47 protein-coding genes and 3 tRNA genes (1 of these 50 running past the window's edge) are annotated in these 57,671 nt (G+C 63.6%); 22 read left to right on the forward strand and 28 right to left on the reverse strand.

From position 1 onward, the window contains the following. Positions 1-88: 88 nt before the first annotated feature. On the reverse strand, positions 89-1,648 hold the full coding sequence (locus JNB89_RS22180; protein WP_220363601.1) for a YbfB/YjiJ family MFS transporter: 1,560 nt from the start codon (positions 1,646-1,648) through the stop codon (positions 89-91). 228 nt (positions 1,649-1,876) lie between these two features. Between JNB89_RS22180 and JNB89_RS22185 the strand changes: the two genes are divergently transcribed. Then, entirely contained in the window at positions 1,877-2,842 is a 966-nt protein-coding gene (locus JNB89_RS22185; protein ID WP_220363602.1) for a LysR family transcriptional regulator, read from the forward strand. Between the two features lie 336 nt (positions 2,843-3,178). Here the strand turns inward: JNB89_RS22185 and alaS are convergent, their stop codons facing one another. Next, positions 3,179-5,803, reverse strand: coding sequence for an alanine--tRNA ligase (alaS, locus tag JNB89_RS22190; RefSeq protein ID WP_220363603.1), 2,625 nt, complete (start codon positions 5,801-5,803; stop codon positions 3,179-3,181). 467 nt (positions 5,804-6,270) lie between these two features. On the opposite strand from alaS, the gene JNB89_RS22195 reads away from it, so the two are divergent. Beyond that, the gene (locus JNB89_RS22195) at positions 6,271-7,491 is read left to right on the forward strand and encodes a CaiB/BaiF CoA transferase family protein (RefSeq protein WP_220363604.1); all 1,221 of its coding nucleotides are present in this window, start codon (positions 6,271-6,273) and stop codon (positions 7,489-7,491) included. A gap of 270 nt (positions 7,492-7,761) precedes the next feature. On the opposite strand, the gene JNB89_RS22200 is transcribed toward JNB89_RS22195, so the two are convergent. Next, entirely contained in the window at positions 7,762-8,322 is a 561-nt protein-coding gene (locus tag JNB89_RS22200; protein WP_220363605.1) for an RBBP9/YdeN family alpha/beta hydrolase, read from the reverse strand. A 92-nt stretch (positions 8,323-8,414) separates the two neighbouring features. Next, positions 8,415-10,181 carry a gamma-glutamyltransferase gene (ggt, locus tag JNB89_RS22205; protein ID WP_220363606.1) on the reverse strand — a complete coding sequence of 589 codons (1,767 nt, stop codon included), beginning with the start codon at positions 10,179-10,181 and terminating at the stop codon, positions 8,415-8,417. 450 nt (positions 10,182-10,631) lie between these two features. Between ggt and JNB89_RS22210 the strand changes: the two genes are divergently transcribed. Then, entirely contained in the window at positions 10,632-12,341 is a 1,710-nt protein-coding gene (locus JNB89_RS22210; protein ID WP_220363607.1) for a glutamine--tRNA ligase/YqeY domain fusion protein, read from the forward strand. 173 nt (positions 12,342-12,514) lie between these two features. Here JNB89_RS22210 and JNB89_RS22215 read toward each other — a convergent pair whose 3' ends face one another. Both JNB89_RS22215 and JNB89_RS22220 read right to left on the reverse strand, forming a co-directional pair. Beyond that, positions 12,515-12,964 carry an NUDIX hydrolase gene (locus JNB89_RS22215; protein ID WP_220363608.1) on the reverse strand — a complete coding sequence of 150 codons (450 nt, stop codon included), beginning with the start codon at positions 12,962-12,964 and terminating at the stop codon, positions 12,515-12,517. A gap of 82 nt (positions 12,965-13,046) precedes the next feature. Beyond that, complete coding sequence (locus tag JNB89_RS22220) at positions 13,047-13,436, reverse strand: RT0821/Lpp0805 family surface protein (protein ID WP_013339988.1); 390 nt, start codon at positions 13,434-13,436, stop codon at positions 13,047-13,049. Positions 13,437-13,715: 279 nt separating this feature from the next. On the opposite strand from JNB89_RS22220, the gene JNB89_RS22225 reads away from it, so the two are divergent. Further along, positions 13,716-13,955, forward strand: coding sequence for a hypothetical protein (locus JNB89_RS22225; protein ID WP_220363609.1), 240 nt, complete (start codon positions 13,716-13,718; stop codon positions 13,953-13,955). A 70-nt stretch (positions 13,956-14,025) separates the two neighbouring features. Here the strand turns inward: JNB89_RS22225 and JNB89_RS22230 are convergent, their stop codons facing one another. Further along, complete coding sequence (locus tag JNB89_RS22230; protein ID WP_220363610.1) at positions 14,026-15,504, reverse strand: cytochrome-c peroxidase; 1,479 nt, start codon at positions 15,502-15,504, stop codon at positions 14,026-14,028. Positions 15,505-15,717: 213 nt separating this feature from the next. Here JNB89_RS22230 and JNB89_RS22235 point away from each other — a divergent pair, with 213 nt between their 5' ends. Further along, a complete protein-coding gene (locus tag JNB89_RS22235) occupies positions 15,718-17,295 on the forward strand; it encodes an acid phosphatase (protein ID WP_220363611.1) in 1,578 nt (525 codons plus the stop codon). Positions 17,296-17,447: 152 nt separating this feature from the next. On the opposite strand, the gene JNB89_RS22240 is transcribed toward JNB89_RS22235, so the two are convergent. Next, positions 17,448-17,524: transfer RNA gene (locus tag JNB89_RS22240), tRNA-Arg, on the reverse strand. A gap of 69 nt (positions 17,525-17,593) precedes the next feature. After that, on the reverse strand, positions 17,594-18,424 hold the full coding sequence (locus JNB89_RS22245; RefSeq protein ID WP_220363612.1) for an undecaprenyl-diphosphate phosphatase: 831 nt from the start codon (positions 18,422-18,424) through the stop codon (positions 17,594-17,596). A gap of 744 nt (positions 18,425-19,168) precedes the next feature. Between JNB89_RS22245 and JNB89_RS22250 the strand changes: the two genes are divergently transcribed. The 5 genes from JNB89_RS22250 (at position 19,169) to JNB89_RS22270 (ending at position 24,204) form a co-directional block, all read left to right on the forward strand. Further along, positions 19,169-20,077, forward strand: coding sequence for an aldose epimerase (locus JNB89_RS22250; RefSeq protein WP_220363613.1), 909 nt, complete (start codon positions 19,169-19,171; stop codon positions 20,075-20,077). Positions 20,078-20,202: 125 nt separating this feature from the next. After that, complete coding sequence (locus JNB89_RS22255; RefSeq protein WP_220363614.1) at positions 20,203-20,910, forward strand: peptidoglycan DD-metalloendopeptidase family protein; 708 nt, start codon at positions 20,203-20,205, stop codon at positions 20,908-20,910. A 322-nt stretch (positions 20,911-21,232) separates the two neighbouring features. After that, positions 21,233-21,559: a hypothetical protein gene (locus JNB89_RS22260; protein ID WP_013339995.1), complete on the forward strand. Its 327-nt coding sequence runs from the start codon at positions 21,233-21,235 to the stop codon at positions 21,557-21,559. A gap of 981 nt (positions 21,560-22,540) precedes the next feature. Further along, complete coding sequence (locus JNB89_RS22265) at positions 22,541-22,849, forward strand: DUF2288 domain-containing protein (RefSeq protein ID WP_220363615.1); 309 nt, start codon at positions 22,541-22,543, stop codon at positions 22,847-22,849. Further along, positions 22,846-24,204: an MATE family efflux transporter gene (locus JNB89_RS22270; protein WP_220363616.1), complete on the forward strand. Its 1,359-nt coding sequence runs from the start codon at positions 22,846-22,848 to the stop codon at positions 24,202-24,204. The genes JNB89_RS22265 and JNB89_RS22270 overlap by 4 nt, the downstream gene beginning before the upstream one ends. A gap of 114 nt (positions 24,205-24,318) precedes the next feature. On the opposite strand, the gene JNB89_RS22275 is transcribed toward JNB89_RS22270, so the two are convergent. Beyond that, a complete protein-coding gene (locus tag JNB89_RS22275; RefSeq protein ID WP_135892720.1) occupies positions 24,319-24,498 on the reverse strand; it encodes a hypothetical protein in 180 nt (59 codons plus the stop codon). A 166-nt stretch (positions 24,499-24,664) separates the two neighbouring features. On the opposite strand from JNB89_RS22275, the gene JNB89_RS22280 reads away from it, so the two are divergent. The 5 genes from JNB89_RS22280 (at position 24,665) to JNB89_RS22300 (ending at position 27,381) form a co-directional block, all read left to right on the forward strand. Further along, on the forward strand, positions 24,665-24,841 hold the full coding sequence (locus tag JNB89_RS22280) for a hypothetical protein (protein WP_167507846.1): 177 nt from the start codon (positions 24,665-24,667) through the stop codon (positions 24,839-24,841). Positions 24,842-25,077: 236 nt separating this feature from the next. Then, on the forward strand, positions 25,078-25,236 hold the full coding sequence (locus JNB89_RS22285; RefSeq protein WP_013340001.1) for a DUF3309 family protein: 159 nt from the start codon (positions 25,078-25,080) through the stop codon (positions 25,234-25,236). 73 nt (positions 25,237-25,309) lie between these two features. Further along, positions 25,310-25,386: transfer RNA gene (locus JNB89_RS22290), tRNA-Pro, on the forward strand. A gap of 415 nt (positions 25,387-25,801) precedes the next feature. Then, entirely contained in the window at positions 25,802-26,260 is a 459-nt protein-coding gene (gene sixA, locus JNB89_RS22295; RefSeq protein ID WP_027210944.1) for a phosphohistidine phosphatase SixA, read from the forward strand. Positions 26,261-26,568: 308 nt separating this feature from the next. Beyond that, positions 26,569-27,381 carry a GNAT family N-acetyltransferase gene (locus JNB89_RS22300; protein ID WP_013340003.1) on the forward strand — a complete coding sequence of 271 codons (813 nt, stop codon included), beginning with the start codon at positions 26,569-26,571 and terminating at the stop codon, positions 27,379-27,381. A gap of 111 nt (positions 27,382-27,492) precedes the next feature. Here the strand turns inward: JNB89_RS22300 and ppx are convergent, their stop codons facing one another. Next, positions 27,493-29,118: an exopolyphosphatase gene (ppx, locus tag JNB89_RS22305; protein WP_222859022.1), complete on the reverse strand. Its 1,626-nt coding sequence runs from the start codon at positions 29,116-29,118 to the stop codon at positions 27,493-27,495. 201 nt (positions 29,119-29,319) lie between these two features. Between ppx and ppk1 the strand changes: the two genes are divergently transcribed. Continuing rightward, positions 29,320-31,383 carry a polyphosphate kinase 1 gene (ppk1, locus tag JNB89_RS22310; RefSeq protein ID WP_220363618.1) on the forward strand — a complete coding sequence of 688 codons (2,064 nt, stop codon included), beginning with the start codon at positions 29,320-29,322 and terminating at the stop codon, positions 31,381-31,383. Positions 31,384-31,527: 144 nt separating this feature from the next. Here the strand turns inward: ppk1 and phoR are convergent, their stop codons facing one another. The 11 genes from phoR to JNB89_RS22365 all read right to left on the reverse strand — a co-directional run bounded on the left by phoR (position 31,528) and on the right by JNB89_RS22365 (position 43,752). Next, a complete protein-coding gene (gene phoR / locus JNB89_RS22315; RefSeq protein WP_220363619.1) occupies positions 31,528-32,841 on the reverse strand; it encodes a phosphate regulon sensor histidine kinase PhoR in 1,314 nt (437 codons plus the stop codon). Positions 32,842-32,886: 45 nt separating this feature from the next. Then, positions 32,887-33,588 (reverse strand): phosphate regulon transcriptional regulator PhoB, encoded by a 702-nt coding sequence (phoB, locus tag JNB89_RS22320; protein WP_006051991.1) that lies wholly within the window; start codon positions 33,586-33,588, stop codon positions 32,887-32,889. A gap of 26 nt (positions 33,589-33,614) precedes the next feature. Continuing rightward, positions 33,615-34,319, reverse strand: coding sequence for a phosphate signaling complex protein PhoU (gene phoU, locus JNB89_RS22325; protein ID WP_013340007.1), 705 nt, complete (start codon positions 34,317-34,319; stop codon positions 33,615-33,617). A 27-nt stretch (positions 34,320-34,346) separates the two neighbouring features. Continuing rightward, the gene (gene pstB / locus JNB89_RS22330) at positions 34,347-35,195 is read right to left on the reverse strand and encodes a phosphate ABC transporter ATP-binding protein PstB (RefSeq protein ID WP_013340008.1); all 849 of its coding nucleotides are present in this window, start codon (positions 35,193-35,195) and stop codon (positions 34,347-34,349) included. A gap of 17 nt (positions 35,196-35,212) precedes the next feature. Then, the gene (gene pstA, locus JNB89_RS22335) at positions 35,213-36,109 is read right to left on the reverse strand and encodes a phosphate ABC transporter permease PstA (RefSeq protein ID WP_013340009.1); all 897 of its coding nucleotides are present in this window, start codon (positions 36,107-36,109) and stop codon (positions 35,213-35,215) included. Next, positions 36,106-37,107 carry a phosphate ABC transporter permease PstC gene (gene pstC / locus JNB89_RS22340; protein WP_013340010.1) on the reverse strand — a complete coding sequence of 334 codons (1,002 nt, stop codon included), beginning with the start codon at positions 37,105-37,107 and terminating at the stop codon, positions 36,106-36,108. Before pstC ends, pstA begins: the two co-directional genes overlap by 4 nt. Positions 37,108-37,314: 207 nt before the next feature. After that, complete coding sequence (gene pstS / locus JNB89_RS22345) at positions 37,315-38,346, reverse strand: phosphate ABC transporter substrate-binding protein PstS (protein WP_013340011.1); 1,032 nt, start codon at positions 38,344-38,346, stop codon at positions 37,315-37,317. Between the two features lie 354 nt (positions 38,347-38,700). Next, the gene (gene glmM / locus JNB89_RS22350; protein ID WP_220363620.1) at positions 38,701-40,059 is read right to left on the reverse strand and encodes a phosphoglucosamine mutase; all 1,359 of its coding nucleotides are present in this window, start codon (positions 40,057-40,059) and stop codon (positions 38,701-38,703) included. Positions 40,060-40,084: 25 nt separating this feature from the next. Continuing rightward, on the reverse strand, positions 40,085-40,981 hold the full coding sequence (folP, locus tag JNB89_RS22355) for a dihydropteroate synthase (protein WP_220363621.1): 897 nt from the start codon (positions 40,979-40,981) through the stop codon (positions 40,085-40,087). 83 nt (positions 40,982-41,064) lie between these two features. Next, positions 41,065-42,954: an ATP-dependent zinc metalloprotease FtsH gene (ftsH, locus tag JNB89_RS22360; protein WP_013340014.1), complete on the reverse strand. Its 1,890-nt coding sequence runs from the start codon at positions 42,952-42,954 to the stop codon at positions 41,065-41,067. A gap of 135 nt (positions 42,955-43,089) precedes the next feature. Then, positions 43,090-43,752, reverse strand: coding sequence for an RlmE family RNA methyltransferase (locus JNB89_RS22365; protein WP_013340015.1), 663 nt, complete (start codon positions 43,750-43,752; stop codon positions 43,090-43,092). Positions 43,753-43,966: 214 nt separating this feature from the next. Here JNB89_RS22365 and JNB89_RS22370 point away from each other — a divergent pair, with 214 nt between their 5' ends. Continuing rightward, on the forward strand, positions 43,967-44,506 hold the full coding sequence (locus JNB89_RS22370; protein ID WP_220363622.1) for a YhbY family RNA-binding protein: 540 nt from the start codon (positions 43,967-43,969) through the stop codon (positions 44,504-44,506). A gap of 213 nt (positions 44,507-44,719) precedes the next feature. Here JNB89_RS22370 and JNB89_RS22375 read toward each other — a convergent pair whose 3' ends face one another. The 6 genes from JNB89_RS22375 to gloB all read right to left on the reverse strand — a co-directional run bounded on the left by JNB89_RS22375 (position 44,720) and on the right by gloB (position 53,813). Beyond that, positions 44,720-45,229 carry a DUF4149 domain-containing protein gene (locus JNB89_RS22375; protein ID WP_220363623.1) on the reverse strand — a complete coding sequence of 170 codons (510 nt, stop codon included), beginning with the start codon at positions 45,227-45,229 and terminating at the stop codon, positions 44,720-44,722. 20 nt (positions 45,230-45,249) lie between these two features. Beyond that, positions 45,250-45,726 (reverse strand): transcription elongation factor GreA, encoded by a 477-nt coding sequence (gene greA / locus JNB89_RS22380; RefSeq protein WP_013340018.1) that lies wholly within the window; start codon positions 45,724-45,726, stop codon positions 45,250-45,252. A gap of 227 nt (positions 45,727-45,953) precedes the next feature. Then, on the reverse strand, positions 45,954-49,208 hold the full coding sequence (gene carB / locus JNB89_RS22385; RefSeq protein ID WP_220363624.1) for a carbamoyl-phosphate synthase large subunit: 3,255 nt from the start codon (positions 49,206-49,208) through the stop codon (positions 45,954-45,956). 198 nt (positions 49,209-49,406) lie between these two features. Then, a complete protein-coding gene (carA, locus tag JNB89_RS22390) occupies positions 49,407-50,561 on the reverse strand; it encodes a glutamine-hydrolyzing carbamoyl-phosphate synthase small subunit (protein WP_220363625.1) in 1,155 nt (384 codons plus the stop codon). Between the two features lie 633 nt (positions 50,562-51,194). After that, the gene (locus tag JNB89_RS22395; protein WP_220363626.1) at positions 51,195-52,865 is read right to left on the reverse strand and encodes a transglycosylase SLT domain-containing protein; all 1,671 of its coding nucleotides are present in this window, start codon (positions 52,863-52,865) and stop codon (positions 51,195-51,197) included. Positions 52,866-53,021: 156 nt separating this feature from the next. After that, positions 53,022-53,813, reverse strand: a complete 792-nt coding sequence (gloB, locus tag JNB89_RS22400; protein WP_220363627.1) for a hydroxyacylglutathione hydrolase — start codon at positions 53,811-53,813, stop codon at positions 53,022-53,024. A 19-nt stretch (positions 53,814-53,832) separates the two neighbouring features. On the opposite strand from gloB, the gene JNB89_RS22405 reads away from it, so the two are divergent. The 5 genes from JNB89_RS22405 to JNB89_RS22425 all read left to right on the forward strand — a co-directional run. Continuing rightward, the gene (locus tag JNB89_RS22405) at positions 53,833-54,768 is read left to right on the forward strand and encodes a class I SAM-dependent methyltransferase (protein ID WP_220363628.1); all 936 of its coding nucleotides are present in this window, start codon (positions 53,833-53,835) and stop codon (positions 54,766-54,768) included. Then, a complete protein-coding gene (rnhA, locus tag JNB89_RS22410) occupies positions 54,765-55,211 on the forward strand; it encodes a ribonuclease HI (RefSeq protein WP_013340024.1) in 447 nt (148 codons plus the stop codon). Before JNB89_RS22405 ends, rnhA begins: the two co-directional genes overlap by 4 nt. Positions 55,212-55,285: 74 nt before the next feature. Further along, positions 55,286-56,020 (forward strand): DNA polymerase III subunit epsilon, encoded by a 735-nt coding sequence (gene dnaQ / locus JNB89_RS22415; protein WP_013340025.1) that lies wholly within the window; start codon positions 55,286-55,288, stop codon positions 56,018-56,020. 48 nt (positions 56,021-56,068) lie between these two features. Then, positions 56,069-56,143, forward strand: a tRNA-Val gene (locus JNB89_RS22420). Positions 56,144-56,701: 558 nt separating this feature from the next. Further along, positions 56,702-57,671 carry the 5' portion of an ABC transporter ATP-binding protein gene (locus JNB89_RS22425; protein ID WP_220363629.1) on the forward strand. The gene runs 911 nt beyond the window's last position, so only the first 970 of its 1,881 coding nucleotides appear in the window; its start codon is at positions 56,702-56,704; its stop codon lies off the right edge, out of view.

Below are 57,671 nucleotides of genomic sequence, written 5' to 3' on the forward strand. Positions count from 1 at the left end.
GGTTGGGCGGGTTGGCGAGCTGGCGGCCCGGACGGCCTGCGCGGCTCTAGCGGCTCTCGGGCCTTCGAAGCACCGCCGTCGCTCCGGTTTAGCCGCAGCCGCAATCCGGCATACGTCCTCGTCCCCGGGGCACGCGCGCGACGACCACCAGCCCCGCGGCGCCCAGCAGCAGCGCGCCGGCGGCGAGCCACAGAGCAGGCGAAAACGAGCCGGTGTGCGCGGCAATCGGCGCGGCGACCAGCGGGCCGACGATCTGGCCCAAGCCATAAGCAGCAGTCGCGTAGCCCATGAGACCGGCCGCATCGTCGCCGCGCAAACGCCGCGCCTCACGCATCGCAAAGAGCGTGATGGCAGTAAACGGCACGCCAATCAGAATGCTGCCGAGGGAGAAGCCGCCTGCCGTCGGCCAGACTATCCCGAGCGCGATGCCGACCGCCTGCAAGACATAACTGCCCGCGAGCAGGACCCGGTTGTCCAGATGCAGCGGCAAACGCGCGGCCAGCAATGCGCCGACCATCAACGCGGCGCCGAACATCGGCCAGAACAGATCGGGCCACGGCGAGCCCGGCAATGCGTGGCGCGCAATCACGGGCAGAAACGTCGCTGTGATGATGTAACCAAACCCAGGCACGCCGTATAGGACTACCAGCCAGAAGGCGTCGGCGCGGTGGGTCGCCGGAATGCTGTCGGATACCGGGCGGGCGGTCGCGGCAATAGTGGTCCGGGAGATGGGGTTTTCGAGGCTTGCGGTGGTTCCGGTGGATTTGGCGGTTCCGGCAGTTCGGGGGCTTTCGCCAGTTCCGGGGCTTTCGGGGCTTTCGGTGGTTCCGGTGGTTCCGTCAGTTCCGGCGATTCCCACACTTCCGGCGGTTCCCGCGGCTCCCCGATTTCGCGCGGTTCCGGTGCTCTGAACTGCTTCGGCAGCCCTCACAACTCCGAGGCTGGCACTTCCACCCGGCGTTGCGGCGGCAGCCTCCTTTGCTGTCACTACAACCGGCGCCACCGCCACCTTGGCCTTGGCAGTCGTATCCGCGGCCGACGTCGTGCCGCTCCCAAACGCCGGCCACACCACCGCCGCCAGAACCGCCGAGATCAAGCCGAAGCCTATCCATCCCGCCGTCGCCCCGTAGCCGCCCGCCGCGCTGACCAGCAAGCCGGTGCCTACGATGCCCACGCCCGGCCCCGTATAAATCACGCCGCTCCAGGCCGGCTGTCCGAGTTCCGCGAGCCGCCGCAAGCCCCACTGCGACGCGAACACAAACGTCCACGCGCTCACTGCTCCTGCAACGAAGCGCACCACCGCCCATATCCAGAACTGACTCGTGACGCCCATCGCCAGCGTCAACAGCACCGTCGACGCGAGCCCCGCGCGCACCACCCGGGCGGGCTCGACCCGCAACGCCGCGCAGGTGAGCGCACCTACGAAATAGCCCGCGTAGTTGAACGACGCGAGCCACCCGCCATGCTGGATGTCGATTGGCGGCTGACCGAACGCGCCGCCGTGAAGCATCAGCGGCAGGAGCGGCGTGAAAGCAAAGCGTCCGACGCCGAGCGCGACGGCGAGCGTCACCATGCAGGCCAACGCGGCGCGGCGGGCCGCGTGGGACTGCGCTGGAAGACGTTGGACGTTCGAAGCGAGATCGTTCATGGCCAACCGTTCAGGAAGGTGAGATGCAAAAGGAATCACGTGGAAACTGCTTCTGCCGGACCGCGTCAGTCGCCGCCAGGAAGCCGCAAGACAACGCATCGCAATACTCCGGCGACAACCGGGCGGTCATCGACGGCCCCGATCCGGGTAGGGTGATTCCATGTTAGCTTGACGATTCGATCATGAAAAATGAATAATTCGGATACCATCCATCGCCAGGAGAGAATCGTGGACTTGGCCGCCTTGACGATTTTTCGGGCCGTCGTGCGGGAGAACGGCGTGACGCGAGCCGCCGCGAAGCTCAACCGCGTGCAATCCAACGTCACCACGCGCATCAAGCAGCTTGAAGAACAGCTTGGCGCGGAACTCTTCATCCGCGACGGCCGGCGCCTCGTGCTCACACCTGCCGGTGAAACGCTGCTGCCCTATGCCGAACGGCTACTTGCTCTGGCCGACGAGGCCCGTCACGCCGTGCGCGCGGACCGTCCGAGCGGACGCCTGCGCCTCGGCACCATGGAAAGCGTCGCGGCGACGCGTCTTCCCGCCCTGCTCGCCCAGTACCACCAGCAATGGCCCGATGTCGCGCTCGAACTCGAGACCGGCACCACCGGCAAACTGATCGAGCGCTTGCGCGAATTCGAGGTGGACGCCGCGCTGGTAGCCACGCCGCTCGACCCCGCCGCCCTAGGCGAACTGTTCGAGGCGGTACCGGTTTTCACAGAGGAACTCGTGATGCTGACGCCGCGCGGGCATCGGCCGATTCGCGAAGTGCGCGATATCGCGCTGTCGACGTTGGTGGCGTTCGAGCGCGGTTGCGCGTATCGCACTTACATCGAGAAATGGTATATGGAGCACGGCGTGAGGCCGGCGCGCGTACTCGAGCTGGGTTCGTATCACGCAATCGTCGCATGTGTCGCCGCCGGCGCGGGCGTGGCGGTGGCGCCCCGCTCGGTGCTGGGGCTGGCCGCCGACGCGAGCAATATCGCCGTGCATGACCTGCCCGACATCGGCACCATAGAGACGCTGCTCGTCTGGCGACGCGGGCACTTCTCGTCAGCGCTCAATGCGTTGAAGCAGACGCTGACAGGACAGCGCAGCCTGCGCAGTTTTGAGGAAACAGAGGCCGGCGCTTCAGATGCACACCTGGACGCGCACGCCGACGCTCGGACACCGATGGGCGCTGACGTCGTCTGATTAGCGTGTCAAACGCTAGCGGGTTTGCGGGCGTTCGAATGAGCGGCCGCAAGCACGTAACGGCGCGAAGTTTCGACAGCCAGAAGCCGCAAGCAAACGCGCTCGTGGAAAAACATGGGGCCACGTAACACGCCGGCAATTCGACGTCCTACGTGGCCCCAATCGGCATTGGCTGCCCTGCTCTAAGCTCTTCGGCCTGGTTTCGCCTGCTATCGCCTGGTTTTGCCTGCTATCGCCTGGTTTCGCCTGCTATCGCCTGGTTTGGCCGACTTTCACCTGGTTCAGCCGGCCTGCCGTATTCGGCCGATCGGCTGAGCCCTCGAGCTTAACGGCGGATCAAAGCTGCGCTTCGACCCAACCCTTCACGCCCGCCAACGCGGCGCCCAGATTCGCGGGGTCCGTCCCACCCGCTTGAGCCATGTCGGGCCGGCCGCCGCCCTTCCCGCCAACCTGCTGCGCAACGAAATTGACCAGCTCACCGGCCTTGACCTTTTTGCTAGCGTCCGCCGTCACGCCCGCAATCAGGCTGACCTTGCCGCCTTCAACCGAAGCCAGCACGATTGCCGCGCTCTTCAGCTTGTCCTTCAGCTTGTCCACCGTTTCGCGCAACGTCTTCACATCGGCGCCTTCGAGGGTCGCGGCAAGAACCTGCACGCCGGCGACTTCAATCGCCTGCCCGGCCAGTTCGTCGCCCTGGCTCGACGCCATTTTCGACTTCAGCGCGCTCAGTTCTTTTTCAAGCTGCTTGACCTGATCCTGGACCTGCGTGATGCGCTGCGTGAGCTCGGACGGCTGGGCCTTGAGCACCGCGGCCGCGGCGTTGATGCGCGCGTCGAGATCCTGCACGAAGCGCACCGCGTTGTCGCCGGTAATGGCTTCCACGCGACGAATGCCCGCCGCCACGCCGCCTTCCATCACGATCTTGAAGAGGCCAATGTCACCAGTGCGATGCACGTGCGTACCGCCGCACAGTTCGCGAGAGAAGCCGAGGTCGAGCACTCGCACTTCGTCGCCATACTTTTCGCCGAACAGCGCCATCGCGCCGCCCTTCACCGCTTCGTCGAACGGCATGACGCGCACGATGCCCGGCGCGTTCGCCAGCACTTCTGCGTTGACGATTTCTTCGACGCGGCGAATCTGCTCGTCCGTCATGGGCGCATTGTGCGCGAAGTCAAAGCGCGTCTTGTCGGGATCGACCAGCGAGCCCTTCTGCTGCACGTGCGAACCGAGCACCTCGCGCAGCGCCTTGTGCATCAGGTGCGTGGCCGAGTGGTTGCGAGCCGTGCGCGCGCGGCGCACCGCGTCGATCTCGGCCTTCACCACGTCGCCCACCTTCAGCGTGCCCTGCTCGAGCGTGCCGTGGTGACCGACCACGTCGGCCTGAACCTTCAGCGTATCGGTTACCGCAAAGCGTACGCTCGCGTTGGCGAGCAGACCCTGGTCGCCGACCTGGCCGCCCGATTCCGCGTAGAACGGCGTGTGGTCGAGCACCACGACCGCCTGCTGACCATGCGCGACTTCCTGCACCGAGGCGCCGTCCACATACAGCGCCACGACCTTCGCGTCGTCGAAGACGACTTCCTCGTAGCCGTGGAACGTGGTCTTCGCGCCCGAGTATTCGAGGCCTTGCGACATCTTGAACTTGCCGGCCGCACGCGCCTGTTCGCGCTGACGCGCCATGGCTTCGTCGAACGCGGCTTCGTCAACGGTGACTTCGCGCTCGCGGCACACGTCTGCCGTCAGGTCGAGCGGGAAGCCGTACGTGTCGTGCAGCTTGAATGCCAGTTCGCCGTCCAGCGTCTTGGCGCCCTTCTTTTCGAGCTCGGCCAGCGCGTTTTCGAGAATCGACATGCCGTGTTCGATGGTCTCGAAGAAGCGCTCCTCCTCCTGACGCAGCACGTCGGTCACGCGCGCCTGCGCGTCTTTCAGTTCCGGATAGGCGCTGCCCATCTGCTCGACGAGATCGGCCACCATACGGTGGAAGAACGAGCCCTTCTTGCCCAGCTTGTAGCCGTGACGGATAGCGCGGCGCACGATACGGCGCAGCACGTAGCCGCGGCCTTCATTGCCGGGAATCACGCCGTCCACGATCAGGAACGAGCAGGCGCGGATGTGGTCGGCAATCACCTTCAGCGAGTTGTTCGCGAGGTCGCTCACGCCGGTTTCGCGCGCCGCCGCCTTGATGAGCGCCTGGAACAGGTCGATCTCATAGTTGCTGTGCACGTGCTGCAGCACCGCCGCGATACGCTCGAGCCCCATGCCGGTGTCGACGCACTGCTTGGGCAGCGGCGTCATGTTGCCCTGCGCGTCGCGGTTGAACTGCATGAACACGAGATTCCAGATCTCGATGTAGCGGTCGCCGTCTTCTTCCGGCGATCCCGGGGGGCCGCCCCATACGTCCGGGCCGTGGTCGTAGAAAATTTCCGAGCACGGGCCGCACGGACCGGTGTCGGCCATTTGCCAGAAGTTGTCCGACGCGTAACGCGCGCCCTTGTTGTCGCCGATACGGATGATGCGCTCGACCGGCACGCCCACTTCTTTCGCCCAGATATCGTGCGCTTCGTCGTCTTCGTGATAGACGGTCACCCACAGCTTTTCTTTCGGCAACTGGTAGACGCCCGTGAGCAACTCCCACGCGTAGTGGATCGCGTCACGCTTGAAATAGTCGCCGAACGAGAAATTGCCCAGCATTTCGAAGAACGTGTGGTGACGCGCGGTGTAGCCGACGTTTTCCAGGTCGTTGTGTTTGCCCCCCGCGCGCACGCTGCGCTGCGCGGTCGTGGCGCGCGAATACGGACGCGACTCAGCGCCGAGGAACACATCTTTGAACTGCACCATTCCCGAATTGGTGAAGAGCAGTGTCGGGTCGTTGCCGGGCACAAGGCTCGACGAGCGAACGATCGTATGGCCCTTCGATTCGAAGAACTTGAGAAACTTCTCGCGGATTTCGGCGGCTTTCATGGCGTGCGGGGGACGGTCCTGACTATTCCTGACTTTTACCGGCGGCATCGTGAGATGCCCCAACTGTTTGTTTCTTAAACGACTGATTATACGGGATCGGCGCCCTTGCGCGGCGCCGCCGCGGGCCGGTTGGCCGTTTGGCCAGGTTGAACCAGGCCAGGTGCGGTCGGCCTGGTTCAGCTTCGCTCAACTTCGGTCACGTCTCGGGCACGTTCCGGTCACGTTCTGAGCCGGTTTCGCCGGGGAGTTTTTGCGCGAGCCCCGCAGACAGCGCGCCACACGCCACGGTCGCACGCAGGTTCACGTGCTGTGCGGGCCCGCTTCGTGACACCTCGTTTCATCTGCAACGGCGCCCGATTCGTCCTATGACGTTCGGCCGACTGCGCCCGCTCGCGTGAATCGCTTAAGATTGCCCACATTCGCGGCGCCTCGTGTGCCGCCCGCTTACATTGGAGACACGGACAAACATGGGCGCTCTCAGTCATATTCGCGTGCTGGATCTCACCCGCGTGCTCGCGGGCCCCTGGTGCGCGCAGACGCTTGCCGATTTCGGCGCGGACGTCATCAAGATCGAACGACCCGAGGTGGGCGACGACACGCGCCACTGGGGCCCGCCGTACCTGAAGACGCCCGACGGCGCGGACACGCGAGAGGCGGCCTACTACCTGGCGGCCAACCGCAACAAGCGCTCGGTCACGGTGGATATCGCCTCGCCCGAAGGTCAGCAGATCGTTCGCGAACTAGCCGCGCAAAGCGACGTGGTGCTCGAGAACTACAAGGTCGGACAGCTGAAGAAATACGGCCTCGACTACGCGTCGCTCAAGAAGGTGAAGCCCGATCTGATCTACTGCTCGGTGACAGGTTTCGGACAGACCGGGCCGTACGCGCAGCGCGCGGGCTACGACTTCATCGTGCAAGGTATCGGCGGGTTCATGAGCATTACCGGCGAGCGCGACGGTCAGCCGGGCGGCGGTCCGCAAAAGGCGGGCGTGGCGATTGCCGATCTGATGACCGGCATGTATTCCACCATCGCCGTGCTTACCGCGCTCACGCATCGCGACCGCACGGGCGAAGGTCAATATATCGACATGGCGCTGCTCGACGTGCAGGTAGCCATGCTCGCCAACATGAACTCGAATTACCTTGCAAGCGGGCAGCCGCCGGTGCGCTGGGGCAACGCGCATCCGAACATCGTGCCGTACCAGACTTTCCAGACCAGCGACGGGTGGATCATCGTTGCGGTGGGCAACGACGGGCAGTTCCGCAAATTCGTCGAGGTCGGCCAACGCCCCGAACTCGCAGAGGACGAGCGTTTCGCCACCAACCCCGCACGCGTGCGCAACCGCGACGTGCTCGTGCCGATTCTCGCGCAGATGGTTCGCCTGCAGGGCAAGCAGAAATGGATCACGGCACTCGAAGCGGCAGGCGTGCCTTGCGGACCGATCAACGACCTCGCGGAGGTGTTCGCGAACGAGCAGGTGGTGGCGCGCGGCATGCAGGTGGATCTGCCGCACCCGTCCGGTGGCACGGTCAAGCTGGTGCGCAATCCGATCAATATGACGGGCACGCCGCCCGAGGCGCTTGCTCATCCGCCGACGCTCGGCGAGCATACCGAAAGCGTGCTGCGCGACGTGCTGGGTTACAGCGACGAACAGATTACGGCGTTGCGCTCGCAAGCGGTGATTTGAAGGCGGCAGGAGGAAGGCGGCAGGCGATGCGCTGCCGCAGTTACGCGTTCGCATTCGCATTCGCCGAGGGGCATGCGCCGGCCGGCGGCGGGCGGCGGGCGGCGACCGGCGACCGGCGACCGGCGACCGGCGACCGGCGACCGGCTAGCGACGAACGCGACCAGTGACCAGTGACCGGCGGCCAGCGATCGGCGAACGCGAACGCGAACGCGAACGCGATCGCGACCAGCGACCGCTACCCCCAACCGCTGCCGACTGCACCGCGCCGCTTCAGCTCGGCTTGCCAAGCGCGGCCAGCCACTCGCGCGCTTCGTCCCAATCGCCGAGTCCGCTGTCCGCATTGATGTGTCCGCGCGGGCCGACGTCGATCCAGCGGCTGCCCCACGCTTTCGCACAGGCTTGCGAAAACGGCACGCCGCCGTAGGGGTCGTCCGTGCTGGATACGACGATACTCGGGAACGGCAAGCGTTCGAGCGGTACGCAAGCAAACCCGCTTGCGTCTTGCGGAAAGTGCGGTTCGGCCGGATCGGGCACGGCCACCAGCAGCGCGCCGGCAATCCTTGCGAGTTGCGCAGCGCTCGCATACTGCGAGGCCCAGAACGCCGTCGTCAGGCAGCCCAGGCTATGGGCCGCAAGCAGGATCGGCGCGTCGACGGATGCAACCGCGGCGTCGAGCGCGCGGCACCAGGCGTCGCGCGACGGATGATCCCAGTCAGGCATCTGGACGCGCGTAAATGACGGATCGCGTGCTTCCCAGCGGGTCTGCCAATGCCCGGCTCCAGAGTTCTGGTAGCCCGGCAGGACAAGTACGTTGGGTTTGGATTCGCTCATGGTGTTCCCCGTAACTTTGTTTTTTGGCGATACGGCCTGGAAGGGGCGGACAACCGCGACAGCCCGCCACGGCCCACCCCTTTGCAACGCGCTCACCGTATCACGCGGCCGACGCCCATGCCACGCGGATCGGCAGCCGGCTCGAGCGTCGTGCCGTCGATGCGGATCACCTGCACATCGCCGTTGAACGACTGTCCCTCCAGCACATAGCCCAGCGCTTGCAACTGAGCGGCGAGTTCGCCGGCAATCGGGCGGTAGGGTTCGAAGTAGATCGTCTTTTGCGGCAGCAACTGGTGGTGAAAGCGCATAGCCGCGAGCGCGTCCGCAGGCGTCATGCCGAAGTCGTAGAGATTGGTCACGACCTGAAAAATCGAAGTCAGAATACGCGAGCCGCCCGGCGTGCCGATCACGAGCGACACCTTGTTGTCCTTCAGCACGATGGTCGGCGTCATCGACGAAAGCGGGCGGCGGCCTGGCAACACCGTGTTCAGATCGGCGCCGCTTGCGGTTGACTCGCCCGAGGCAGTGGGTTTCGTCACGAAGTCATCCATCGCGTCGTTCAGCAGGAAGCCGGCGCCGTCCACCACGACGCCCGAGCCGAATTCGCCGTCGAGCGTGGTGGTGTTCGACACCGCGTTGCCCCACTTGTCCACCACCGAGAAGTGCGTCGTCTGGGCCTTCTCGGGCGGCGCGTCGCCAAGACCAGGCTTGATCGCCGCCGCGCCCGGCACTTCGTCTGTTTTGACTTCGTCCGCGCGTTGGGCGAGATAGGCGTCGTCGAGCAGTTTGTCGACGGGCAGCTTGTACGTGTCCGGGTCGCCGATATATTGCTGCCGGTCGGCAAACACGCGGTCCTCGATCTGTGCGATCAGATGAATGTACGGTGCGCAATTCAGTTCCAGCCCGTCGAATGCCTGCTGCAAATGGGCCTTCATCTTCAGCATCTGGATCAGACCCACACCGCCCGAGCTCGGCGGCGGCGCGGTGAGCACCTCGTAGCCGTTCCACTCAGCCCTGAGCGGCTGGCGCCAGACAGCCTTGTACTGCTGCAAATCGGCCTTCGTGACGAGACCGTGGCCGTACATCTGCTGTGCGATCAGACCTGCGGTGCGTCCTTCGTAGAACTCGCGGCCGCCGTCGCTCGCAATGCGCGACAGGGTTTGCGCGAGCTCCGGCTGGCGGAACGTGCTGCCGGCTTTCAGGCCCGCGAAATAGGCGTCGAAATTGGTCCTCGCGGCGAAATTCTTCGCCGTTGCGTCGCGTCGTTGCTGCAGCCAGGGGTCGACCTGAAAGCCATCGGTCGCATAACGGATGGCGGGAGCGAGCACCTGTTTCCATTTCAGCTTGCCAAAACGCTGCTGCGCCTGCCACATGCCGTCGACGGTGCCGGGCACTGCCACCGCGCGATGGCCCACTGTGCTCATGCCCGGCACTGCGTTGCCTTTATCGTCCAGATACATGTCGCGGGTCGCCTGCTGCGGCGCGCGCTCGCGGTAGTCGAGAAAATACGGCTTGCCGTCGACGTACAGCGTCATGAATCCGCCGCCGCCGAGATTGCCTGAATCGGGCCGGGTCACGGCGAGCGTAAGGGCGATGGCCACCGCCGCATCGACCGCGTTGCCGCCGGCGGCGAAGATCTGCTGCGCGGCGTCGGCGCTGTAGCGGTCGGGAGTTGCGACCGCGGATGCATCGAATAGCGCTTTGGGCACAGCCGTCCGCGCGAGCGCCGACGCCGGCGCCAGCACGGTGGCGGCGACCGCGACCATCAGCACGGCGGGCGCAATGCGTGCCGCGGAAAAGGTGAAGGCAAAGGTGAAGGCATGAGGCGCGCGAGGCGCGTCGTACGTCGGCATTGGCATCCGAAAAACTCCGGCACTGAGGACTAACTGACGGGAAACCGAGGGCGAAACTGCGGACCCACCAGGGGCGTCATGGTGCACGAATCGCAAAGGTCGGTGCAAGCGGACAACGGCGGTACGGTTCGCGCGGCTCCGGGCGCGGACCCGCGCGCAACGCGGCCGCGCGAGGCGCCGTGGCGGACGGCAGGCGCGCCGCACGCATGGGCAGGCGCGCCGCACGCATGCTAAGTGGCCCGTGCGCGCAGCAACAAAGCGATTTACCTCCTGTTACAGCACGCCATGACCTGGTGGCCGCGCGCGAGCCACCGGGCCGGTCTGCGCCGAACGCAGCACGAAACCCGCTTGCGCGTCGGTGCGCCGGCGCACTCCCTGCCGCATCCAGTCTCGTCAGGTAGAATTGCCGGATAAGTGAGCGCACCACGCGCCCCCGACAGACTTTCACCATCTCGCATGAATACCGAACGCAACGACGCGCCAGCGGCATCCAATTTCATCCGCAACATCATTGACGACGACAACCGCAGCGGCAAGTGGAGTCAGCGTGTCGAAACGCGCTTTCCGCCCGAGCCCAACGGCTATCTGCACATTGGTCACGCAAAGAGCATCTGCCTGAACTTCGGCGTGGCGCGCAGCTACGGCGGCGTGTGCCACTTGCGCTTTGACGACACCAATCCGGAAAAGGAAAGCGTCGAATACGTCGATTCGATTATCGACGCGGTGCGCTGGCTGGGCTTCGAATGGCAGAAAGACGGCACGGAGCACCTCTACTACGCGAGCGACTACTACGACAAGCTGTACGAATTCGCCGAGCTGCTGATCGAGCGCGGCAAGGCGTATGTGGACAGCCAGTCGGCGGAAGAAATGCGCGCGAACCGCGGCTCGGCCACCGAAGTGGGCACGCCCTCGCCCTTTCGCGAACGCTCCGTGCAGGAAAACCTCGATCTGTTCCGCCGCATGAAGGCGGGCGAGTTCAAGGAAGGCGAGCACGTGCTGCGCGCGAAGATCGACATGTCGTCGCCGAACTTCAACATGCGCGATCCGGTGCTCTACCGGATCCGCTTCGCGCATCACTACCGCACCGGCGACAAATGGTGCGTGTACCCGATGTACGACTACACGCACTGCATTTCGGACGCGCTCGAAAACATCACGCATTCGCTGTGCACGCTCGAATTCGAGGACCATCGTCCGCTGTACGACTGGATTCTGAACGAGCTTGCCGAAGCCGGCATTTTCACGCGCCCGCTGCCGCAGCAAATCGAATTCTCGCGCCTGAATCTCACGTATGCGATCACGAGCAAGCGCAAGCTGCTGCAACTCGTGAACGAAGGTCACGTGGACGGCTGGGACGACCCGCGCATGCCGACTATCGTCGGCGTGCGGCGGCGCGGCTTCACGCCCGAATCGATCCAGCTGTTCTGCGAGCGCATCGGCGTCACCAAGGTCGACTCGTGGATCGACATGAGCGTGTTCGAAGGCGCGCTGCGCGACGATCTCGACGAAAAGGCGCCGCGCATTGCCGCGGTGCTCGACCCGCTGAAGCTCGTCATCGACAACTTCCCTGAAGGTCTGAGCGAGCCGTGCAGCGCGCCGGTGCATCCGCATCATCCGGAACAGGGCGTGCGCGAGTTTCCGATTTCGCGCGAGCTGTGGATCGAGCGCGACGACTTCACGGAAACGCCGCCCAAAGGCTATTTCCGGCTGTTCCCCGGCAACAGGGTGCGCCTGCGCTACGGCTATGTGATCGAATGCACGGGGGCGGAGAAGGACGAGAACGGCAACGTGGTCGCGGTGCATTGCAACTACTTCCCGGACAGCAAGTCGGGCACCGAAGGCGCGAACAACTACAAGGTGAAGGGCAATATCCACTGGGTCAGCGCGGCGGCTGCCTGCCCGGCCGAGGTTCGCATCTACGACCGTCTCTTCAAGGAGCCGCAACCGGATGCCGGCGGCCGCGACTTCCTCGAAGCACTGAACCCGGACTCCAAACGCGTGGTCAATGCCTACCTGGAACCAGGCGCGCATGGTGCGCTGCCGGAGCAGCGTTATCAGTTCGAGCGGCACGGCTACTTCGTCGCGGATCGTGTCGATTCAAAGCCGGGCAAGCCGGTGTTCAACCGGATCGTGAGCTTGCGCGACAGTTGGGGCAAGCCGGCGTAAAGCCACGGATCAGTGCGCGTTGTCGCGCAGCGGCTCGTCGGATCGGGCGTGCATCGGGTTGCCGATGCACGCTTTTTTGTTTGTGGATTCCGGCACGGCGCGCTCAGCGCATCCCGGCTAACGGTGAGTCGCTGGGCGTCCAGTCATCGTCGCAGAAACGGGTTCGGTCGCCGCTATAGCGAGCGATGCAGTTCCGTCAGCGAAAGGGTGGTCTGAAAAAGCCGCGCGAGGCTGCGACTGGCGTACTTTTCCACCTCGTCGGGCGCGGTCCACCGATACGCGTCCATCTCGGGAATCAACGTGCCGTCCGAGCGGCGTGGAAACAGCGACGTGCAGGTGCAGGAACCGAGGTCGAGTTCGTCCGCGGTGGCGCGCGCGGCGAACAGGTGCAGGTCCTTGTCGCGGCGATAAACAAACAGACCGAGGTCTTTCAGACGCTCGGGTTTTAGCGCGATGCCGGTTTCCTCGATCATCTCGCGCAGCGCGGTGACGTGCGGCGCCTCGCCCTCTTCGCCGTGGCCTTTCGGGATGTCCCAGTGCGACGTGTCCGTGGCGTGTGCGAGCAACACGCGCCCCGCGGGATCGAGCAGGACGATGCCGCATGAAACGACGCGCGGGCTCATCGCGTGGCAGCCCCCGCGCGGCGCGCGGCTTGCGCGTGCGCCGGCACGCCGCGCGCGCGCGTTCCCGCGACGCGGCGCGTGCTCAGCGCTTTTTCTGCAGTTGCCATTTGCCGCTGCCCTCCCGGCAGAACTGCGGGCGCAGGTTCATCGACTGGCCCTTTGCATTGAGCACGACGCCCATATCGCGACAAGTGCGCTCGCCGTCCTTGGTCGTGCGCACGACAGTGATGGTCGCGTCGATCTTCACACTGTTGCGAGTGCCTTCGTTGACCCAGTTGGCGCTTTCGCCGTCCTGCTTTTCATCGAGCGCGGCGAACACAGCCTGCTTGATCGAGTCGACATCGCGCTGCTTCATGTAGGTGATCGGCGTGTCGTTCAGAAAGCCGAGGTTAGCCGCCTGCGCGCCGATCGCCGCGCCAAGCAGCAATCCTGCGACAGTCAGTTGACGGAAGGCACGGGTTCTCATCGACATTGAAGGGTTCTCCTCGCAAACGTTTTGGGGCGGTCGTGGGGCGCTCGCTGCGGCACGCGATCTGGACCCCAAAAGCATAGCATGCCCCGCGTGACGGCCTGGCCGCGCGGCGCGGGTGACGGCGCGGGTGACAGCCGGGGTAAGAATGAAGGCGCCCGCTGACGGTGACGGCGCGAGCTTCTCATTTTTAGGATGGGTCCCATAGCCCCGAGCGGCGTGCCTTCCTATGATTGGCCGTACCTCGCGTTCGCGCCAAATCACTTCAAACCACGCCTCATCATGGAACTGCCCATTGCGCTGGAAACCGTCGCCGTCGCACTCGCGCTGCTTTGCATCGCGCTCGTGCCTGTGGCGCTGCGGCGCGACCCCGGCCTCGCGCGGCCCATCGTGCGTATCGACGGACTTCGCCGCCCGCGTTGGCCCAACTTCCTGACTCGCATTGGCATGGCGTGCCTGCTCATCTCCTTCGCGCTGCTGCTTTCGGCCTGCTACTGCATGCTCGCCGACGCGCGCGTCTGAACTGGCGCAGTACCACCGTCAATCACCTCGAGCCGGCTTCGCACACACGCCTTCCCAGCGACGCCGAGCCTCACTTTCCTGCTTTGTATCCATCGGTGAGCGTGTTCAGAAACGCCACCACGTCCTTGATCTCGGCGTCATTCAACGCGGGCTTGTCGCCCGGCTTGCGGTCGAACGGCGGCTCCGTATTCAGATTCGCCCAATAGCGTCGCGGCAGATCGTCGAACTTCTGCACCTTGCCTTTCACGACCGGATAAAACTTCTCCGGGTTCGTGTCGCGCTCGGCATAGAAGTGCAACACCTGTTCGAGCGAGTGATAGATGCCGTTGTGAAAGAAGCTCTTTTTCAACGCGACATTGCGCAGCGTCGGCGTACGGAAAATGCCGCAGAACTCCGCGCGTCCTGCTAGATCCGTGCGCTCGGGACCACACGCCCCGAGGTCATGGAAACGGGGATCGCGGTTCACCGGCAGTGCGCGATTGCGCGGCACGCCGATCGCGATCAGACCAAAGTCGCTGAATTGCGGCGGCGCGCCGTCCCGCGTGCGTTGACTAATGTGACAGCTCGCACAATTGCCCTTCTTTTCGTCGTTGAAAAGCTCGAGGCCGTGCAGCTCCGCTTTCGTAAGTTGCGCCTTGCCTGCCAGATACGCGTCGTATTTGCTGCTGTACGGATAGAACAGCTCCGGCGTCTGCTCGAACGTTTCGATCGCTTGCAGGACCGCCTTGAAGGTCGCGTCGTCGCTATCGAAAATACGTTCGCCGAAGGCCGCGCGAAAATCCGCCGCGTAAGGCGCGGCCTTTACTGCCGCGGTGACCCTGGCCGGCGAACTGCCCATCTCGAACGACGACAACAGCGGAATGCGCGCCTGATCGCTGCCGCGATCGACGCGACCGTCCCACGTCAGGCCGCCGGTGGGGCCGGCGTCGACACTTTCGTCGCCTTCGTCGTCCGACTCATGATAGTGCTCGGCGAATGCCGGCACCGACTGCAGATACTTGAGCGTCGGCGCCGCGCGCATGCCGGTGCGATGCATGTCGCTGCCGCCCAGTTGCACGGACAACGCGTTGCCAGGCGAAAACGCGTGCTCGGGGCTGTGGCACGACGCGCACGCGAGCTTGCCCGAGCCGGATAACGAAGGGTCGAAGAATAGCTGCTTGCCGAGCGCAGTCATCCTGCGCACGGACTCGTAGACTTGCGCACGCGTCTGGCCGCCCCCTTGCACCGCTTCACGAGGCGTTTCATGAGCCGCGTCATGAGACATTTGCTGCGCCACCTTGAGCGCCACTGGCCGAGCCGCCTCGAGCGCCGCCGGCTGCAGCGCCGGCGCGCCTCTCTCGACCAATGCCCCCGCGCCGCTTGCGCGCGCCTGCTCTGCCGCCGCCGGAGCGCCGGAATCGCAGCCCGCAAGACTCGCGCTCACTGCAACGGCCCCGAAGGCCGCCGCCAGCAGGCGCGCGCAGGCGCGACGCGCTGGCCCCCGCTTCGCGTCTCGTGGCGCCGTTAGACGTGCTGTTGTTTGCAGGATCCCCGCCGGACCGAGCCGCATATGAATGATGTGAATCTGCGATATCGAAGTCCGCGAGCGTATGTCATTCGTATGTCGCCGAAATGACATCCAGCCGACGGCCACCGTCGACTCAAAGCGATCCGTAATGAATACATCGTTCTGTCAAATTGCGTCGCCACACTTTCGCGGGCGGTCGCAGAAAGAGGCGCTGTGTTCGGCCCGTCCCCAACGACAGAGAGAGAACTCCATCAAATGAACAAGAAACTGATCTGCGCGACGCCGCTGGCGATCGCCGCAGCGCTCACCCTTTACGCGTGCGGCGGCAACGAGGTCACCCAGCCGGACATCACGTCGATCAAGACGGTGGTGGTGATCTACGCGGAAAACCGCAGCTTCGACAACCTGTACGGTAACTTTCCGGGCGCGAACGGTCTGCAGAACGTCAGTGCGGCAGCCGCGAAGCAACTGGACCGCGACGGCTCGACGCTCGCTACGCTGCCCCAGGTCTGGAACGGCCTCACGCAGACCGGCGTGACGCCGGTTGTCACGCAAGCCATGACGGCCAATCTGCCGAACAGCCCCTTCGCGATCGACGACCCCAATGGGTTCAACACGCCGATCACCGCGACGACACGCGACCTGTATCACCGTTTCTATGAAAACCAGATGCAGATCGACGGCGGCAAGAACGACAAGTTCGCCGCGTGGGCCGATTCGGGCGGACTCGTCATGGGCCATTACACGCTCAATGCCGACAAGCTGCCGCTGTGGAAAATCGCCCAGCAATACACGCTCGCAGACAACTTCTTCATGGGCGCGTTCGGCGGCTCGTTCCTCAATCACCAGTGGCTCGTGTGCGCGTGCACGCCGGTCTACCCGAACGCGGACAAGAGCCCGGCGGCCGGCTCGATTTCGGCAGTCGAAAGCGACGGCGTGACGCTCAAGCTCGCGTCGAACTCGCCGGCTTCGGCGCTCAACGGCCCGCCGAAATTCGTGCTGTCGGGCAACCTCACGCCTGACTTCTACGCGGTCAACACGATGCAGCCGCCGTATCAGCCAAGCGGCAACAAGGCGGCTGCGGGCGGCGACGCCAATCTCGCCGATCCCACCGCGGCTACTACTTTGCCGGCGCAGACGCAGACACACATCGGCGACCTGCTGAACAATGCGAAGGTCTCGTGGGCGTGGTATGGCGGCGCGTGGGGCGCGGCGCTGTCTGCGGCACAAAACGGCACGTCGAATGTGATCTACGGCGCGAATCTGAGCACGCCGAACTTCCAGCCGCATCATCAGCCGTTCAACTATTTCGCGGATCTGGCGCCGGGCACCGCGAACCGCGCTCAGCACCTGCTCGACGGCGGCGTAGGCGGCTCGGAGTTCATCAAGGCAATCGACAGCGGCAAGCTGCCGCAAGTGACGTTCTACAAGCCGCAGGGCAACCTGAACGAGCATCCGGGTTACACGGACGTCGCCTCCGGCGATCAGCACATTGCCGACGTCATCTCGCATCTGCAGAAGAGCCCGCAGTGGAACAACATGCTGGTGGTCGTGACGTACGACGAAAACGGCGGCTTCTGGGACCACGTCGCGCCGCCGAAGGCCGACCGCTGGGGCCCCGGTACGCGCATTCCGGCGCTCATCGTCTCGCCGTTCGCGAAGAAGGGTTTTGTCGACCACACGCAATACGACACAACGTCGATCCTGCGCTTCATCACGCATCGCTTTTCGCTGCCGACGCTGCCGGGCATCGCGGCACGCGACGCGGCGCTCACCGCCAACGGCGGCAAGCCGATGGGCGACCTGACCGCCGCGCTGAACATCAGGCAGTAGGCACGTGACGATCGAACAGAAACGATAAGCAACAGCCACCCTCGCGGGCGGCTTTCTGCGGGCAGCTTCGGCTGCCCTTTTTTATTGGGCGCCCGGCCATAAAAAAATCCCATCACCGTTGATGCGGTAGATGGGATTCTTGCTGCAGGCAATGGCGCGGCGGGCGAGGATCGAACTCACAACCTCAGGTTTAGAAGACCTGTGCTCTATCCAATTGAGCTACCGCCGCACAAGGCTGGGCCCGGATTATAACCGATCGCTTCACGCCCGCGACAGCGGGGCGACATTCCTGAGATTATCAGACCGGTTGCGGATGCAGCACGAACCAGCCGAGGAACACGATGCCCGCAATCACGCAGTACAGACCGAACGAAGCGAGACGTCCGCGGCCTTCGAAATAGCGCATCAGGAAACGCACGCTGAGGTAGGCGGCGACGGCGGTCAGCACGCCGCCAAGCAGTGCGTCCGCGAGTTGACCCGGCGCGTGAAAGAGCTTCGGCAGTTCGAGCAGCCCGGCCGCGAAAATAATCGGCGTGCCGAGCAGGAACGAAAACTCCGCGGCTTTCTCTGCGGTGAGGCCGGCCGCGTTGCCGGCAATCATCGTGAGACCGCTGCGCGAGAAGCCGGGGATCAGCGCGCCAATTTGCGCGAGGCCGACGAAGAACGCCTGGCGGAAATTCATTTTCTCCGGCGCCTGATGCGCGCGCGAGCGCTGCAGGCGGTCGCCGAGCCACAGCAGCACGCCGTTGACGATCAGCGCGATCGCGACGATGCGCAGGTCGTGAAAGATCCGCTCGAGCCGCTTTTCGAGCAGCAGGCCGACCAGCCCGGCCGGGATCGTACCGATGATGAGCGCCCACATCATGTGTGCGTCGTCGTTGCGGCGTCCGCTCAGCGACGCAAAGAAACCGCGCACGAGCGCGCACCAGCGCTCCCGGAAATACCACAGCAACGCGAACGCCGTACCGAGGTGCAGGGCAACGAGAAACGGCAGCAACTGCGGCGCGTGTTTATCGATATGCATGCCGAACAATGCGGGCACCAGCAGCGTATGGCCGAGACTGCTTACCGGAAAGAGTTCGGTCACGCCTTGCAGCACGCTCAGGAAGATCAGAAACGACAGATTCACGCGGCAGTCCTTGTAAGGAAGATGTCGGGGACAGCGCGCCGCACAACGAGTTACCCGGCGCGTTAAAAGGCGCACCGATTATGCCTGGCTGCAAAGTCAGCGCCAAGCGTTTGGGCCACATTCGGGGAAATTTTGACGCGTTGCGTCACGATGCGAAAAGCTGGTTTCGCGAATCGCAACGATCGGGACCGCCGACGCACGGCAGTCCTTTCAGTCGTCTAACGGCAATGCTCTGGGTCAGTGCCCCGGCAAGGCGTCAAGCTTACGAAACGCAAGGCGAAACGCACGAGGCGACAGAGCAAACGGCGGGCTGCGAAGCGCGCCTGCGGCGTGGTATGCCGAGCGCGTGCGGCAGGCGAGGCCACGCCGACAAACAGCCGGGAACGCGCGAATCAGCGCTCGACCTTGTAGAAGAAATAAACGGTACTTGCGGTGAACATGCCGAAAAGCGCGACACCCATTGCCATTGCGAGATCCATGACGCCTCCTGAACGATCTCGCCCGGCAGCAGATGTCACCGGGCAGTGAGACGGATTATCGGCAACAACCGGCCGCTCGCGACACTCGCAATTTCCCGAGAAGGGTTTCCCCGTAGCGCAAAGCAGAGCAAAATCGTCGTCTCGGCCGGCTTGCCGCGCGCGTCGCGCGGGCGTGAGCCCGGTCGGCGCTGTTTGGCGCGCCAACGCCGGACCCTCTTCAGCCCGCCTCGCGCGGGCTTCCTATTGACCCATCACGCCATCGACCATGCCTCTTTCACCGCAGCAGGACATTCTCGAAATCGCCCAGGACGCCTCCGTGCTCCGCTTCGCGCCGCAAGCCGGCGGCCGTCTGCTTTCGTGCATCATCGACGGCGAAGAGGTGATCCATTGGCCGGAGCACGCCGACTGGAGCCAGCCTGCGCGCATTCGCGGCGGCAATCCGCTGCTCTTTCCGTTCCTCGGCCGCCATCGCGTGGACGGCAAGATCGGTTACTGGCGCGACGCGCAAGGCACGGTGCGCGAGTTGCCCATGCACGGCTTTGCGCGCGACCTGCCCTTCGACGTGCACGCCGACGTGCACGGCGCCGGCCTGCGCCTCGTGCTGACCGACAGCGAGGCGACGCGCGGTGGCTATCCGTTCGGTTTCCGCTTCGAAGCTGCGTATACGCTGATCGACGCCCGCACGCTCGAGGTCACGCTTACCACCACCAATACCGGCGACGCGGCGCTGCCCTATTACGCCGGCCATCATTTCTACTTCACGCTGCCGCATACGCAGCGCGCCGCGACATCGCTTGAACTGCCGCCAACCGCGCGGCGTTTTCAACAGGCGGACGGTTCGATCAGTGCAGCGGAGCCCGGCGAAGCGCGCTACACGCTCGACGAAGCGCGCATCCACGACCGCTTCCATTGTCTGACCGGCGTGCCGTCGCAGCCGGTCAAGCTGACCGCGCCGGGGCTCGACCGCGTGATCACGATCGACCTGAACCGCCCGGACTCGGTGCCTTGGTACGCGGTGACGACGTGGACCGAAGCGGCGGACTCGGACTTCTACTGCGTGGAGCCGTGGCTCGGCCTGCCCGATGCGATCCACAACGGCATGGGACTGCGCTGGCTCGAGCCGGGCAAGACGGAAGTGGCCGCATTGCGAATCCAGGTGGCGAAGCTGCGCTGAACGCCGCAAACGGCAGGCAATGCTGGTTTTCCCGATGCTGCGACGCAAAACCGTTAGAATCGGACGCTTTGTATCTACCTGCCGCGTGATCGGGATCGGCGCGCGGCAGCGCTTTGCGAGGTCCAATGCCTGAAACAGGAATGATCAGAAAACTCGCCTGCGTCTCGCTGATTGCGCTGCTCGCCGCGTGCGGCTCGGCGCCGGTGGGTCCGGGTTTTTACCGCGTCGAACGGGGCGACACACTGTCGAAGATCGCGCGCAGTCATCGCCAGTCGGTGCAAAGCATCGCGCGCTGGAACAACCTGACCAACCCCGACAACATCGAGGTCGGACAGGTGCTGCGGGTCGAGCCGCCCAACGGCGCGGCCTCGACGAGCGGCGCCGTGCGCAGCAACGGCAGCAGCAGCGCTTCGGCCACGCCGCGTCCCGCGCCGGCTGACAACGCGGCTTCGGCCGCGCCGGCCTCGTCTATTTCGCTCGTGTGGCCGACCAGCGGCACCGTCATTCGCGGCTTCGACGGCGGGAACTCGAAGGGCATCGACATTTCCGCCCCGGCCGGCACGCCCGTGGTCGCAGCGGCGGCCGGCACGGTCGTGTACGCAGGCAACGGACTGCGCGGTTACGGCAATCTGCTGATTCTGAAACACAATACCGAGTACCTGACCGCGTATGCGCACAATCGCGTGTTGCTCGTGAAGGAAGGCGACACGGTCGCGCAAGGGCAGAAGATCGCCGAGGTCGGCGACACCGACACGAACCGCGTCATGTTGCATTTCGAGCTGCGCTACCAGGGGCGCTCGATCGATCCTTCACGCGCGCTGCCGCCGCGCTAAGCCAGTCGTGCCGGGTGCCGGCGCACGGGGCGACTCGTTGCCCTGCGGCCGCCGCCCGCCGGGCGTGGCGTCTGCGCATGGCGTCTGCGCATGGCGTCTGCGCATGGCGTCTGCGCGTTTTGCAGGCAGGGCGTCGGGCGACTCGCCGCCGGCCGGTGTTACTTCATGCGCCGGGCGTATCGTCATGCCGCCCTTGCCCGACCTGGCTCACGCGGCACCGCAGCGGATCAGCGGCGAGCGCGGGGAACCCCGCGTGCTATAAACGCTCAATCCGGCACACGTGGCTCGCGCCACGTCTTTCACATCTGCAAAGGAATCTTGAATGAAGAGCGCATTGGCTTACATGGCGTCGGCCGCGGCGATCGGTGTCGGCCTGCTGACACTCGCGAGCCTTCCCGGTTGCTCCACGACCACCACCATGACCTACTTGCCGAGCGGGGACACCGGCTTCGCAATCAACTGCAGCGGCAGCGATGCGAGCACCAGCTGGGCCGAATGCTACAAACGGGCGGGCGAAGTCTGCGGCAATTACGGCTACGACGTCGTATCGAAGGATGTGGATAACGGCGCGACTTCGGGCGGCACGGTCGGCGGCATTTTCGGCGCGAACGTGAAAAACCGGTCGATGGTCATTCGCTGCAAGCAATAACGCGCACGCGCCGCGCCGCCGGATCGCGGTGAGGCCGACGGGCCGCGCCGCCAGCGCCCGGAGCGCGGCTCGATGCGCGCGGCGAAGGCCAGCAGCGCCGCCAGGCCGACAGGCCACACCGCAATGAAAATGATGATGAGGCGTATAGTCCGCGAAAGAAAAAGTAAGCTTTATGATCTGCGCGGCGTGTGTACGCGCAATGACCACCGGTAAAAAATCAGGCGAAAAAAAGCCCGGCGCGAGGCCGGGCTAACGGGGGTTCGGCGCATATCGGCAAAGGACCGGTTCACCATGCGCCAGAACCGAATTTATCAATGCGGTTTTACAAGCGCAATATATTAATTTCCCGGACAATGTGACGCGACGCACGGATTACGCGTTATGTGAATTGCGAAACACGGAATAAAACGTCGCCTGACGACGCTGATTGGCCGATTATCCGGCAATGAATGCGACGATTAACTCGCTGGAAACCCGCATGTAGCAAGGCTGATGCCACAGCCCGACCATTGGGCTGATGAAACATGCAGGAGTCCGACGCGCACACGAGCGCAGCGATTTTAGACCGTTGATCGCTCCGGAAACACTTGGTGTGCCACCGCACTCTTTCGATTAAATCGCCGCTTTCGTCACTCCCGCGATAGCCATTGAGCACCGGATTCTCCAATTGCGAAACTGCGCAGCCTCCAATCGACCGACGAATTATCGCCGCTCTAAAAATCGTCTGTTCATTAATCAATAATAAGATGTTATTCATCGGGACCGCGTCGTGCAAGTCGGCCGAAAGTCATAATCCGGCTCCTCCCCACAGTTTTACATCTCGTGTCCGTGACGGCCTCGCGCAAATGCACGACATTGAACCGAGCGGCATCAAGGTTCAGAATCGGCTGCATTGCCGCAGGCGGGGCATGCTGAACGCGCACCGCGCAGGCAGCCCGCGCCGATGGTTTATAGTATCGACCCCGCCGGAACCCGCTGACGATGACTTCCAACGACGCCACCCATAGCCCCCTGTACGCCAAGCTCCTCGCCGAAACCGCAAAAATCGGCTGGCCGGAGCTGGAACGCTTCTTTGCGCGCGGCATGCTGCTGCGCGTCGCGAGCGCCCTCGATCTGGTGAGCGTCGCCGAAGCGATTGCCAACGACGACACCACGCAAGTCACCCAGTGGTTGTCAGCGGGGCTCGTCGAGCGGGTTCAGTCCGACACCGCCGCCGACTTCGCCGCGCGCGATCCCGACCTGTGGGCGGTGGTCGTCTCGCCGTGGGTGTGCGTGCAGGAACGCCATTGAGCGAAGCGGCCTCTGCCGCGCACGCGGCACGCCCGTTGCCGGTGCGCTGGCACCGCCGTGTGCTTGCACTGGCGTTTCCGATCGTTCTTGCAAATCTCACACAGCCGATTCTCGGCGCTGTCGACACCGCCGTCGCCGGACATCTGAGCAATGCGTCGTATCTCGGCGGCGTGGCGCTCGGCGGACTTTTCTTCAACTTCGTGTTCTGGGGCTTCGGCTTTCTGCGCATGGGCACCACGGGCCTCGTCGCGCAGTCGCACGGGGCCGGTCAGCACGCCGGATTACGTGACGACGTGATGCGCGCGCTGTTGCTCGCGGCCGTGATCGGCGCCGCGGTGCTCGCGCTGCAAGCGCCGCTGATTGACTACGCGTTGCGCGCGCTCGGCGGCAGCGACGCGGTGCAGCACAGCGCCCGCCTTTACTGCCACGCGCGCATCTGGGCCGCGCCCTTCGCGCTGGGCAACTACGTCGTACTCGGGTGGCTGCTCGGCACACAGCGCGTGCGGCTTGCGCTGCTCTCGCAAGTGTTCATCAACGGCGTGAACATTGCCGCGGTGCTGCTCTACGTGTCCGCCTTCGATTGCGGTGTCGCCGGAATCGGTGCGGCCACCGCCACTGCGGACGCGCTTGGCTTCGTGCTCGGCGCAGCGCTGCTGTGGCGCGGCAGGCCGCGCGGCCTGCCTGCGCCGACCCGCCGCGCGCTCTTCGATGCGGCGGCGCTCAGGCGGCTTGTCACGCTCAATCGCGACATCTTCGTGCGCACGCTGTGTCTGCTGCTGTCGTTCGGCTGGTTTGCGCACCTCGGCGCGCGCCAGGGCGACGCGACGCTCGCCGCCAACGCGCTGCTGCTCAACTTCCAGACCTTTATGGCTTATGGACTCGACGGCTTCGCGCATGCGGCCGAGGCTCTGGTCGGTGCCGCAATCGGCGCGCGCGACCGGCGCGCGTTCGTCGCTGCGGTCAAGGTGACAGCCTTCTGGTCCGTGCTCGGCTCGCTTGGCTTTGCGCTCGTGTATGCGGGTGCCGGTGCGTGGATTGTCGAACGTCTTACCGATCAGCCCGCCGTGCGCAACACGGCCTACCTGTATCTGCCGTGGGCGGCGCTTTCGCCGGTGGTATCCGTGGCGGGCTATTTACTTGACGGCGTATTCATCGGCGCAACACGCACACGCGAATTGATGAGCTCGATGATCGTGTCGTTCGCGCTCTTCGTCGGCGCGTCGTGGGTGCTGCCCGGCGCGTATGGCAATCACGGACTGTGGGCCGCGCTGCTCCTCTTCATGGCCGCGCGCGGCGTGACGCTCGCGCACCATCTGCCGAAGCTGGTTCGTAGTGTGGGCGGCGCCGACGCCTGACGAAGGCTGCTTCGGCGCGGGCTGGCTCTGTGCAGCACCAGCCCGGCACACCCGCCCTGCTTTGCTCTGCCCTGTTCTGCTGTTCTGCCCAGCGGCTAGATTCTCCGCCCGCACTCAACGTGCGACCGGCGCGGGCACCATCGCGGGCGGGTGAGTGTCCGTGGGCACGCCGTGGTAATCGGCGGGATCTTGCGGCGGGCCGGCACGGTGCCCGGAAGGCCCGTTCGCACAGCCGGCCATACCGGTGCCGGCAGCGGCGGCGAGCAGCAATGTAATCATCGAAACGCGGAACATGGACGCTGGTCTCTCAAGGAAAGGGGAAGGGAAAAGGAACGGACGGCGGGAGCGCGGAAGTCTACCCGCAACGCGCGTTCCATGACGCCGCGCGCACAGGTCCCTCTGCCATTTCGCGATGCGTGACCTACTATGAAGTCACAGCCGGACGTCATAGGAGACTGCCATGGACGCTGAATCGATCGCGGGTCTGGTCGGACTCGGAGTAGGTCTCGCGGTGCTGCTGGTGCTGTCCATCTTCGAAACCAGAACTTATCGGCGCGAACACGGCGAAGGCATGCTGCATCACTGGATGACCCACCAGCATGTGCATATGCCGCACTGGATGCGTCGGCGGCATTGACGCCTCGGTGGCCTGATCCATCTGCGGTTGGTTGGTCCCGCACTCGCACTCGCGAGCGGGTGCCGCTTTGCGCGCGTTTCGTCTGAAGAGGGCCGGCGCTGATCGCCAGGCATGAGCGTTGCTGACTCGGTGGCTGCAAGGAGCGCGTACGTTGTGCGTCACTTGCCGTGACAAGCAATGTGCGCCGGATCAACCATGCGGCCAGCATCCTCTGCGGCCGGACAGGGAGAACTCAAATGACGATCGGAACCATCCTGCTCATCGTGCTTATCCTGCTGCTGATCGGCGCGCTGCCGACGTGGCCGTACAGTAGCGGTTGGGGCTACCGCCCCACCGGCCTGCTCGGCGTCGTGCTGATCATCGTCATCGTGCTGCTTGTCATGGGACGCATATGACGCAGCGTTTTCGGCTCCGGCGCAATTCGCGATTGACTCTGGCACTCGAAGCCACGTAGAATCTCGGATTCGTCGGAGCGTAGCGCAGCCTGGTAGCGCATCTGATTTGGGATCAGAGGGTCGAAGGTTCGAATCCTTTCGCTCCGACCACGAAACAAGCAGCATGTATGACGGAACCCGCGTAGCCTTCGGCTTCGCGGGTTTTTTGTTTTTCCGGCACCGTTTTTCCGGCACCGGCGAATGCAGGATCGCGGCCTGCTACAGCAGACCGATGTGGAAACCGCGATGGAAACCGCGCGTCACCCACCACCCGACGACCCAAAGCGGAGCAAGGCAAAACACGAGCGGAGCAAAGGCGGAGCAACAAGGCAACGCAAAGCGGCAGCGCCACGGCAGCGAGCCACAACGCACCGGCAACGCATGCACGAGCCATCCAGGCGCGCCGCGAGCGCCCGCCCCCTTGCCTGCCTTGCAGCCCACGTCACGCCCATGCGACAGTGGACAACGCAACGGTCGACACCACACGGAAGGCCCCAATCGCCGCACTTAGACTTCAGGAGCCCGCATGAATCTGATTCTCTGGCGTCACGCCGAAGCCGAAGACTATGCCGCCACGGACCTTGCCCGCGCGCTCACGACGCGCGGGCGCAAGCAGGCGCAGAACGTCGCCAAATGGTTGCGCACGCGGCTGCCCGATGACGCCGTGGTCCTCGCAAGTCCGGCCGTGCGCACCATTCAGACCGCGGAAACGCTGAGCGACCAGTATCGCGTCGTGCGCGAACTGGCGCCGAATGCAAGCGCGGCCGACGTACTCAATGCGGCGGGCTGGCCCAAAGGCATTGCCGCCACGGTGGTAATAGTCGGTCATCAGCCGACGCTCGGCCATGTCGCAGCCAGGTTGCTCGCCGGCAGCGACGCAAGCTGGCCGGTCAAGAAAGCCGGCCTATGGTGGATCGAGAGCCGCGAGCGTCACGGCGACGATCAGGCGGTGCTGCTCGCGGCAATGACACCCGAGCTCGTCTGATCCGGCCCGCAAGTTCGGCAGTCACACTCGGCAGGCAGGCTCGGCACGTAAAACCGTCGGCAAACCACGGCGGTCAGGCAAGACCTGACGCACCGTGTGCAGGCCGCGCATCGCAGCGGCGTAGCCCGACAGCCAGGCACGCGGCCTACAACGCGGCCCACAACGCGGCTTACTACGCGACTTACTGCCCGACTTACAACGCGGCTTACATGCAGTCATCCAATCGTCACGGCATTGCCATGCGAGCGTCACCGGGCGTTACTACATTGGCGAAAAAAGACTCACCTTTTTTCGACCAGGACGCCCCAATGCGAGAACTGCCGACGCCTACCCTGCCCCTCGCTTCGATCTTCGAGTCCCGTCGCCTGCCGCGCGCCGAAGAGACGGTCACCGCGCAACACCGGCTGCGAGTCACGTGGGCTCGCACCGACGAGGAGCTTCGCGAGGCGCAGCGTCTGCGTTACCGCGTGTTCGCCGATGAAATGGGCGCACGCCTTGCAGGTCCAGCAGGCCTGGACGTCGATTCGTTCGACCCGTATTGCGATCACCTGCTGGTACGCGATCTGGACACGCTGAAGGTGGTCGGCACCTATCGCGCGTTGCCGCCGCATCAGGCCGCGCGCATCGGACGCCTCTACGCCGAAAGCGAGTTCGACGTTTCGCGTCTCACGCACCTGCGCGCGAAGATGGTCGAGGTGGGCCGCTCATGCGTGCACCCGGACTATCGCAGCGGCTCGGTCATCATGTCGCTGTGGGCCGGGCTCGCCGCGTACATGAAGCACAACGGCTACGAGACGATGCTCGGCTGCGCGAGCGTCGCGATGGTCGACGGCGGCCACTATGCGGCGAACCTGTATTGCTCGTTGCGCGACAGCGCGCTGACGGCGCCGGAATATCGCGCGTTTGCGCATACGCCGTTGCCCGTCGACGAGTTGCAAACCGGCGTGGAGGTCGCGCCTCCGCCGCTCGTCAAAGGCTATCTGCGTCTTGGCGCGAAGATTTGCGGCGCTCCGGCATGGGATCCCGACTTCAACACGGCCGATTTCCTGACGCTGTTCCGTCTGTCGGACATCAACGCGCGCTACGCCCGCCACTTCCTCGGCGAGGCGTTGCCGCGCTAGGCTGCGTCCACGCGGCAAGCAGGCGCAGCAACAGAAAAGCCCGGAAAAACCGGGCTTTTCTGCATTTGCAAACCGGCTCGGCGAGAACCGGCCGAGCGCGATACGCACGCATCAATCGTCCGTATAGACCACTCGATACGGAATGCCAACTTTTTCCCACTCTGCGGCTTCCTGAATCAGGCTGTAGTCGGTGAGCGGATTATTGGCGACCCATTCATTGGGCAAACGCACCTCGTAACCGCCGTTCGCCTGGGCGACCGTAATGCCCGGCAGGCCGACATCCGCACGGCGACGGCACAGCAGAGCCGCGAGCCGCAGACAGAACAGCAACGGCCACTCCACCTCGCGTGTTTGCGAGAGCTTGCCGAGCTTGCCCGCGTGACCGAGCACGAGCGCCGCGAGCCGCGCCTGGTCGGTGCGCGAAAAGCCCGGCATGTCCGCGTTGCTTGCGATATACGCCGAATGCTTGTGATACGCGCTGTGCGATATGGACAGGCCGATCTCATGCAGCGCCGCCGCCCAGCCGAGAAACATTCGATTCTCTACCCGGCGTTCTTCGTCGGGCTCGGCGAACTGATCGTAAAAGCGCACGGCCAGCTCGCCGATGCGAGCCGCCTGCGCGCGATCCACGCCATAGCGGCGCATGAAGCCTTCCACCGTGACCGTACGCATGTCCTCGTGCTGTGAGCGGCCCAGCAGATCGTAAAGTACGCCGAGGCGCAACGCGCCGTCTGTCGTATCGACATAGTCGACGCCCAGTTCGTCGAACACGGCGATCATGATGGACAGGCCGCCGGCCAGCACGGGAATGCGGTCCGCTTTCAGCGCGACGAGCTTCAGCCGGTTGACGTTCTCCGCCTTGATCAACGCGCGCTTGAGGCGCTCCAGTCCGCCGCGCGAAATGCCGTGCGTGACGCCTGCGTCGTTGAAGCCGTTTGCCTCGACCAGTTCCGCCAACGCGCGCGCCGTGCCGGACGAGCCGATGGCCTGCTCCCAACCCGTCTTCTTGTATTCCGACGAAATGATCTGAATTTCGCGGCCCGCGGCGAGTTCGGCCTGGCGCATCGTGTATTCGTCGACGTTGCCCGCGGGGAAAAATGCACGGCTATGGCTCACGCAGCCGATATAGAGACTCTCCATCTTGATCGGCGTGTAATGGGAACCGATGATGAACTCCGTCGAGCCACCGCCTATGTCCACCACGAGCCGCTTGCCGGGACTCGCCGGCACGGAATGCGCGGCGCCGGCGTAGATGAGGCGGGCTTCCTCGCGCCCGGCGATCACCTCGATCGGAAACCCGAGCGCCGCTTGCGCTTCGCCGAGGAATTCGCCGGCGTTCTTCGCGATACGCAGGGTGTTGGTCGCAACCGCGCGCACATGGTCGGGATGAAAGTCGCGCAGCCGTTCGCCGAAGCGTTTGAGCGCGTCCCAGCCGCGCACCTGCGACGCCCGGTCGAGCATCTTGTCGCGCGACAGACCGGCGGCAAGCCGCACTGGCTCGCGCAACGCATCGACCTGGTAGATCTGGCTGCCGGCGTCGGTTTCCTCGACGCGGCCGACAATCAGCCGGAAGCTGTTCGAACCGAGGTCGACGGCAGCAAGCAGTTGTGGGGTATTGACCATCGGGTTTGCGGACTCCATGCGCGCGAGCGCGGCGGTGGTGGATGCGTGCAAGGTGTGACTGGCGCCTGGAACTGTCGCCGCCCTGCGACCGGCCGCGCTGTTCAAAAACGCCATTCTAAGCGTACCGGAGCTCACGATGTCACCTCGCGCGGATGGGGTTCCCCATGGTCCCATACGGACTGCGTCATATTGACGACAGGCGAGCAATACAGCGTAGAATTTATAACATTGAGAATGTCATAACAATGTCATCATACTGTGAGAATTTCCGAGCGTCTTTCCGCGTCCCTATCCGAAATTCCATTCTCGCTGCCGATGTCCATCCGCTACCCCTTATTGAATCGCGAGCTGGGCATTCTGGGTTTCAACGAGCGCGTGTTGGCGCAAGCCGCCGACCCCGCCGTCCCTTTGCTCGAACGCCTGCGTTTCATCTGCATCACCAGTAGCAATCTCGACGAATTCTTCGAAGTCCGCATGGCCGGACTGCAGGAGCAGATGCGCGACAATCCGGGCGCGCTTTCGCCCGACGGCATGTCGCTGCAGCATGTTTATGACCTGGTGGTCGAGCGTGCGCAGAAGCTGGTGCATCGGCAATACACGATGCTGCACGACACGGTGCTTACCGCGCTCGAGGCGGAAGGCATCTATTTCCACGGCACCGAGGCATGGAGCGAGGCGCAGACCGCGTGGGCGCGCGATTATTTCTTTAACGAACTGCTGCCGGTACTCACGCCAATCGGCCTCGACCCCGCGCATCCGTTTCCGCGCGTGCTCAACAAGAGCCTGAACTTCGTGGTCGAACTGGAGGGCAAAGACGCCTTCGGCCGTCAGGCGATGATGGGCATCGTGCAGGCGCCGCGCGCGTTGCCGCGGCTTGTGCGCATGCCGCAGGAGCTCTCGGGTTATCCGCACGGCTTCGTGCTGCTCAGCTCTCTGTTGCAGCGCTTTGTCGGCGAGTTGTTTCCAAACCTCGTGGTGCGCAGTTGCAATCAGTTTCGCATTACGCGTAACAGCGAACTGTTCGTCGACGAAGACGAAATCACCAATCTGCGCGTCGCGCTGCAGGGCGAGCTGCCGGCGCGGCATCTGGGCAACGCAGTGCGGCTCGAAGTCTCTGCGGAAACGCCCGCGCATGTGGTGCGGCGGCTGCTCAACGAAAGCGGACTCAGCGACAAGGACTGCTATTACGCGAATGGTCCGGTCAACCTCGTGCGTCTCATGCAGTTGCCGGAGATGGTGGACCGGCCCGATCTGAAGTTCGTGCCGCATATTCCCGCCATTCCCGCGCCTATCGCGAACGCCGCGAGCATGTTCGACGTGATCGATCAGGGCGACGTGCTGCTGCATCATCCGTACGAGAGTTTTCAGCCGGTGCTCGAACTGCTGCTGCAAGCGGCCAAAGATCCGAGCGTGGTCGCCATCAAGCAGACCATCTACCGCACCGGCACCGACTCGCCGCTGATGGACGCGTTGATGCAGGCCGCGCGCAACGGCAAGGAAGTCACCGTGGTGGTCGAACTGCTCGCGCGCTTCGACGAGGAAACCAACATCAACTGGGCCGCGCAGCTCGAAGCGGTCGGCGCGCATGTCGTGTACGGCGTGGTCGGCCACAAGTGCCACGCAAAGATGATGCTGATCGTGCGACGCGCAACGGTAGGCGGCAAGATGACGCTCAAGCGTTACGTGCACCTTGGCACCGGCAATTATCATCCGCGCACGGCGCGTCTTTACACGGACTTCGGCTTGATGAGCGCCGACCCGCAAATCTGTGAAGACGTGCATCATGTATTCCAGCAACTCACCGGCATTGGCGGCGAACTGAAACTGCACGAGCTGTGGCAGTCGCCATTCACGCTGCACCCCAAACTCGTCGACGCAATCCGCGCGGAAGCAGAGCATGCGCGTTCGGGCAAAAAGGCGCGCATCGTCGCGAAGATGAACGCATTGCTGGAACCTACGGTGATTGCGGAGTTGTACGAAGCGTCCCAGGCAGGCGTGAAGATCGACCTGATCGTGCGCGGCGTCTGTTCGTTGCAGCCGGGCGTGCCGGGCCTCTCCGAGAACATCACGGTGCGCTCGATTGTCGGGCGCTTTCTCGAACATCATCGTATCTATTACTTCTACGACGACGGCCGCGAACAGGTGTATCTATCCAGCGCGGACTGGATGGATCGCAACTTCTTTCGCCGCGTCGAAGTCGCGTTTCCGGTCAACAACCGGCGGCTCAAGCGCCGGGTGATCGCGGAGGGTCTGTCGGCGTTTCTCGGCGACAACCAGTCTGCGTGGCTCATGCAAAGCGACGGGCATTATCGTCGGCGGCGGCCCGGCAAGTCCTCGCGCAATGCACAAATGAGCCTGCTCGCGAAGTTCTGCTCGTAACGCGTCCCGCTCTGTGCGGCGTGGACTTGAGTGTCGGTCTGCGCCGCTGAAGATCGGTAAGCGGACGAACGCAGCGTCGGAGGTTCATGAAAAAGCCCGCCTGAGCTTGTGCTTCAGGCGGGCGTTTTCATGAATCGCGCGCCGTTATGCGTGCGCCGGCTGCCGCCGCGTCGTGCGATACAACGGAAACTTCACGCTGAACGTACTGCCGCGCCCTTCTTCGCTCTTCACGTCGAGTTGTGCATCGTGCCGTTGCAGCACGTGCTTGACGATGGCGAGTCCAAGACCAGTGCCGCCGGTATCGCGCGAACGGCTGCGGTCCACGCGGTAGAAACGCTCGGTGAGGCGCGGAATGTCGGCGGCCGGAATGCCCAGGCCGCTGTCGGTGACCGAGAACACCGCCGCACCGCCCTGCGCCTGCCAGCTCACTTTGATCGCGCCGCCGTCCGGCGTATAGCGGATCGCGTTGGTCACGAGGTTGCCGAACGCGCTCAGAATCTCGGTTTCGACGCCCGTCACCGTCAGCCCTTCGTCGGCTTCGAAGACAATTTCATGGTGGTCGCTCGACAGGCTTTCTGCGTCGTCACGCAGATGCCGCAAGACCGCACGCATGTCGATCATCTGATCGCTCGGCGGCTTGTTGTCGCCCTCCAGTTTGGCGAGCACGAGCAGATCGTTCACGATGTGCCGCATACGCGACGCCTGCTGCTCCATGAGCTCCAGGTAGCGCGCGCGCTCCGCTTCCGAGAGCGGCAACTCGCGCATCGTCTCGAGAAAACCGGAGAGCACGGTGAGCGGTGTTTTCAGCTCATGCGACACGTTGGCGACGAAGTCGCGCCGCATGGCGTCCGTGCGCTCGAGTTCGGTAATGTCCTGCGACAGCACGAGTTTGCGGTTCTCGCCATAAGGAAACACCTGCACGGACAGCACGTTCTGCCGTTTCACGCCCATGCCGCGCATGATCAGCATTTCCTCGTACTGGTGCGAGTTCAGATACCGGACGAATTCCGGTTGACGCACCAGATGTGTGATGTGCTGGCGCAGATCGCGCCTGGCGTCGAGCCCGAAATGCACTTCGGAGATGGCGTTGCACCATTCGATCTGATCGTGGTCGTCGAGCATGGCCACGCCGTTCGGCGACGCCTGAATCGCCTGAATGAAGCGCGAGTGCTGCTGCTCGACCTGGCGCACCTGGGCATGCCAGCGCTTCGCGAGCTTATGCAGACGGTAGTAGATTTCGCCCCAGATGCCCGGCGCGCTCGGCACTTCGCCGTACACGGGCGCGTCGAGCAAACGCCACAACCGCTCTTTATGAAACGTGCCCGAGAGGCTTTGCATGAGCAGCATGACGACCGCGAGGATCAATGCGGCGTTGACATTCACAAATGCGCCGACCACCACGCACAGTATGGCGAGCAGCACGATCGAAACGATGGAGCGCGCCCAGATGATGTTCATGGTCTAGACAATCGAAGAGAACGGCGTGCGCGCCGCCGCAAAAGATCAGGCGCTCTTGGCCAGACGGTAGCCGCTGCCGCGGACCGTCTCGATCATAGCATCGCAACCCGCCGGCTTGAGGGCCGCGCGCAGGCGCTTGATGTGCACGTCCACCGTGCGCTCTTCGACGAACACGTGGTCGCCCCACACCTGATCGAGCAGTTGCGTGCGGCTGTGCACGCGCTCGGGGTGTGTCATGAAAAAGTGCAATAGACGGAACTCGGTCGGACCGAGGTCGAGCTTGATCTCGCTGCCTTCCGCATGCGCGGCGACGCGATGCGTTGCCGGATCGAGCTTCAGGCCGTTGATGGCGACCACGTCCTCGGTGAGCTGCGGTGCGCGGCGGCGCAGCACCGCCTTGATGCGCGCCATCAGCTCTTTCGGCGAAAACGGCTTGGTCACGTAGTCGTCCGCGCCGATCTCGAGGCCGAGCACCTTGTCCTGCTCGTCGCCGCGCGCGGTCAGCATGATGATCGGGATGTGCTTCGTGCGCTCGTTGTTGCGCAGGTCGCGCGCGAACGCGATACCCGACTTGCCCGGCAACATCCAGTCGAGCAGGACGAGGTCGGGCAATACGTCGCTGATCAGGTTTTGCGCCTGCTCCGCGTTGTACGCGCGAATCGGGCAGTGTCCGGCGTGTTGAAGATTGACCGAAATCAGTTCGGAAATTGCGGGCTCATCTTCAATGACGAGAATGCTGCTGGGCATCGGCACCTCTGGTCCTTATCTCTGGATTAACTGAGCGCTTCGCGCTCGAGTGCGTCGCGCGACTTGTGCCGCACGTCCGTACCCTTAACGATGTAAATGATGAACTCGGCGATGTTCTTCGCGTGGTCGCCGATACGCTCGATGGCCTTGGCGATGAACAGGAAATCGAGGCCCACCGAAATGGAGCGCGGGTCTTCCGTCATGTACGAAATCAGCTTGCGCACGAACGCGCGGAATTCTTCGTCGATTGCCTTGTCGTCGCGCACGATCTGCGCGGCGGCGACCGTGTCCAGACGCGCAAATGCGTCGAGCGCGCGACGCAGAATAGACACCGCCATTTCGCCCGACAATTTGATCTCGGCAATGTTGATGGTGCGCGACGCGCCGTCTTCCATCAGACGCCTCGTGCGCTTGGCGATCTTCTCGGCTTCGTCGCCGGCCCGCTCGAGATTGGTGATGGTCTTCGAAATCGCGATCAGCAGGCGCAGGTCGCGCGCGGCCGGCTGACGACGCGCGATGATGTTGCTGCACTCCTCGTCGATCTCGACTTCCATCGTGTTCAGGCGGTCTTCCGTGGCGATCACCTGCTCGGCGAGCTGCAGATCGAATTCGTTGAGCGCCTGCATCGCCTTGACGATCTGCGATTCGACGAGGCCGCCCATTTCGAGCACCTTCGAGGAAACCAGGTTCAGATCGGCGTCGAACTGGCTGGAGAGGTGTTTATCGGACATGTCGTACTCCGTTGTTTGCCCGGCTCATCAGCCGAAGCGGCCAGTAATGTAATCTTCGGTTTCCTTACGGACCGGCTTGATGAAGATCTTTTCGGTATCGCCGAATTCGATCAGTTCGCCAAGGTACATATACGCAGTGTAGTCCGAACAGCGGGCCGCCTGCTGCATGTTGTGCGTGACGATGACCACCGTGTAGTCGCTCTTCAATTCGGCGATCAGCTCTTCGATGCGGCCCGTCGAAATCGGGTCGAGCGCCGAGCACGGTTCGTCCAGCAGCAGCACTTCCGGACGGATCGCGATGCCGCGCGCAATGCACAAACGCTGCTGCTGGCCGCCCGACAGACCGTAGCCGCTCTGGCCGAGCTTGTCCTTCACTTCGTTCCACAGCGCCGCCTTGGTGAGCGCCCATTCGACGCGGTCGTCCATTTCCGAGCGCGGCAGCGACTCGAACATCTTCACGCCGAACGCGATGTTGTCGTAGATCGACATCGGAAACGGCGTGGGTTTCTGGAACACCATGCCGATACGCGCGCGCAACAGCGAAATATCGCGCTTCGAGGTCAGCAGGTTTTCGCCGTCCATCAGGATCTCGCCTTCGGCGCGTTGCTCCGGATAGAGCGCGTACATCTTGTTGAAAGTACGCAGCAGTGTGGACTTGCCGCAGCCGGACGGGCCGATGAACGCGGTCACCTTGCCTTCCGGAATCTGCAGGTTGATGTTCTTCAGCGCGTGATACTTGCCGTAGAAGAAGTTCAGGTCGTTGACCTCGATCTTCGGACGCGACGGCGAAGGCTCCTGGCCGCCTTGCGCGGGATCGAAACCAGCGGGCGCAGCGGGACGCGAGACCGGATTGAGTTGAGTTTCTGCCATGTTCATCGGATTACACTCCGCCCTTACTTTTTCGAAAAGATCGTGCGCGCGAGGATGTTCAGTCCCAGCACCGCGAGCGTGATCAGGAAAACGCCGGCCCACGCGAGCGATTGCCACTGCGCGAACGGACTCATCGCAAACTTGTAGATCGTCACCGGCAGATTGGCGACCGGCTGGCCGAGATCCACCGAAAAGAACTGATTCGACAACGCGGTAAAGAGAAGCGGCGCAGTCTCACCGGCGATACGGGCGACCGCGAGCAGCACACCGGTGACGATACCGGCCACCGACGCCTTCAGCGTGATCGACAACACCATCTTCCACTTTGGCGTGCCGAGTGCGAAGGCGGCTTCACGCAATGCGTTCGGCACCAGTTTCAGCATGTTTTCCGTGGTGCGGATCACGATCGGAATCTGCAGCAGCGCGAGCGCGAACACGCCGGCCCAGCCGCTGAAGTGGCCCATCTTCGCGACGACGAGCGCGTAGACGAAAAGACCCACCACGATGGACGGCGCCGACAACAGAATGTCGTTGATGAAGCGCGTGAGGCTCGCGAGCCAACGCTTCTGTCCGTATTCCGCGAGATAGACACCGGCCAGTATGCCGATAGGCGTGCCGACGAAGGTTGCGAGCACAACCAGCAACAGGCTGCCGACAATGGCGTTGGCTAGACCGCCGCCATCCGTGTTGGGCGGCGGCGTGGACTGCGTGAACAGTTCGACCGACAGGCCGCCGATACCAAGGCGCAGCGTCGTGTAGAGAATCCAGATCAGCCACAGAAGGCCGAAAGCCATTGCCGCAAGCGACAGCGTCAACGCGATGGCGTTTTGCGTGCGGCGGCGCCCTTGCAGGCGCACGCGCATTTTTTCCAGCGCGGCGGCGTCGTTCGAGCCCGGCATGTTCAAGGTGGACTGGCTCATTTCGCGCCCTCCCCTTTCTCCAGACGAAGCAGCATGATCTTCGAAATGGCCAGCACGATGAAGGTGATCACAAAGAGAATCAGGCCGAGTTCCATCAGCGCCGAGGTGTGCAGGCCCGGATCCGCTTCGGCGAATTCATTGGCGAGCGCCGACGTAATGCTGTTGCCCGGCGAAAACAGCGACACGTTATCGAGCAGGTTCGTATTGCCGATCACGAACGTGACGGCCATCGTCTCGCCGAGCGCACGGCCAAGGCCGAGCATCACGCCGCCGATCACGCCGCTCTTGGTAAAGGGCAGCACGATCTTCCACATCACTTCCCACGTCGTGCAGCCGATGCCGTACGCCGATTCCTTCAGCAGCACCGGCGTGACTTCGAACACGTCGCGCATTACCGAGGCGATGTACGGAATGATCATGATCGCGAGAATCACACCGGCGCACAGAATGCCGATGCCGATGGGCGCGCCCTGGAACAGCGCGCCAACGACCGGAATGCCGCCGAGCACGGCGCCGAGTGGCTTTTCGAACCACGTCGCGAAGATCGGCGCGAACACGAGCAAGCCCCACATGCCGTAGACAATCGACGGAATGGCGGCCAGCAGTTCGATCGCGATGCCGAGCGGCCGGCGCAGCCATGCGGGCGAGAGTTCGGTCAAAAAGAGCGCGATGCCGAAGCTCACGGGCACCGCGATGATGAGCGCAATGATCGAGGTGGCGATCGTGCCGTAGATCGGCACGAGAGCACCGAACTGCTTGCTGGGCGGATCCCACTCCGCGCTCCACAGGAAGCCGAGACCGAACTGCTTGATGGACGGCATGGAAGCGAAGACCAGCGAAACGATGATGCCGCCTAGCAGCAACAGCGTGACAATGGCGGCGAGGCGCGCGAGGCCGCCGAAGATCACGTCGCCGGCGCGGCTGGGCGCTCTTTGCTGCGACGCGCTGCCAGGCGGGGTGGCCCGCGGCGCGCCAGACGCTAATTGGATATCGGACATAAGAGCCTGATGGACCTTTTCCAGTTGCCATGCGACTTATGTCGCGCGGCGGGTCATGCATCTGCGCACTACTTGTTAGTGTCGCTGGCCGGTGAAGGCCGGTTTCGGCCGACAAAAAACAGTGCCGGTCAATGCCATTGGCCGTCCCCGGTCGAGGACGGCCAATGTGTTACATGAAGGCGTTGCGTGTGACCGCCCTCGTAGCGCTTACTCGGCGAGCGGCTTGCCCGAAGCGTCCTTCACCTTCGACTTCCACTGCGTCTTGATCTCGGAGACCACGGACTCCGGCAGCGAGATGTAGTCCAGATCGTTCGCGGCTTGCGTGCCGTTCTTGAATGCCCAGTCGAAGAACTTCAGCGTTTCCGCGCCTTGCGCCGGCTTTTCCTGCGCCGTGTGCAGCAGCACAAACGTCGCGCCGACGATCGGCCATGCGTTCTTGCCCGGCTCGTTCGTCAGGATCTGGTAGAACGACTTCGACCAGTCCGCGCCCGCTGCCGCTGCCTTGAAGGTTTCCGTCTTCGGCTCGACAACCGTGCCCGTCGAGTTCTTCAGCGCGACGTAGGTCATGTGGTTCTGCTTCGCATACGCCCACTCGACATAGCCGATTGCGCCCGGCAGACGTTGCACGAACGCGGCGACGCCGTCGTTGCCCTTGCCGCCCGTACCGGTCGGCCAGTTCACGGTCGAACCTTCACCAACCTTCGACTTCCATTCGTTGTTGACCTTGGACAGGTAGTTCGTCCAGATGAAGCTGGTGCCCGAACCGTCGGCGCGACGAACCACGGCGATGTCCGTGTCCGGCAGCTTCGCCTTCGGGTTCAGCGCAACGATCGCCGGATCGTTCCACTTCTTGATCTTGCCCAGGTAGATGTCGCCCAGCACTTCGCCCGACAGCACCAGTTCAGCCGGCTTCACGCCCGGCACGTTGACAACCGGCACCACGCCGCCGACCACCGTCGGGAACTGGAACAAGCCGTCCTTCGCGAGTTCGTCGTCCTTCAGCGGAGCGTCCGAGCCGGCGAAATCCACGGTCTTGGCAATGATCTGCTTGATACCGCCCGACGAACCGATACCCTGGTAGTTGACCTTGCCGCCGCCGGATTTCTGGTAGGCGTCCGCCCATTTCGTGTAGATCGGTGCTGCAAAGGTGCTGCCCGCGCCGGTGATGTCTGCTGCCTGGGCTGCCATCGCGAAGACCGCGCCAGCGACGCCAGCGAACACGGTTTGCATCAATTTCATCGAAACCTCCAAGGTGTGAGCGGTGTGTAACGTGAACACCGCGAAGCTTAGGGCCTCTTTATGACAGTACCGTGACTAACCGTGAAACTCGTGTGACAGTGAGTTTACTGACGCGAAAGGAATTCCGGCGCGGGAACCGGCGATTTGCTGCGTTGGCGCCGATTCCTGTACAGATTAGGCGAAAAAGATGGGGCGCGAACGTTTGCGGGCGCGCAGCGCGGGGCGAGACGTGTGGGGAGTGTGTGATGAGCGCGGCACAGGCGGCCGTGCCGACCTAGCCAGCTCCGGCGGAGCGACCGAAAGGTCCGCCCCGCCGCAGCGCACAAGTAAAGAGACGCTTAAGTCAAAGGACGCTTAAGCCGTTGCGTGGGTTACGGCCGCCGCGATTGCCTCGGCATGGCGGACTGCGTCGTCCACCTGCTCGGCTTCGACCATCACGCGCAGCACGGGCTCGGTGCCCGACGCGCGGATCAGCACGCGTCCGCGCCCATTGAGCGCGTCTTCCGCGCTGGCAATAGCGCGCCGGATCGCATCGCTGCCCTTCCAGTCAGCGTCCGGCTTCATACGCACGTTGATCAGCTTCTGCGGGAACAGCGATACGCCCTCCAGCAGTTCGGCGAGCGTTTTGTCGCTGCGCTTCATGGCCGCGAGGACGAGCAGCGCGGAGACGATACCGTCGCCGGTCGAATGACGATCGAGCGACAGGATGTGGCCGGAGCCCTCGGCGCCGAGCTGCCAGCCGTGCTCGCGCAACTGCTCGAGCACATAGCGGTCGCCCACGGCCGCGCGCACGAACTTCACGCCCGCCGCCTGCAGCGCGACCTCGACAGCCATATTGGTCATCAGCGTGCCCACCGCGCCTTCGACTTTACCGTCGGTCGCGATGCGATCCTTTACCAGCACGTACAGCAGTTCGTCGCCGTTATAGAGACGCCCGGCGGCGTCGACGACCTGCAGACGGTCCGCGTCCCCGTCCAGCGCAATGCCCAGATCCGCGTGATTGGCCCGCACCGCACGCACCAGCGCGTCGGGCGCGGTTGCGCCGACGCCGTCGTTGATATTGAAGCCGTTCGGCGCAACGCCGATTGGGATGACCTCGGCGCCCAGCTCGTGGAACACGTGCGGCGCGACGTCGTACGCGGCGCCGTGTGCGCAATCCACCACCAGTTTCAGTCCGCGCAGATCGAAGGTCGCCGGAAACGTGCTCTTGCAGAATTCGATGTAGCGGCCGGCGGCGTCATCCAGACGCCGCGCCTTGCCGAGCTGCTCCGACGCCGCGCAGGCGAGCGGCAGTTCCAGTTGCTCTTCAATCTGCGATTCGACGTCGTCCGGCAGCTTGTTGCCGTCTGCGGAGAAGAACTTGATACCGTTGTCGTAATACGGATTGTGCGACGCGCTAATCACCACGCCCGCCGCGAGCCGCAGCGCCCGAGTCAGATAGGCGATGCCCGGTGTGGGCATTGGACCGGCCAGCATCACGTCGACCCCGGCGGCCGAAAAACCCGCCTCGAGCGCCGCTTCGAGCATGTAGCCGGACACGCGCGTGTCCTTGCCGATCAGCACCGTCGGCCGCGTGCCCGTGCGCGCCCAGCGGTCTGCACCGACGAGCACCTTGCCGGCCGCATAGCCGAGCCGCAATACAAATTCCGGCGTAATAGGCCCTTCGCCGACCTTGCCCCGAATTCCATCCGTGCCGAAATAACGACGTGCCATCTTATGTGTTCTCCTTGCTTTTGGCTTAGCTGCGCGGGCCGGCGCGGTTCGCCGCGTCGCGCAGGGCTGCCCATACTTTCAATGCGTCTACTGTTTGCGCGACATCGTGTACGCGCAGGATCGCCGCGCCGCGTTCAGCGGCCAGAACTGCTGCGGCGACGCTGCCCGCGACGCGCTCGGCCGCCGGGCGCCCGGTGACCGCGCCGATCATCGACTTACGCGACATGCCCGCGAGAATCGGGTACGGCGGATCAGCGGGCGGCGCGCTGTCGGCAAGACGCGCGAGCAGCGCGTAATTGTGCTCGACCACCGCCTTGCCGAAACCGAAACCCGGGTCCACGCTGATCCGCTCGCGCGCAATGCCTGCCTGTCTGAGCGCCGTCACGCGCTCGTTTAGAAACTCGCTGACTTCGCTCACGACATCGCCGTAAGCCGGCTCGCCGAGTTGCATGGTCTGTGGCTCGCCGAGCATATGCATCACGCATAGACCACAGTCGCTGTCGCGCACTGCGTCGATCGAACCGGGCATGCGGAAGCCCCAGATATCGTTGATCAGATCGGCACCCGCGTTCAGTGCGCGGCGCATCACTTCGGGCTTGTAGGTATCGACGGAAAGCGGCACGTTCGCACCGCGCAGCTGCTCAATGAGCGGAATCACGCGTTCCAGCTCCTCGTCGAGCGGAACGGGCGGAGCGCCGGGGCGCGTCGATTCACCGCCAATGTCGATAATGTCCGCGCCCTCGAGCATCATGCGCTCGGCCTGGCGCAGCGCGTCGCCATGCATCGCGTACTGGCCGCCGTCGGAGAAGGAATCGGGCGTGACGTTCAGGATGCCCATGACCAACGGGCGTTCGAAGCTCAGCTTGAACCGGCCGCACTGCAACGGCTCGGGAATGGGGGGAGAGAAAGCGGCTGTGGGCACGTAGCGTTACATCAACTAGACGAATAAATGCAAAACGGGCCGGTGTGGATGCACACCGGCCCGCACTTTCTACCGACAGCCTATCAGGCCGGCGCGGTCGCACTGCCCGGCTTGACCTCGGTGCCAGGGCTGCCGCCCGACGACGCGTCGCTTGCCGACGGCGGCGAACTCTTGGGCGAACGCGGCGGACGTCCGGCCATGATGTCGTTGATCTGATCGGAGTCGATCGTCTCCCACTCCATCAACGCGGCGGTCATCGCTTCGACCTTGTCGCGGTTTTCTTCCAGCAGGCGCTTCGCGAGGTTGTATTGCTCGTCCAGCACACGGCGGATTTCCGCGTCCACCTTCTGCTGCGTCGCTTCCGAAATGGTGCGCGTGAAGCCGCGGCCGAACGGTGTGGCGTCGTTTTCGTCGTCCACGTAGACCATTGGTCCCAGTGCGTCGGTCATGCCGAAGCGGGCTACCATGGCGCGCGCGGTTTGCGTGGCCTTATTGAAGTCGTCCGACGCGCCCGTGCTGATCAGGTTAAGGAACAGCTCTTCCGCGACACGGCCACCGAACAGAATCGCAAGACGATCGAGCAGATAGTCTTTCGAATACGTTTCGTTGTCGTGCTCCGGCAACTGCCACGTGACGCCCAATGCGCGACCACGCGGAATGATGGTGACCTTGTGCACCGGATCGGCCTTCGGCAGCAGCTTGGCTATAACCGCATGGCCCGACTCGTGGTAAGCGGTCGCGCGCTTCGACTCTTCGCGGATTACCGCCGACTTGCGCTCCGGACCCATGAAGATCTTGTCCTTCGCGTCTTCGAAGTCCGTCATTTCGACAATGCGCTTGCCGCGGCGCGCCGCGAACAATGCTGCTTCGTTCACGAGGTTCGCCAGATCGGCGCCCGAGAAGCCCGGCGTGCCGCGCGCAATCACCGCCGCGTCGACGTCGTTCGAAATAGGCACTTTGCGAAGGTGGACCTTCATGATGTGCTCGCGGCCGCGAATGTCCGGCAGACCGACGTACACCTGGCGGTCGAAACGGCCCGGACGCAGCAACGCCTTGTCGAGCACGTCCGAACGGTTGGTCGCGGCAATCACGATTACGCCGGAGTTGGCCTCGAAGCCGTCCATCTCGACCAGCATCTGGTTGAGCGTCTGCTCGCGCTCGTCGTTACCGCCGCCCATGCCGGCGCCGCGATGACGGCCGACCGCGTCGATTTCGTCGATGAACACAATGCACGGCGCATGCTTCTTGGCCTGCTCGAACATGTCGCGCACGCGAGCCGCGCCGACACCGACGAACATTTCCACGAAGTCCGAACCCGAGATGCTGAAGAACGGAACCTTCGCCTCGCCGGCGATGGCGCGCGCGAGCAGCGTCTTACCGGTTCCCGGCGGACCGACCAGCAGCACCCCGCGCGGAATGCGGCCGCCCAGCTTCTGGAACTTCTGCGGGTCGCGTAGGAAGTCGACCAGTTCGGAGACTTCTTCCTTTGCTTCGTCGCAACCGGCGACGTCGGTGAAATTGATTGCGTTGTTGTTCTCGTCGATCAGACGCGCACGCGACTTGCCAAACGAGAAGGCGCCGCCTTTCCCGCCTCCCTGCATCTGTCGCATCATGTAGAACCAGAAACCGATGATGAGAATGGTCGGCCCGAGGTAATACAGCGCGGACACCAGCGCGTTGGGTTCGTCGTCAGCCTTGCCGCTGACCTGAACGCCATATTTCATCAGGTCGCCGACCATCCAGATGTCGCCGGGCGACACGATCTGGTACTTCTGGCCGTCTGCTGGAGTGACCGTGAGGTTCCGCCCCTGGACAATGACGTTCTTGACTTTGCCGTTCTTCGCGTCGTCCATGAACTGCGAATAGGAAACGCCTTCCTGGACACGGGGCTTGTCGAACTGCTTGAACACCGTAAATAGCACCAGTGCGATAACCAGCCACACTGCTGCCTTCGAAAACATATTGTTGTTCAAAGCACCACTCCTTCACTTAGACGGGCGCCTACATTTGCCTTGCGGCACCACGAAAGCATTCTAATCCAGTCCGCAGACCCCTGCCATAAGCTTTCGCTACCACAGAAATAGCATGGCGGGGCGACGCGGAACGCCCTACGCGGGCTTCTTCAGATGCTTACCCAAAATAAACGTTTCAGACGACTTGTCCCGCGAAGCCTTGGGCTTGCGGGCAGCCACCACCTTGAACTGGCGCTTGAACTTTTCGACAATCTGGCTGTAACCACTGCCGTGAAAGCATTTGACTAAAAGGGCTCCATCCGGTTTCAGGTGATTTTGCGAAAACTCCAGCGCGAGATCGCACAAATGCTCGATTCGCGCGGCATCCGCCACCGCCACTCCCGACAGGTTGGGCGCCATATCCGAAATTACAAGGTCGACCTGCCGTTCGCCGACAATTTCTTCCAGCTGGGACAACACGGAGTCTTCGCGGAAGTCGCCTTGAATGAAATGGACGTCCGCCACGGGCTCCATCGGCAGGATGTCGAGCGCGATGATCGTGCCGTCGATGCCACCCTCGCGCTCGGCGTCGCGCTGCGCGCCTTTCGCGAGCTTGTTGCGCGCATACTGGCTCCAACTGCCCGGCGACGAACCCAGATCGACGATCACCTGCCCCGGCCTGATCAGCTTGTCCTGCTCGTCGATCTCCTTGAGCTTGTAGGCGGCGCGGGCGCGATAGCCTTCCCGCTGCGCCATTTTCACGTACGGATCGTTGATATGGTCATGCAGCCATGCCGTATTGAACTTGTTTTTTGCCATTAAACGTTGAACTCTTGCTGCGTCATGTCACGCTTTAGCGGATAATACGCGGTTAATTCGCGCGGCGACCACCAGGAAACTGGCTATTATCCGCGATTCTGTAGTTCTGACGCGCCGCCTGCCGTAGTGTCCCACTCATGTTCCGCTCCAACGCGTCGAACGACGCCGTTGGGGAACGCAGGTGCCGCCATTTTAGTCGAGTCTCCCACTTCACATGCCCGCCCTCAAAGTTTCTTCCGACCAACGCGCCGAGTTGCGCTCCCAGGCACATGCGCTCAAACCGGTGGTGCTGGTCGGCGCCGAAGGTCTGACCGACGCGGTCCTCGCCGAAATCAAGGTTCACCTCGCCGCCCATCAGCTGATCAAGATCCGCGTGTTCGGCGACGAACGCGAAGAGCGCATCGCGATTTACGAACAGATCTGCGACAAGCTGAACGCCGCCCCCATTCAGCACATCGGCAAGCTGCTGGTCATCTGGAAGCCGGAAGCGGCTGCACAGCCGGCGCCCAAAGGCAAACGCGGCGCATTGAGGGGCGCCCTGCCCAGCGCGCGCGAAGCCGCGGTGGAAGCCAAGGCCAGCAAGGGCCGCGCCCCGCGCGTGGTCAAGGTCGTGAAACCCAGCGAAGTGCCCATGCGCAAGCCCAAGGCAAAAGCCGTGCTGGTGCGCGGCAACGAACGGGTCACGCAAGGCGGCAACATCAAGCGCGCGAAGAAGCGCCAGACCAGCAGCAAGCGCGCGCATCAGTCGAAATAAGCCAGCGGTCAACGCGTGCACGGGTGCGGCAACCGTCCGCACCTTCACGATAGGCGGCGCGCGTATTGCCGTTGCGTACCCTCGCTCTCTTGGCCTGTGCGTCAGGTTGAGAGACCGCAGAGCCTAAAGTCAGGCGACCGGAACGGTCTGGTATTGGCCGCGAACCGCCGGCAACCGCCCGCAGTGGCGAGCCCGCACGACAGGCCGGCTTTCCTAACCCGCCACCTCGCCGGAAACATCGCGAGCGCCTTGCTGTGCGACTCCGGCGCCGGTGTTCACCGGCAGCTTCCACACGAGCGCTATGCCGAGCAGGCTTTCAATCAGATAAAACAGGCTGGAAACGCCGTGCAGCATGCCAAAGCGCGCTGCATACGGGGAATGGGCGAGGTCCGTTCCTGCTTCCAGTGCGGCCACACGCATCGCGTTCATGAATGGCTGCAACGCAAAGTAACCGACCAGCACGCAGATCAACATGCCGGCTACCAGCCAGCGCAAGCGCCTGTACTCGCCATTGCCCCGCCGGACCAGCACGTTCGCCAGACCCAGCAGCAAGATGCCGCAGACGGCGCCCAGCAGCCCTTCGATTCGGAACAATTGCGCCGCCACTGCGCCCGCCGTCGTCCGGTCGAGCGAACTGAACAGCACGGGCGCAACGGCATAGCCGATTGTCAGCAGACTACCGACCCACACAACCGTCAGTAGACGAAAGATTCGATGCGGCATCAGGGACACCGAAGCCGCCTTCAAACGTAGCTAACCGCGATGATTTCGTACTCGCGCACGCCGCCGGGCGCCTGAACGGACGCGACGTCGCCCTCCGACTTGCCGATCAGCGCGCGCGCAATCGGCGAGCTGATGGAAATCAGGCCGTGGTCGATGTCCGCTTCGTCGTCGCCGACAATCTGATATTTGACCGATGCGCCCGAGTCCAGGTCTTCCAGTTCGACCGTTGCGCCGAATACCACGCGGCCGTCGGCTTCAACTTGCGACGGGTCGATCACCTGCGCGCCCGCGAGTTTCGATTCGATTTCGGCGATGCGGCCTTCGATAAAGCCCTGCTTTTCTTTCGCGGCATCGTATTCCGCGTTTTCGGACAAATCGCCCTGTGCGCGCGCTTCCGCGATCGAGTTGATCACGGCGGGACGCTCAACGGATTTCAGTCTCTGCAATTCGTCGCGCAGCATGTCTGCGCCGCGCTTGGTCAATGGAATAGTGCTCATCACAACTCTCGAGAAAACGCCGGGCCGCTCCAATCTTCCTGGCCCTTTTTGGGAATCTGGCGCAACAGCGGCAGACAGGAGCACTGTGGAAGAAAAACGGCCGCAAAAAAAATCACCGCGGTTAAGTGCATTTCGCGGGGGCCGGCTGCCCGGGAAAACCCGGGTCACAGCACCTGCGAAACGCCGCTTAACCGCGGCACTTACATCTAGGACAGGTATTCGAAGCCTTAGTTTAGGCGAGCGTGCAAGCCTTGTAAATCATAGACTTCGAGGTCCTTCAGGTAGCGCAGACCTTCGACGGCCGCGCGCGCGCCCGACATGGTCGTGTAGTACGTGACCTTGTTTGCCTGCGCGCTCATGCGGATGGAGCGCGAATCGGCAATGGCGGCGCGGGTTTCGTCGACCGTGGTAAAGACCAGCGCGATTTCGCCGTTCTTGATCATGTCGACGATGTGCGGGCGGCCGTCCTTCACCTTGTTGACGACCTTCACCGGCACGCCCGCGGCTTCGATTGCCGCTGCCGTGCCCTTGGTGGCGACGATCGGATAGCCGAGCTCGTGCAGCATGCGCGCGACTTCGACGGCCTTCGGCTTGTCGGCGTCCATCACGGTCAGCAGCACCGTGCCCGACTCCGGCAGACGCGAGCCCGCCGCGAGTTGCGACTTGAAGAGCGCCTCGCCGAAGGTGCGGCCCACACCCATCACTTCGCCGGTCGAACGCATTTCGGGTCCGAGCACCGGATCGACCGCCGGGAACTTGACGAACGGGAACACCGCTTCCTTCACGCTGAAATATGGCGGCTCGATTTCCTTCGTCACGCCTTGCTGCGCGAGCTTCTGGCCGACCATTGCGCGCGCTGCGATCTTCGCGAGCGGCAGGCTGGTTGCCTTCGACACGTATGGCACCGTGCGCGACGCGCGCGGGTTCACTTCGAGCACGTAGATGATGTCTTGTTTCGAGCCGTCCGCCTGAGGAACCTGCTGGATCGCGAACTGCACGTTCATCAGACCGACGACGTTGAGCGCCTTGGCCATTGCGCCAGTCTGACGCTTCAGTTCCGCCACGGTTTCCTTCGAGAGCGAATACGGCGGCAGCGAGCAAGCCGAGTCGCCCGAATGGACGCCCGCCTGTTCGATATGCTCCATTACGCCGCCGATGAACACCGCTTCGCCGTCCGAGATGCAGTCCACGTCGCATTCGATCGCGTCGTTCAGGAAGCGGTCGAGCAGCACCGGCGAATCGTTCGACACCTTCACGGCTTCGCGCATATAGCGCTCGAGGTCGCGCGGCTCGTGGACGATTTCCATCGCGCGGCCGCCCAGCACGTACGACGGACGCACCACCAGCGGATAGCCGATCTCGTCGGCGAGCTTCAGTGCCTCGTCTTCCGTGCGCGCCGTGCGGTTAGGCGGCTGACGCAGGCCGAGGTCCTGCAGCAGCTTCTGGAAACGCTCGCGGTCTTCGGCCGCGTCGATCATGTCCGGCGACGTGCCGATGATAGGCACCCCGTTCGCTTCCAGATCGAGCGCGAGCTTCAGCGGCGTCTGGCCGCCGTACTGCACGATCACGCCGACCGGCTTTTCCTTGTCGACGATTTCGAGCACGTCTTCGAGCGTGAGCGATTCGAAGTACAGGCGGTCTGACGTGTCGTAGTCGGTCGAAACGGTCTCGGGGTTGCAGTTGACCATGATCGTTTCGTAGCCGTCTTCGCGCATGGCGAGCGCGGCGTGCACGCAGCAGTAGTCGAACTCGATACCCTGGCCGATCCGGTTCGGGCCGCCGCCCAGCACCATGATCTTCTTGTTGTTCGTGGGATTCGCTTCGCACTCTTCCTCGTAGGTCGAGTACATGTACGCGGTCTTCGTCGCGAACTCGGCAGCGCAGGTGTCCACGCGCTTGTACACGGGACGCACGTTGAGCTCGATGCGGCGCGCGCGCACTTCGGCGGGCTTCGCACCCAGCAGCCTTGCAAGACGGCGGTCCGAGAAGCCGCTTTGCTTCAGATACTTGAGCTCCTCCTTCGAGAGACTTGCCAGCGTGCGGCCGGCCAGCGCCTTCTCCTTCAGCACGATCTGCTCGATCTGCGCGAGGAACCACGGGTCGATCGACGTCTCTTCGAAAATTTCTTGCGCCGTCATACCAATGCGGAATGCGTCGCCTACGTACCAGATGCGGTCCGGGCCGGCTTCGCCGATCTCGCGGATGATCTCGTCGCGATTCGTGGTCTTTTCGTCCAGACCGTCGACGCCCACTTCGAGGCCGCGCAGCGCCTTCTGGAACGACTCCTGGAACGTGCGGCCGATCGCCATGACTTCGCCGACCGACTTCATTTGCGTGGTCAGGCGCGAATCGGCTTCGCGGAATTTCTCGAACGCGAAGCGCGGGATCTTCGTGACGACGTAGTCGATAGTCGGTTCGAACGAGGCCGGGGTCTGGCCGCCGGTGATTTCGTTCTTCAGCTCGTCGAGCGTATAGCCGACTGCCAGCTTGGCCGCGACTTTCGCGATCGGGAATCCGGTTGCCTTCGACGCGAGCGCGGACGAACGCGACACACGCGGGTTCATCTCGATCACGATCATGCGGCCGTCTTTCGGATTGATCGAGAACTGCACGTTCGAGCCGCCGGTGTCCACGCCGATCTCGCGCAGCACCGCGAGCGACGCATTACGCAGCACCTGGTATTCCTTGTCGGTAAGCGTTTGCGCCGGCGCGACGGTGATCGAGTCGCCGGTGTGGATGCCCATTGGGTCCAGGTTTTCGATCGAACAGACGATGATGCAGTTGTCCTGTTTGTCGCGGACCACTTCCATCTCGTACTCTTTCCAGCCGAGCAGCGACTCTTCGATCAGCAGCTCACGCGTGGGCGACAGGTCGAGGCCGCGCTTGCAGATTTCCTCGAACTCTTCGCGGTTGTACGCGATGCCGCCGCCCGAACCGCCGAGCGTGAACGACGGCCGGATCACGACCGGATAGCCGCCGCTGCCGGTTTCCGCGGCGATGCGCGCGTGAACCTGCAGCGCTTCTTCCATGGAATGCGCGGTGCCCGACTTGGCCGAACCGAGGCCGATCTTCGTCATCGCGTCCTTGAACTTCTGGCGGTCTTCCGCCTTGTCGATGGCTTCCGGCGACGCGCCGATCAGCTCGACCTTGTACTTTTCGAGCACGCCCTGCGCGTGCAGATCGAGCGCGCAGTTCAGCGCGGTCTGCCCGCCCATGGTCGGCAGGATGGCGTCCGGACGCTCTTTCGCGATGATGCGCTCGACCACTTCCCACGTGATCGGCTCGATGTAGGTCACGTCGGCCGTGTTCGGGTCGGTCATGATCGTCGCCGGATTGCTGTTGACGAGAATGACCTTGTAGCCTTCCTCACGCAGCGCCTTGCATGCCTGCGCGCCCGAATAATCGAACTCGCACGCCTGGCCGATGATGATCGGGCCCGCGCCGATAATGAGGATGCTCTTGATGTCTGTCCGCTTGGGCATAACGCTCTCGCTAATGTATTCCTGTGTCGACCGGAGTCGGCGCTTCAGTGCCTTACTCCGGTCCCATGCAACCTGTTTGCCATTCTTTCCGTCGACGCGCGCCGCCCGTAACGGGTGCGTGGCGCGCGTTGGGTCACGCTGCTGTCGCCGGGCTGCCGCTTATGCGCGGTTAGCGCGCTCATGCACGCTCGTGCACGCTCATGCCGCTGCCGACTTGCCGGCCTTCTTCGCGTCCATCAATGCGGTGAAGCGGTCGAACAGATAGGCGATGTCGTGCGGACCCGGCGACGCTTCCGGGTGTCCCTGGAAGCAGAACGCCGGCTTGTCGGATAGCGCAAAGCCTTGCAGCGTGCCGTCGAACAGCGACACGTGCGTGACGCGTGCGTTGGCGGGCAGCGTGTCGGCGTCCACGGCAAAACCGTGGTTCTGCGAGGTGATCACCACGCGGCCGTCTTCCAGATCTTTCACCGGATGGTTGGCGCCGTGGTGGCCGGTCTTCATCTTGATGGTTTTTGCGCCGAGCGCGAGGCCCATGATCTGATGGCCAAGGCAAATACCGAACGTCGGAATGCCGCGCTCGATCAGCTCTTTGGTGGCGGCGATCGCGTAGTCGCACGGTTCCGGGTCGCCCGGGCCGTTCGACAGGAAAATGCCGTCCGGATTGAGCGCGAGCGCGTCAGCCGCCGAGGCTTGCGCGGGCAGCACGGTGACCTGGCAGCCGCGCTCAGCCAGCATGCGCAGGATGTTGTACTTCACGCCGTAGTCGAACGCGACCACGCGGTACTTCGGCGCGTTCTGCTTGCCGTAGCCTTCGCCCAGACGCCATTCGGTCTGCGTCCACTCGTAGGTCTCTTTCGTCGATACGACTTTCGCGAGGTCCATGCCCGCGAGGCCGGGGAACGAGCGTGCGAGCTCGACCGCCTTCGCTTCGTCGTCCGAACCGGCGAGGATTGCGCCGTTCTGTGCGCCCTTGTCGCGCAGAAGGCGCGTGAGCTTGCGGGTGTCGAGGCCGGCGATCGCGACCACGCCTTCGTCCTGCAGATACTGGGTGAGCGTGCGCTCCATGCGGAAGTTCGACGCGAGGACCGGCAAGTCGCGAATGATCAGCCCGGCGGCATGGACTTTCGTCGCCTCGACGTCTTCGGCATTTACGCCGACGTTGCCGATATGCGGATAAGTGAGGGTCACGATCTGGCGCGCGTAGCTCGGGTCCGTCAGGATTTCCTGATAGCCGGTGATAGCCGTGTTGAAGACGACTTCGCCGATGGTATGCCCGGGGGCGCCGATCGAATAACCACGAAAGACCGTGCCGTCGGCGAGCGCGAGCAGAGCGGGAGAAAATGACGGCAACACGGGAGACTCCTTGGGGGAACACCCTGTTGCCGACCTGCCTATCCGGTTTGCGAGCCGCAGCGGACAGCATCACGAGATGCGCGCGCAGACTCGCTCGCGTACTGCCGTTGACGTCGCAAGGGGCGCGCGATGAGTCCATTGTGTGGACGGATCGGCCAGGTGCGGGCCCTTCTTGCTACGCCAGTGGCGCGCGGCGGATGAACGGTATGGGAGAGGTAGGCGCTAGGGTGCGGGTTGATAAGCTCAAACCTTGGAATTATAGCCTGAAACTGCCCTGCGCTCCAAATCCGAGATGGCTGCCGGGGCGCGCGGCGGCCCGCGCTGACCCGGCGAAAGCCTTACTGGAAGCGGCTCGCGCCGTGGCGCGAGACGATCTGCGCGAGCCGATTCGAGACAGCGCCGCACACCCGCCGCATGCCATCGTCCCCGCGGCGGGAAGTACCTACGCACGCCCGCGCCTGCTTCGCATAGGTGACACGAGCCTGCGGCAAAGCGATCATTTTTATACTCCGCGCAATGAAAAACGCCGTCGCACAGGGTGACGGCGTTCAAAAGCGAGTAAAGGTGCAGAGGGAGGTACGGAGGGCGCGGAGATTGTGCCCCGGCAGACACCTCAACCGGGACCGTGCCGCATCACTTGCTCTTCTTCGTGCTGGCCGTGCTCTTCGTTGCCTTGCTTGACGTGGAAGCCGACACCTTGGTCACCTTGCCCGTGGGCGCCGCAGCCGCTTTCGCTTTACTCGACTTCGCGACCGGCTCGGACACCTTCACGACGGCCGAGTGGCCCCGCCCCTTCTTCGTGTCGTTGCGCGCTTCGCGCCTTGCGCCTCCCACGCGTGTGCCGATCTTCTGCACGCCGCCACCGTCTACGTTGGTCGCGATGCGCTCAGGCCCCGGTTCGCTCGGGACAGCCTTGCCGACCGGCACGTGCAGAACGACAACCTGGCCGCGGGAGACGCTGTCGCGATGCGTGCGATTCCACGCCTTCAACTGGCCCACTGACACGCCATAACGCAGCGCGATAGCCGCCATGGACTGATTGCGGCGCACGCGGATCAGCATTTTGCGGGTGTCGGGGACGTCCGGCTCCATCGCGAGCACGGCACTTTCCGCGACGTCGGCGCTGATGTCTTCGTCGTCGTCCGAACCGCGCGGCACGACGATGGTGGAACCGGGCTTCAGACGCATGCCGACCGGAATCTTGTTCACTTCCATCAGCGTGTCGGCGTCGACGCCGATTTTTTGCGCGATGGCGGCCGGCGCGGAACGTTCGGTGACCGTGTACGTGGTCCACGACGACAGCGACCCCGAATACGTTTTCAGGTTGCGCTCGAACGCGCTGGCATTGTCGAACGGCAGCAGAATTTGCGGCTGCGTCGCACCTAGAATCACCGGCTTCCTGAAGGACGGGTTCAGCGAGCGGAATTCGTCGAGCGACAGATTGGCGAGCTTCGCGGCCATCTCCACGTCGATGTCGTGCGAGGTGGTGACCGTGACGAAATACGGGTGATTGGGAATGGAAGGCAGCGTGAGCCCATACATTTGCGGGTTCATCACGATGTTCTTGACCGCCTGCAGCTTGGGCACGTAGTTGCGTGTTTCGTTCGGCATGCGCAGGCTCAGATAGTCGGTCGGCAAACCGGCCGCTTCGTTGCGCGCGATGGCGCGCTGCACGTTGCCCTCGCCCCAGTTGTACGCGGCGAGCGCAAGCTGCCAGTCGCCGAACATGTCGTGCAGGCGAGAAAGGTAGTCAAGCGCGGCGCTGGTCGAGGCGAGCACGTCGCGGCGCTCGTCCTGCCACATGTTCTGCTTGAGGTTGTAGGTGCGGCCTGTGCCCGGCATGAACTGCCACATACCGGCCGCTTTCGCCACCGACAACGCCTGCGGGCTGTACGCAGATTCGATGAACGGCAGCAACGCGAGCTCGGTCGGCATATGGCGCGCCTCGAGTTCCTCGACGATGTGATACAGGTACTTCTGCGAGCGCTCGGTCATGCGCTGCACGTAGTCGGGACGCTGCGCATACCAGTTGGCCTGCATGTCGACCAGATCGGTCTGCAGGTCGGGCATCTGGAATCCACGCCGAATACGGCCCCACAAATCGGCGTCCGCGCTCGTCAACTGCGTGACGGAGCCCTGGTCGACGTTAATGGTTTCTTTGGCGGTGGCTGTCTTGCGGAGTGCGTCGGCTACGGCTTGCTGGGTGGCGGGATTGGCTGCGGTGGTGGGGCTGACCGTCGTTGGCCCCTGGCTCGCGCAGGCGGCGAGCGTCAGGACCAGCAACGCACTAAAGATAAATCGCATGAACGTCTCGGCTTCCACAAGGACTGGAATTTGCAGCCGATAGTACGAAACCGCAACCTGTACGTCAATCGGAAATTGACAAAAAAATCAAGCAAATCTAGGGCTTGGCGAATTCTTCCGATTCTTCGCTTGAGGAAGACCCCAAAGCCGGTCCGGTTAGCGGAAGCGATTTTTCCATTCGCGCATCAACGTGAAGGCCGCCAGACGGTCGGAGACTTTCTCGTGCAACGCCTCCTGCAGCGCCGCCTGAACGGCCGGATCGCCCGCTCGCAGGAAAGGGTTGACCGCGCGTTCATGGGCGATGGTGGTGGGCAGCGTCGGCTGATTGCCGGCTCGCAAGTCGCTCGCCTTGTCGCGCCAGGCCTGCAGCTCCGGATTGTCCGGCTCGCAGGCGAGCGCGAAGCGGATGTTGGACAACGTGTACTCGTGTGCGCAATGCACTTGCGTCGCGCCCGGCAGCGCGGCGAGCGAGTCGAGCGACGCCAGCATCTGGGCCGGCGTGCCCTCGAAGAGGCGGCCGCAGCCGCAGGCGAACAGCGTGTCGCCACAAAACACGTGAGGTGTGCCGGCTAAGTCCGCCGCCTGAAAATAGGCAATGTGGCCGCTTGTGTGGCCGGGCACGTCGAGCACGCTGAACTCCAGCGCAGGCTCTGCAATGTTCACCCGATCGCCATTTTTCAGACGCTGCGTGACATGCTCGATCGCCTCGCCGGCGGGCCCGTACACGGGGACGCCCTGGCCATTCAGCAGATCGGCTACCCCGCCGACATGGTCTTGATGATGGTGCGTGAGTAAAATAGCGCTCAGCCGCCATCCGCGTTTGGCCAGATAGGCGCGAACGGGGGCGGCCTCGCCCGGATCGACGACGACCGCATGACGTCCGTCGGAAACAACCCAGATGTAATTGTCTTCAAACGCCGGGACCGGTACGTACTCGAGCGCATTCATAGGCGACGCATTCTTTGATATGACTGACCGAGCGATTATAGACTGGCCCGCCTGGACGAATTCGCCGCCTGGCCGCTACGTGCTCGAGTGGGAACAGACCCAGCTCGACCGGGTGGTATCGGACGTTTTCGGTTACCACGCACTGCAGCTCGGCCTGCCGCAGCTCGACGCGTTGCGTGAGAATCGCATGCCCTGCCGCGGGCTGGTGCTGGACGCCGCCAGCGGCGCGAGCGCGCCCTACAGTTTTCCGCGTTCGGCTGCGCACCCCGGCAACCCAGCGGGTAACAGCCTGAACGACGGGCTGAACAACGGGCTGAACAACGGCGCGAATGGTGGAATGAGCAACGGGGCGGGCCACGGCACGACCCACGGCCCCGCGCGCAATACCTTCGCGCCGCTGCCCGCGCCTGGCGGGCGCAGCGCGGTCTGGTGCGATCTGCTCGACCTGCCTTTCGAGGCGCAGAGCGTCGATCTGATCGTGATGCCGCACACGCTCGAATTCACCAGCGACCCACACCGCCTGCTGCGGGAAGCCGAGCGCGTGCTCATGCCGGAAGGCCAACTGATCATTCTCGGCTTCAACTCGCTCTCGCTATGGGGCGCGCGGCAATCGGTCGGCAAGATGACCGGTCGGCCGTTCGTGCCGGCGGCCGTCGACCTGATCGCGTTCACACGCCTGAAAGACTGGATCAAGCTGCTCGGCTTCGACCTCGAACGCGGGCGCTTCGGCTGCTATCGCCCGCCGCTCGACAGCGAGCAGTGGCTCTCCCGCTACGCCTTCATGGAAGCCGCCGGCGACCGTTGGTGGCCCATCTTCGGCGCGACGTACATGATCAAGGCGATCAAGCGGGTGCGCGGCATGCGCCTCGTCGGGCCGCTGAAGGTGAAGAAACCCGTTCTCGCCGCAGGCCTCACGCCCGCCGCTACACCGAACACACGCAACCACACTCAATGACCGCAAACATCATCGACATTTATACCGACGGCGCCTGCAAGGGCAACCCTGGCCCCGGCGGCTGGGGCGCACTGTTGCGCTTCGGCGATCAGGAAAAGGAACTGTTCGGCGGCGAAGCCAATACGACCAACAACCGCATGGAACTGATGGGCGTGATTTCCGCGCTCGAAGCGCTCAAGCGTCCGTGCAAGGTCGTCGTGCATACCGATTCGCAGTACGTGCAAAAAGGCATTAGCGAGTGGATTCACGGCTGGAAAAAGAAAGGCTGGGTGACGGCCGCGCGGCAGCCCGTGAAGAACGCGGACTTGTGGAAGCGGCTCGATGCGCTCGTCGCGCAACACGAAGTCGAATGGCGCTGGGTGCGCGGTCACAACGGCCACCCTGAGAACGAGCGCGCCGATCAGCTCGCCAACCGCGGCGTCGCGTCGCTCGCGGAACTGTGACTCGAGCGCCGGCTTGGGCGCCCCCTTCTGCCGCTTATTGACGGCGGCAACTTTTGAGGCAAAGTTAATCCGACATGCGTCAACTCATTCTCGATACCGAAACGACCGGCCTTAACGCCCGCACCGGCGACCGCATTCTCGAACTCGGTTGCGTCGAACTGGTGAACCGGCGACTCACCGGCAACAACCTGCACTTCTATATCAACCCCGAGCGCGACAGCGATCCTGGCGCGCTGGCCGTGCACGGCCTGACTACAGAGTTCCTCAGCGACAAGCCGAAGTTCGCCGAGATTGCCGACCAGTTTCGCGACTTCATACAGGGCGCGGACCTGATCATTCACAACGCGCCCTTCGACATCGGCTTTCTGGATGCCGAATTCGCGTTGCTAGGCCTGCCGCCCGTGAGCACCTATTGCGGCGAGATCATCGACACGCTCGCGCGCGCCAAGCAGATGTTCCCCGGCAAGCGCAATTCGCTCGACGCGCTGTGCGATCGCTTCGGCATCAGCAATGCACACCGCACGCTGCACGGCGCGCTGCTCGACTCCGAACTGCTCGCCGAGGTTTATCTGGCGATGACGCGCGGCCAAGAGAGTCTCGTCATCGACATGCTGGGGGAATCGCATGCCGGCGGCGAAGCGCATGCACCGCGCGTGGCAATCGAGTCGCTGGAGCTCGTGGTGATTGCAGCGAGCGACGAAGAAGTCGCCGCGCATCAGGCGGTGCTCGACGGTCTCGACAAGGCAATCAAAGGCACGAGCGTATGGCGCCTCGAACCTGCGCCGGTAGCGGATGAGCAAGCCGCTTAAAAAGTGCTGGACGAGTGCCAAAATCCCTGACATAATTTCAATCTCTTCGGGTGGTTAGCTCAGCGGTAGAGCACTGCCTTCACACGGCAGGGGTCACTGGTTCGATCCCAGTACTACCCACCAGATTCTTGGTGTGTCGATCACCGAAGACAAAGGGCTTACGCAGCAATGCGTAAGCCCTTTTTCCGTTTTGTGTTTTATTTTTTGGCTCTTACTTTTTTGCTTTCGCTTTTTGCACGTGCCATGTAGTTGCGGGGCTTTTCGCGCATTTCGCAATCCGCGGCAACGTCAACACCGAAACCTCGTCGATTGCGGGGGCAAAACAGCGCTGATATAGTGGCTTCTCGGGCATTCGCCCGGTCTATTTTCTCCACCTCATTGACTACAGGGAGGCGTCACATGTTCGCAGTGCATATGGCGGTCCCTGACATGGTCTCGCGACGAGCTTGCCGTCGTTCGCTAGTCGCTGATGCGTCACTGACCCGTCGCTGACCCATCGCTCTACGCGGCGCAGCCTCAAAGGCTCTCCGCGCAATTCCAGATAGTCCACAGCTCGCTTTGCAGGCACGCTTGACAGCTCATTGCCCGCAGCCTGATTGCCGTTCAGCGGCGCGCTTGCTCTATCTCTTCTTTCTGCTTTTGACTGGAACCCCGCCGCGCCAGGCGCGCGGGTTGTCGCAAATGACCGGAAAAAAACTCGACTTTCGCGGACAAGCCTTCAAGGACGTCCTCGGTTTCACCTTCCAACACTGGGCGCAGCAGCCGTGGCGCGTCGTCGTGATTGTGGCGCTCGTCATGCTCGCCGCAGTAGCCGACGTGCTTACGCCCATGTTCGCCGGCCACCTCGTCGACGCCATTGCGTCGGGTCCGGCTGCGCGCGGCAGCGCATGGCACGCGGCCATCACCGCGTTCTGCGTGCTCACCGCGCTCGGGCTCAGTGCGACCCTGCTGCGCCAGGGCATGTACTTCAACATCATCAAGCTGACGCTCAAGATGATGAGCGAGATCGCCGCCAACGCGTTTCACCGCGTGCAACGGTTCTCGACCGACTGGCACGCGAACAGCTTTGCCGGTTCGACGGTGCGCAAGATTACCCGCGGCATGTGGGCGCTTGACCTGCTCAACGACACGCTGCTGATCGCGCTGTTCCCGTCGCTCGTCATGCTCGCCGGGGCAACGCTGCTGCTCGGCTGGCGCTGGCCCATGATGGGCGCGGTGGTCGGCATCGGCTCGGTGCTGTATATCGCGGTAACGGTCGCGTTGTCGCTCGGCTACGTGGCGCCCGCCGCACGCCTCGCCAACGCGTGGGACACGCGCATGGGCGGCGCGCTCGCGGACGCCGTGAGTTGCAACGGCGTCGTCAAGGCGTTCGGCGCCGAAGCGCGCGAAGAACTGCTGCTCGCACGCGTGATCGACAAGTGGCGCGAGCGCACCCGCCGCACGTGGATCCGCGGCACGATCAACGGTGGGGTGCAGGGCGCCATGCTGGTGGCGATCCAGGCCGCGATTCTCGGTGCGGCGCTGGTGCTGTGGCTGCGCGGCGAGGCGAGCGTCGGCGACATCACGTTCGCGTTGACGATGTTCTTCATGCTGCAAGGCTATCTGCGCGAGGTGGGCATGCACATCCGCAACCTGCAGCGCTCGGTCAACG

Origin of the sequence: Paraburkholderia phenoliruptrix (assembly GCF_019511605.1) — a bacterium.
GTDB lineage: Bacteria > Pseudomonadota > Gammaproteobacteria > Burkholderiales > Burkholderiaceae > Paraburkholderia > Paraburkholderia phenoliruptrix_A.

What these genes read in the sequence shown, in the direction of transcription:
- JNB89_RS22180 (WP_220363601.1), bottom strand. Translation starts at nt 1,648, where the DNA reads ATGAACGATCTCGCTTCGAACGTCCAACGTCTTCCAGCGCAGTCCCAC.
- alaS (WP_220363603.1), bottom strand. Translation starts at nt 5,803, where the DNA reads ATGAAAGCCGCCGAAATCCGCGAGAAGTTTCTCAAGTTCTTCGAATCG.
- JNB89_RS22195 (WP_220363604.1), top strand. Translation starts at nt 6,271, where the DNA reads ATGGGCGCTCTCAGTCATATTCGCGTGCTGGATCTCACCCGCGTGCTC.
- JNB89_RS22200 (WP_220363605.1), bottom strand. Translation starts at nt 8,322, where the DNA reads ATGAGCGAATCCAAACCCAACGTACTTGTCCTGCCGGGCTACCAGAAC.
- ggt (WP_220363606.1), bottom strand. Translation starts at nt 10,181, where the DNA reads ATGCCAATGCCGACGTACGACGCGCCTCGCGCGCCTCATGCCTTCACC.
- JNB89_RS22210 (WP_220363607.1), top strand. Translation starts at nt 10,632, where the DNA reads ATGAATACCGAACGCAACGACGCGCCAGCGGCATCCAATTTCATCCGC.
- JNB89_RS22215 (WP_220363608.1), bottom strand. Translation starts at nt 12,964, where the DNA reads ATGAGCCCGCGCGTCGTTTCATGCGGCATCGTCCTGCTCGATCCCGCG.
- JNB89_RS22220 (WP_013339988.1), bottom strand. Translation starts at nt 13,436, where the DNA reads ATGTCGATGAGAACCCGTGCCTTCCGTCAACTGACTGTCGCAGGATTG.
- JNB89_RS22225 (WP_220363609.1), top strand. Translation starts at nt 13,716, where the DNA reads ATGGAACTGCCCATTGCGCTGGAAACCGTCGCCGTCGCACTCGCGCTG.
- JNB89_RS22230 (WP_220363610.1), bottom strand. Translation starts at nt 15,504, where the DNA reads ATGCGGCTCGGTCCGGCGGGGATCCTGCAAACAACAGCACGTCTAACG.
- JNB89_RS22235 (WP_220363611.1), top strand. Translation starts at nt 15,718, where the DNA reads ATGAACAAGAAACTGATCTGCGCGACGCCGCTGGCGATCGCCGCAGCG.
- JNB89_RS22250 (WP_220363613.1), top strand. Translation starts at nt 19,169, where the DNA reads ATGCCTCTTTCACCGCAGCAGGACATTCTCGAAATCGCCCAGGACGCC.
- JNB89_RS22255 (WP_220363614.1), top strand. Translation starts at nt 20,203, where the DNA reads ATGCCTGAAACAGGAATGATCAGAAAACTCGCCTGCGTCTCGCTGATT.
- JNB89_RS22260 (WP_013339995.1), top strand. Translation starts at nt 21,233, where the DNA reads ATGAAGAGCGCATTGGCTTACATGGCGTCGGCCGCGGCGATCGGTGTC.
- JNB89_RS22265 (WP_220363615.1), top strand. Translation starts at nt 22,541, where the DNA reads ATGACTTCCAACGACGCCACCCATAGCCCCCTGTACGCCAAGCTCCTC.
- JNB89_RS22275 (WP_135892720.1), bottom strand. Translation starts at nt 24,498, where the DNA reads ATGTTCCGCGTTTCGATGATTACATTGCTGCTCGCCGCCGCTGCCGGC.
- JNB89_RS22280 (WP_167507846.1), top strand. Translation starts at nt 24,665, where the DNA reads ATGGACGCTGAATCGATCGCGGGTCTGGTCGGACTCGGAGTAGGTCTC.
- JNB89_RS22285 (WP_013340001.1), top strand. Translation starts at nt 25,078, where the DNA reads ATGACGATCGGAACCATCCTGCTCATCGTGCTTATCCTGCTGCTGATC.
- sixA (WP_027210944.1), top strand. Translation starts at nt 25,802, where the DNA reads ATGAATCTGATTCTCTGGCGTCACGCCGAAGCCGAAGACTATGCCGCC.
- JNB89_RS22300 (WP_013340003.1), top strand. Translation starts at nt 26,569, where the DNA reads ATGCGAGAACTGCCGACGCCTACCCTGCCCCTCGCTTCGATCTTCGAG.
- ppx (WP_222859022.1), bottom strand. Translation starts at nt 29,118, where the DNA reads ATGGCGTTTTTGAACAGCGCGGCCGGTCGCAGGGCGGCGACAGTTCCA.
- ppk1 (WP_220363618.1), top strand. Translation starts at nt 29,320, where the DNA reads ATGTCCATCCGCTACCCCTTATTGAATCGCGAGCTGGGCATTCTGGGT.
- phoR (WP_220363619.1), bottom strand. Translation starts at nt 32,841, where the DNA reads ATGAACATCATCTGGGCGCGCTCCATCGTTTCGATCGTGCTGCTCGCC.
- phoB (WP_006051991.1), bottom strand. Translation starts at nt 33,588, where the DNA reads ATGCCCAGCAGCATTCTCGTCATTGAAGATGAGCCCGCAATTTCCGAA.
- phoU (WP_013340007.1), bottom strand. Translation starts at nt 34,319, where the DNA reads ATGTCCGATAAACACCTCTCCAGCCAGTTCGACGCCGATCTGAACCTG.
- pstB (WP_013340008.1), bottom strand. Translation starts at nt 35,195, where the DNA reads ATGAACATGGCAGAAACTCAACTCAATCCGGTCTCGCGTCCCGCTGCG.
- pstA (WP_013340009.1), bottom strand. Translation starts at nt 36,109, where the DNA reads ATGAGCCAGTCCACCTTGAACATGCCGGGCTCGAACGACGCCGCCGCG.
- pstC (WP_013340010.1), bottom strand. Translation starts at nt 37,107, where the DNA reads ATGTCCGATATCCAATTAGCGTCTGGCGCGCCGCGGGCCACCCCGCCT.
- pstS (WP_013340011.1), bottom strand. Translation starts at nt 38,346, where the DNA reads ATGAAATTGATGCAAACCGTGTTCGCTGGCGTCGCTGGCGCGGTCTTC.
- glmM (WP_220363620.1), bottom strand. Translation starts at nt 40,059, where the DNA reads ATGGCACGTCGTTATTTCGGCACGGATGGAATTCGGGGCAAGGTCGGC.
- JNB89_RS22365 (WP_013340015.1), bottom strand. Translation starts at nt 43,752, where the DNA reads ATGGCAAAAAACAAGTTCAATACGGCATGGCTGCATGACCATATCAAC.
- JNB89_RS22370 (WP_220363622.1), top strand. Translation starts at nt 43,967, where the DNA reads ATGCCCGCCCTCAAAGTTTCTTCCGACCAACGCGCCGAGTTGCGCTCC.
- JNB89_RS22375 (WP_220363623.1), bottom strand. Translation starts at nt 45,229, where the DNA reads ATGCCGCATCGAATCTTTCGTCTACTGACGGTTGTGTGGGTCGGTAGT.
- greA (WP_013340018.1), bottom strand. Translation starts at nt 45,726, where the DNA reads ATGAGCACTATTCCATTGACCAAGCGCGGCGCAGACATGCTGCGCGAC.
- carB (WP_220363624.1), bottom strand. Translation starts at nt 49,208, where the DNA reads ATGCCCAAGCGGACAGACATCAAGAGCATCCTCATTATCGGCGCGGGC.
- JNB89_RS22395 (WP_220363626.1), bottom strand. Translation starts at nt 52,865, where the DNA reads ATGCGATTTATCTTTAGTGCGTTGCTGGTCCTGACGCTCGCCGCCTGC.
- gloB (WP_220363627.1), bottom strand. Translation starts at nt 53,813, where the DNA reads ATGAATGCGCTCGAGTACGTACCGGTCCCGGCGTTTGAAGACAATTAC.
- JNB89_RS22405 (WP_220363628.1), top strand. Translation starts at nt 53,833, where the DNA reads ATGACTGACCGAGCGATTATAGACTGGCCCGCCTGGACGAATTCGCCG.
- rnhA (WP_013340024.1), top strand. Translation starts at nt 54,765, where the DNA reads ATGACCGCAAACATCATCGACATTTATACCGACGGCGCCTGCAAGGGC.
- dnaQ (WP_013340025.1), top strand. Translation starts at nt 55,286, where the DNA reads ATGCGTCAACTCATTCTCGATACCGAAACGACCGGCCTTAACGCCCGC.